Here is a 57671-nt window from a genome sequence, read left to right as displayed (position 1 = left end):
TCTAGAGGCGGGGCTCCGTATTCTTAAACGCAATGTAAGCGAGGTAAACAAAGAATTGGATGGGCGAAGGAAGTGCATGCATATATTGAAATCTTGCTCAACCATTCGAACTGGGCTTACAAATGGGCGCCGCGGAGATATACTGGTTGTACAAGAAACTGATGAGGAGGACTAGCGCTAGTGGAAACAGATATCAGGACACAGCTGCTCGGTCTGGCCGAACCGGAGTACCAGAAATTCTCGGCTGCATTGATTCCCAATATTACAAATCTGATGGGTGTTCGATTGCCTGCCATACGGAAAATGGCGAAACAGATTGCTGTAGGGGAATGGCGGACATATCTGGAAACGGCAGACGATGAATATTTTGAAGAAGTGATGCTGCAAGCGATGGTTATTGGTCATGTCCAGACAGATCTGGATGAGTGGCTGAAGCATGTCGCCGCATTTGTCCCCAAGATTGATAACTGGTCGATCTGTGACAGCTTCTGCGCCGGGTTGAAATATACGAAAGTTCATGTGGAACCCGTGTGGAATTTCCTGCAACCTTATCTGAAGTCCGATCAGGAATATGAGATACGTTTTGGTGTGGTGATGTTATTGAACTTTTACCTCGATGAGACGTATATCGATCGGGTTCTAAACTCATTGGATCAGATCAAACACGAAGCATATTATGTGAAAATGGCGGTAGCCTGGGCAATTTCGATGGCCTATGTGAAGCAGCCGGAAGTGACAATGTCTTATCTCAAGGACAATACCCTGGATGATTTTACGTATAATAAAGCTCTTCAGAAAATAACGGAATCCTATCGCGTCGATCCGGAGACCAAGCAAATGATTCGCAGCATGAAACGGAAAACAAAGAGAGCTGTTCGTGTTGAGGTGGAAAAGAAATGAGATATTATCGGGGAGGACGATAGACGTATGCGAAAAAGGATCATGTGGGCTACCATGGAGCTGGACGGCCGCCCGTGGGTGCTGATCGCAACGGAACTGGGCATATGCCGTATTGTCATGCCGAATGAAACACTGGAAGGCTGGAACAGCTGGGTGACCCGAATCGCGCCAGGGGTGGAGCTGGAAGAGAATGAGGATACATTGAAGCGGACAGGCATGATGGATTGGCTGCAATCCTATTTCGCCGGAGACCAGATTGCGTATACGGACGAGATTCCGCTTGATCTGATCGGAACAACCTTCCAGCAGCAAGTCTGGAGAGAGCTGGGACGCGTCCCTTACGGTGAAACTCGCACCTACGGCGACATAGCGACTGCGGTGGGAAGACCTTCAGCTGTGCGTGCTGTAGGGGCGGCGAATGGAGCCAATCCCATTCCGCTACTGCTGCCATGTCATCGCATCATCGGTGCCAACCGCAAGCTGACCGGGTTCCGTGGAGGCTTGGAGTTGAAGCGCAGATTGCTGGATATCGAACGGATTGAAGGCGTGACCGATGGTGGGCATGCGAGGTTTAATTTTTGAAGAGTTGAATAGGTTATATCCATTGTGCAGGCACTTACTCGTGCCTGTTTTTGCGTTCTCTCCTGATCGTTCCCAATGTCTGCGGAATAACAAGAATGAGCAGCAGGATGATCGTGTACGAACCCCAATTCACTTCCGAAAGGGCCGTACCCGTTACCGCATAGTACAGCATCATGAATAGTGTGATTGCCATTGCACTTACAAGGATATGAAGCCATTTCGTCATGTTTGAAGGCACACCTTTCCTCTTTTCTCATCCAAACGATCATCGTATGGATCACCAACGTTTTACATATTTTTGCCTGGTTCACCCCTATGGTACCATAGAGCACAGATGATCGGTATCATGCACGGCAGACTTAGTGGAAAGAGGGATGGCATTGTTGAAGCAGGCGTACTGGTTGACCAACGTAGCGTTGGAGCGAGGATTTATTACGGAAGAGGGACAGGTAACGGGAACACAGACAAAAAAGGCACATCTCCGTGTGGAGGACGGAATCATTGCCGAAATCAAGGATGATGGAACTGAGCTTCAGACTAACCTGCCTCAATATGATGCCAGAGGATTGTTGCTGCTGCCTTCCTTTGAAGAAGCACACATTCATCTGGATAAAACGTATTATGATGGTCCTTGGAAGGCCGTGAGACGCATATCCAGCATTTTTGAGCGCATTGAAGAAGAAAAGGTGCTGCTGCCCAAGCTGCTGCCTGATGCGAAACGTCAAGCGGAGAGTATTCTGAGCCTGATTCAGGGCTATGGATCAACCCATGTGCGCAGCCATTGTAACATCGAACCCGTTAGCGGGTTGAAACGACTTGAGGCCACAAGAAAGGCGTTGGAATCCTTTTCGGGCAAAATTTCCTCTGAAATTGTAGCATTTCCACAGCATGGGCTGCTTCGCTCCAACTCCGTAGAGCTGATGCGTCAGGCGATGGAAGAAGGCGCTACGATTGTAGGGGGACTCGATCCTCATACCGTGGACGAGCAGATCGAGAAATCGCTGGATGCCATGGTAGATCTGGCTGTTCAGCATCGGGCGGGAATCGATATCCATCTGCATGATCGCAACGAGCCGGGTAAGCAAACGCTGCAGCGGCTCGCTGACCTGACGGAAGAGGCAGGACTTCAGGGGAAAGTCACCGTAAGTCATGCGTTCTGGTTCGCTCAAGCGGGGCAGCAGGAGGCCGAAGATCTGGCGAAGCGTATGGCCTCACTCGGCATGAGCATCGCTTCAACTGTGCCCATTGGCAGAATGATCATGCCCCTCCCGATGCTGCATCGCATGGGGGTAAACGTGAAGCTGGCAACAGACAGCCTGACGGATCATTGGTCACCTTTTGGCAGCGGAGATCAACTGGAGAAAGCAGGGCGCTTCGCCGAACTGTACGGATACAATGATGAACGTTCCTTGTCCCAGTCTCTTGGTTTCATCACAGGTGGAGTTACTCCGTTGGATTCGGAAGGGAAGCAAGTTTGGCCTAGAGTAGGGGATACAGCGAGCTTTGTACTTGTACAGGCGAGTTGTTCAGCGGAAGCTGTTGCCAGAAGATCTGCCCGGCAGGCGGTATGGTACAAGGGGCAATTGGTGAGTGGGACAGTGTGAAAGATAGACAAGATACAAATGAAGCCACGGGAAACCGTGGTTTTTTTGTGATGATAGAAGAGACTGTAGTTCGATCTGAAAGGAAGAAATTATTCGCATATACCACGATTTGGGTTATAATGGGCGTGGTTTGCGAAGCAGAAAATAAGGAGTGTGATCTTGATGATCAGACAGGCAGAATCAAGAGATGCTGAGGCTATTGAATCGTTGTATAGAGAACTACTGCCGAACAATTTGGATACAAAGGTGTTGGGAGAACGTATTGAGGAGATCAAAAATAATCCCAACAGTTTCTTGCTCGTTTATGAAATGAACCAAAGGGTCATTGGTACAGCGCACTTACATATTTGTCTGGATGCATTGGTGGAAAATAGACCGTTTGGAGTGGTCGAACGTGTCATCATTACAGAGCATGTGCAGAGCAAGGGATACGGTTCTGAACTCATGAAGTATATCGAAGATTTATGTATACAGAAAAATTGTGTGAAAGTGTTTCTAACCAGTGGAGCCACCAGAATCGAGGCACATCATTTTTATGAAAAATTGGGATACGATGGAGAGTCAAGCAAAGCATTCAAGAAGTATCTGTAAATGAAAGATACGTATACGTGAGCAAACAAGTCTAATAGAACGGAATGAGGTTCAGGAACGATGAACAGCTCTAATCATAATGTTGAATTGCAAATTGTACATGAAGACCACGAGGAAGACTACAAAGCAGTTTGTAACCATTTGTATAACTACAATGTAAGTGAAACGAATGGGCTTCTAAAAAAAACTGGAAAGAGCATCAATCTATTTTTGCGGGATAAGACGGGCAAAGCCATCGGTGGGATCTTCTGTGCTACATACTGCGATACGTTATATATTGATAACTTTTGGATCGATGAGGAATATAGAAATAATGGGAACGGGAAGTCTCTCATTCTGCAAGCCGAAAGCATAGCCTCCGATATGGGCTGCAAACTTGCACACACCAGTACGTTTTCTTATCAAGCTCCAGAATTTTATCAGAAGATGGGGTATGAAGTTTTTGGGATACTAGATGAGTATCCGGAAGGAATTGTTCAGTACTTTTTGAAGAAAAGACTATAGATTTTTGAAAGTGAATAACCATTACGATTGGATAAGCGTTATTAATAATAAGTTATCAGCAGGATAATCAACAGGGAGAATCTAGTCATGACCACAATAAATATTTTACAAACTTAATGTATATGGAGTGAGGCAGCTTGAAAAATTGGAGAAGGAACGAAGCCCCATGGAAAAATAAAATATGATTACGATACCAATGCTGGATCGGGAAGCGGAATTATTCCTGTTAACAAGAATGCAGAAGACGTATATTTTACAGGCTATACAACAAGTAACGGGGCAATCCCCCAAGCAGGTTCTAGTGTGAGTTTCCGCATAGAATGGAACGGCCAAACCGAGGAATTCGAGCTTAAAGTAAGGTGAACTAAATCATTTTTTGGGAGTGATATGATCATGGCCAAAACTACGGATGAAATGATTGAGGAATTCAAATCGTTTACTTCTTATGTGATGGAGTTGGACACTCTATCTGAGCAGGTTTGGAATACGCCGATCGCTGAAGGCAAATGGACGTTGAAAGACGTTATCGCACATATAATGTTGTGGGATCAATATTTTTATGAGGAAGCGATCTATAAAATCAAACATGATGAACCGTTAACCGTAAGGCATCTGAATTTTAATGAATTTAACGCAAATGCGATGGAATACTCAAAGACCAAATCAAAGAAGGCCATTGTTGAAGAACTTGTAGAAAAGCGAATGAACATTATCCATGCTATTACTGGACTCCAAGAAGAAGAATATACACGAGAGTATAAGGATGGAGACAAGAAGAAATTTAGTATCAAAAAGTATGTAAGGGCATTCATCTCGCATGATAAGCATCACAAGAAACAGATTGAAAGCTTTAAGAAACTCAACTCACAGCTGAAATAAAGGGGTAACACACAAATGAAATACGAATTAATTCAAGCTTCTAAGGCATATAAGGATGTCATAAAAAATCTGATGCAGTTTTATATTTATGATTTCTCGGAATTTGTCCAATGTGATGTGGAAGATGATGGACTATTCCGGGCCTATCCTTATTTGGATGACTATTGGAACGAAGTGGATTACCGATTCCCATATGTCATTAAACAGGGAGATAAATATATCGGTTTTGTGTTAGTCAGATCTATAGAATCAGAGGAGCGAAATTACTTCTCTATTGCCGAGTTTTTCATTATGAAAAAATATAGAAAAGCAGGTATAGGTAAAGCGGTAGCTAAACAAATATTTGATATGCATAAGGGGCATTGGGAAGTTTATCAGCTCGAAAGCAACAAGCCTGCTCAGCAATTTTGGAACAAGGTCATACACGAATATACGCAAGGAAACTTTACAGATCGAGTTGAGGGCGGAAGAAGGATACAAGATTTTATTAGTTAGTTAAATTGTTGAATGATTAAAGACTCTTAAATGACGAGGACGAGACAAACCAAGATGATCTACAAGAAAATCCATATTATTGGTTCCACAGGCAGTGGGAAAACCTATTTAGCCAGAAATCTGTCCAATCAAATGAATATTCCGTATTTTGAATTGGATAAAGTGATGTGGAGCAGCTCCGTTGAATTTGCTGGTAAGAATCCACCTGAAATCCGGGATAGATTGCTTGAAGACATTATAGCTGAAGATCAGTGGATCATTGAGGGGATTTACTATAAATGGCTAATGCGGAGTTTTGAAGAGGCAGATATGATCATTTTTTTGACCCCGAAACCAATGGAAAGAGCAATAAGAATTGTTATGAGATTTATTAAACAAAGAATTGGATTAGAGAAGGCAAATTACAAACAAACATTAAAGGGTTTGATCGACATGCTGAAATGGAATCACAAATTCGATCGTGAAAATAAGAAAAAGATTCATGAAATACTTGAACAATATAAGCGGAAATTACTCATAGTAAATAGCAATAAGGAAGTGCTCTCTATGAAGATATTCGAGGAGGAATGACGTGTGCAGGTAGCTGATTGGTCTGAAAACATAGAAACGTATGATTTATCCAGCGAATATTCGATTCGTAAGGCTGACCCCGAAGAGTGGGGAATATATTGCTCAGTCTATTACAATATGCGCTTTGTTGGATTTTTTAGAGAAGAACGTTTTAGTGCTAACCGAAATAATGCGTATTGGATTTACCAAGGAGAATCGAAAATTGGTGGGGTAAGGATGGCACCCAATAGAATATATCATTTATTTTTCATTCCACCATTTAATCATTTATTTGAGGTAATGAAGCTTCTTAAAAAGATACTCGTCAACTGGTCTGATCGAACCCAGACCATTATAGCCTTTGAAATTCTGCCGGACCAGGTTCATTTATTTGCTAGAGCCGGATTTTGGCCGGTGGAGTTCAGATGCCGCTGGATGCAGCGTCCCACTGAACATTTTGACATGACTTGGGACCCCGATCTGATCATCAAGAGTCCTCAAATTGCCGAAGATGAAACAGGTACCAAGCGATATACGAATGAAGATGAAATCGCTCATTGCGACTTTGCAAGCTTTGTAGGAGGTTTTGAGGCGTTAAGAAGAAACCAGTCTTCATTTGAACAGTTCATACCCGATGAAGATCCCGGTCTAACCAATGAGATACTCACGGAAGCATCTACACTAGTGTATGACAGAAGTACTGGAGAGCTTGTCGCCAATTGCAGGATTTGTTTACAGGACACGGAGGCAGCAGTATATAGTATTGGTGTCATCCCATCGCACAGAGGAAGAGGAATTGCTACACGCATGCTGCAGAGAGCATTGACAATCCTTAAAGGGAAATATCCAATCTTACGGTTGTACGTCATGGAAGGAAACGATGCGGAATCCGTGTATTACAACCTCGGGTTTATCCCAGGAGTGCAAGAAGTACAACAAATGATTATCCCTGCGGAATCAAATTAAACGAAAGGTCTGGAGAAGATGACCCCACCTAAACATATTGTTTCGGCAGCTGCAATTGTGATCAATGATCAGAATGAGATATTACTTATTAAAGGTCCCAGAAGAGGCTGGGATTGATATCGAGATCATCCGGTTTTGCGGCGTATTTCAGAATGTGGAGGACTCCATTGTTAACACGTTATTCCTGGCGAAGCCCATCGGAGGACAATTGACCGTATCAAACGAAAGTCTAGACACCGGATATTTCTCGGTCGAAGAAGCTTTAAGCATAGTGACCTGGAAGAATTTTAGACAACGAATTGAATATTGTTTAAGACCGGAGATGCAGCCCTTTTATATTGAATTTTAGAAATGAAGAGGTTGTAGAAAAAGGAGAATGCTTTGAAAAAGTTCAGAGAGATTGGATATGGAAACCGCTGGTTCATCAGAACGGAGTTTGAACACGAAGACGGGACGGAAAGTGAGGTGAAAGGATTTACAAAACCTTTCAGTCTTAGTTCAGTGTACGTTAGAGCATGGATTGGAAAAAAGGTACTGATCATAGACACGAAAGAGGGAATTAAATTCATGAATAAAAATGAGAAGAAGATAAAGATCATTTTAGGCTTTTTTGGATATTGAATGAAGTGTGGATAGGAACTACAGATACCACAGATGGGTTACAGAAGTCACAGTCTAACATAAATACATAGGGAGGTCAGCCATGCCGTCCAATACATTTCAAGCCGTTTTTATTGATCGTGATGGAACCATAGGTGGTTCAGATGAAGTCGTTTATCCAGGTGAATTTGAATTATTCCCATTTACGTTAGATTCAATGGATAAACTTAAAAATCAGGGAATCCCCATCTATGGATTTACAAACCAACCGGGTATCTCCAGAGGAGAAGCAACTGTGGAAGCATTTGAAAAAGAAATGATGGCCTTTGGTTTTGACAGGGTGTATGTCTGTCCTCATCAACACAATGAAGAGTGTGAATGCAGGAAGCCCAAACCGGAAATGTTGCTGAGAGCAGCAAAAGAGAATCAATTCGATCTGAGCAAATGTGTGGTCATCGGAGATCGATGGTCAGACATGTTAGCTGCTCATTACGCCGGCTGCAAGAAGATATTGGTTCGAACAGGGGCAGGTAACGAAGCGTTAGATAAATACAGGGATAAGTGGGCCATAACTGAACCGGATTATGTTGCAGAGCATCTCGGTGATGCTGTGAACTTTATAATGGACCAGGTAGTACATATTGAGGTGGAGGGAAAATAGATCATGAACATGGAGAACATATATCTAATAAGTGATATTCCGAGTTATTCTCCTCAGATCAGTCGGCTCATTTCAATGATGAACTACGCCAGATTTACAACCATTGAGGAAGTCAAAAATCTATCCATAGATCAATTGGATTTCTTGCTGGACTCCGAAAGTAACTCTATCGGCGCATTATTGCTTCACTCTGCAGCGGTCGAATATGCCTATCAAGTGGCGACTTTTGAGAATCGGGAGCTGAACGAAGAAGAATTATCGGAGTGGGGCCCGGCGTTAAATCTAGGCAAGGAAGGTCAGGAAAAGATCAAAGGCAACGATATCACATTTTATTTTTCGAAAATGGAACAGGTACGAATGAGAACGCTTCAGTTCTTTCAGACAGTGAATGACGACTGGTTGAACACGGAAGAAGAATTCTGGTATAACAAACCGGCAAACTATTATTTTATGTGGTTTCATGTATTTGAGGATGAGATCAATCACAGGGGACAAATCAGAATGATCCGAAAGAGAACTTCGTGACTCAAGGTGGCGAAGTTTTTTACTTGAGAGGAGAATAAATGAAGACCAAAAATATCATTATTGTTATTTCTGTATTATTCAACATAGTTTTAATCACGTTTGTTTTTTGGAAGGAAAGTCATCAGCAAGAAATGTATTCGAATTTATCCTTTGGACTTCAGAATGATTTAGTTCAATTAGAGAGTGCAATTGATTACCAGAACAATAATAAGTGGAATGATGATAATTTGGTTCTTGAAAAGATAGAGGATGTTAGAGAAGGCATTAACCAACTGATGGTTACAGGTAAGAATGCTGGAATGATTACGAAATCGCAAGAAAATGACTTATGGACATTGTATAGGTATTTTGCTGGCTTTCCCACATATACAGGGTTTCCAAATACCAAATTAGAGAACAACGAAATTAACGAGCTAATCCGATTAAGAGATGATCTAAGGTCAGCTGGATGGGGAATGAATTTGGGGTATAGTAGTGACTGGGCAAGTTTTTCAATGAAAATAGAAGACTTAACGAATTGATTATTTGCTGCATTCATTAACAGTTCCGTTATTGATGATACATTTTGGAGGGATTCAATATGCTCTATCTCATTATAGTCATTGTTATTGGTTTTGCGGGCATAATTAGTAATCAATACGCTGGGTTGAAAAGAATGGATTCATTGCAAAAATCAATAGATGAACTAAATCGAAATTGGCGAGAAATCGGGCAAAGACAGCATGACAATCAGGTTGAAAAGGAGTGAATTAAAATGTACAAGCAAAAAACAAAAGAAACGGACAATAGTGTTATTGAGTTTATTGAAAACGTCGAGAATCCCAAAAAACGTGAGGATGCTTATAAGTTATTGGATATTTTCGTTGAAACGACAGGTTATGAAGCCAAGATGTGGGGACCGAGCATTATTGGATTTGGTGCATATCATTATAAATATGAATCTGGTCACGAAGGCGATGCGCCGTTGGTAGGTTTCTCCCCCCGAAAAGCAAAAATCAGTTTATATTTTGCAACGGGGGATACAGAACGAGAATCACTATTAGAGGATCTGGGGAAACATACGACCGGAAAAGCGTGTGTGTATATCAATAAAGTAGCAGACATTAATGTGGATGCTTTAAAAGCATTGATAAACCAATCGGTTAAGTTTCTACAAGAAACCTATCCTAATCGGTAATTTTATTTAATTGAAGTTACTACTATGGTGATATGAATTATAGCAAGGAGGGATAGATAGAATGCTGTATGATCTGAAAGGTCAAGCCAATATGTCGCCTGTGGTCGGAATGTTATATTCTGCTGTAAGGGAGAATAGCCAGCGGCTGCAAACCATCACGGATGGAATGTCTCAAGAGGAAGTTGATTACAGGGGACCTGATCACAACCGTAATAGTACTGCTCAGTTAATAAAACATATCCTGTTCGTTGATCTAAATTGGGTATACCGAATTAAAGGAACACCACTGCCTCAGTCATTGATAGAACAATATGGCCCGATGATTGATGAAAACAACAGACTTCCCATGGTTAGCGGAGTGCCTAGGGACACACTTATCTCTCAATATGAGGGAGTAATAACAACCCTGAAAGAGGCGTGTACGCAATTAACAGATGCTGATTTGGAGCATGTTGTCGATTTTGGGCATGACAATGAAAAGCAAGCAACACTACGCTGGGGGATATGGCATATGGCCGACCATAACCGTTATCACCAAGCTCATATTAACCAACTTAGAAGTTGGTTTAAGGAGGAGAAATTCAAAAGCCAAAGGAGTAATTCATCCTAGTGAGCCGAATCTTTATCATATCGAAGTGAGGTGGAGGTTCTGCATGGAAGAACAATGGAGAATTGCAAAGTATGATTCGGCATGGGGGCCATTGTTTCACGAAACAGGACTTAAATTAAGAGAGGCATTAGGAGAAAAGGCCCTTCGTATCGATCATGTCGGATCAACTTCAATCGTTGGCATGGATGCCAAACCCATCATTGACATTCAAGTCTCCGTGTTGAATCTCGAAAACGTGCGGAGCTTCCAGCCTGGAATTGAAAAGGTCGGCTTTGTGTTTAGGGAGGATAATCCGGACCAGAGCAAAAGATATTTCCGCGAGGCACCTGGGAATAGACGTACGCATGTACATGTTAGGCAAGCGGGGAGTTTCTCTGAACAGATGACGTTGCTATTCAGGGATTATTTGCGAAAACATCCACTGGATTGTGTGAAGTATGCGGAGGAAAAGTACAGACTTATGGGCTTATACAAGGAACAACGTTCCAAGTATGTGGAGGGCAAAGGGCCTGTAGTTTGGGAAATATTACAGAAGGCCCATCTGTGGTCTCAGGAAGTAGGGTGGAAACCGGCAGATTCGGACGTATAAGTACATTGGATTAATGATGGATACTCGTATTGGAGTGGTGAAATGAACCTGGGTAGAAAGTTGTTAACCTCACTTTTAACCATTATCATTTTTAGTTTAGCTGCGAGCTTGGTATCCATGAATGACACCTACAACTTTGGTTTTTATATTGCTGTGTATCCGATTTATGCAACCCCCCTGATCCTTTTAATAGGTTTACCCTTATCGATATTGCTAGACTTCTTGTTGAGCAAAATGAGAGGGGCTAATCATGCATTTTATATATTCGTAAAATTTATAGGTTACGCGTGCGCTGGGTTCGTCGGTATGAACATATTTGTTCTGGTCATGGGCGCTGGGAAAGATATTTTTAATTTCAGAGAAAATTCCCCTCTCACCTTACATGGCGTGTTTGCAGCTATGATATTTGTACTGATCGATCTTGGGTTGGAAGCTCTCTTCAAGGCTCGAAAAAAGAAAAGTTAGTGTGAACAGTGATGGTAAGGAGGGTTATCAAAAGTTGGACAGATCGATTCATAGCGAGCATATGGGAACATTTAGTTATGAAGAAATGAGTAAAGCATACACGTATCAAGAAGGTCCAGTTCATTGGGCACTGGATATATCGGATGAAAAGGCTAATGTCCATGAGATGATGCATCGGGCAGAGCAGATATATGGAGTTTTGCAGGAATTCGATAAGCAGGCTAAGATAGCCATTGCAAATGAGTTAACGGCTTATAAAAATGATTTCTGGCCTGAATATGATGAGGACGATGAACATTTGGATTGGGATGAAGTCCATGCAGGAAAATATGATGTCACACCAGAGAGATTCGCAGCATCCATCAGGCTCCTCGACGTCGTGATCAAGTATGAACATATATATTGCGAATATGATGATGGAGAATTGTTCGGTGGCCATAGAATACATGCCTATTTCGAGAATGACTACCGTCTTATAAGTGCTGAGATCTAGAAGCAGCTCTAGTCAACGCGATATTTTAAAGATTGCTCAAATTTTCTTAAAAAGGATGATGGATCTGATATCTTACAGACGCTTAGAAGATCGGGATACGGAGTCTATTAAGCAATTAATGGAGCAATATTCGCTGCAATTCCCCACTTTTATTGTTAACCTTTATCCAGAACGTTGGGCGAGTTATTTGAAGCATTCAAGTGATTCGGAATATTGGGTTGCGGTTGAGCTGGACAAGATTGTAGGACATGCGGGGTTTGTTTTTAATAAGGATGAGGGTTTGTACGAAATTGTAGGTGTCGTTGTATCGCCTAAGCATCAGAGGAAGGGGATCGGGAAGACTCTTTTGGACCATATATGTGAAGTGATTAAAAATAGAGGCAAAACAGAAGTTGTATTACACACCCTCGGTCATCCTGATAATGAAGACACGTTAGTATTTTACAAATCCATTGGTTACTCGGTATCCCAATATGAGAAGGACCACTTTCAAGCCGGCTACTCGCGTGTTACGTTTAGGAAAAACTTAAGTCATTGATCTCGTCAGGAGGGATGAAAGGTGACAACTCATTGTGCGCTTCTTGTCATTGACGTACAGGTAGCCATGTTTGATGAATCAGACCCCGTATATCAGGGGGAACAGTTGCTTCAGAACATCCAAAAGGTAATTGCCAAGGCTCGTGAAGCGGGTCATTCTGTCATCTATATTCAACACAGCGAAGGGTCAGGAAGTCCACTGGAACGCGGAACACCGGGGTGGGAGATTCATCCGTGCATTGCACCGATTTCAGGTGACTTAGTAATTGAAAAAGAAACACCCGATTCGTTTCACGAAACGGATCTGCATCTGAAGTTGCAAGACAACGAAGTGACTGAGCTGATTCTCGTTGGGATGCAGACAGAAGTATGTGTTGACACCACTTGTCGCAGGGCATTCAGCCTTGGTTACAAGGCCAACCTGGTTCGAGATGCACACAGCACCTGGAATTCCAGCCATCTCACAGCGGACCAAATTATAGATCACCACAATACCGTGCTGAGGTTGTTTGCCAATGTGGCGGACTCCGAAAGTGTGATCAATTGAAAGAGGAGATACATTGACGATTAATTATAGAATACTAAATGTTTCAGCTTGGCTTGCTGTGTTAGCTGTCATGTTTATTCCTGGAACAGCATATACGGAAGATCCATTGCGAACAGAGTATGGTTTCCCGATTAGATTTTACACAGATTATCATTATGAGAAGCCTGACGATACAATCTGGTTCCTTTCGGGTGTCAACATTCAAGTGCTTTCTTATTTGTTTAATGTTCTATTTATTTATGCTGCAATTCATGTTGTCTTATATATAAAGAAGAGATTAACTCATCCAAAAGAGTAGAGAACCGCAGTTCTGTGGTTCTTTTATCATTTCCATATCATGGGTTATGATAGAAGGCAGTAAAGTGGGATGAGCTTTTGGACATTAGCCTGGTTTGAGAACCAGCAGGGTCAAGGGTATGGGCAAGAAATGATTCATTCACTGACCCACAACCTTTCCGAACTCGGGTACAAGGAAATCAGAATTAACGTAGCGCTCAAAAATTGGCCCGCATTACGATTCTGGATCAAATCCGGTTTTGATCAGATTAGCGGGATCTATGGCGATCTTGAACATTCGGATACCACGTTTGCCAACACAGAATTGATCAAAACACTCTAAACAACGCAACCGAAAAAGGGGGAGTTCAAATGGAAACTTTTTTTCGTTATAACTGGATTGTACGTGAACAATGGTATGCGTGGTGTGAGGATATACCGCTTGAAGAATTGCTTCGGCCCCGTACTGGTGGTGTAGGCAGCATCTTACAGACGTTTTTCCACATCATTGATGTGGAGTGGAGCTGGCTTCAATTACTGCAGGGTAAACCGGATGATCCGGAAGACTTCGAGGATTACAAAAGTTTGGAGGCTGTTCGACAGTATGATCGCAAGCTGCGTCCCGATGTGGAGGCATTTGTTGTAGCTTGGGATGCGAGCATGGAAAAGAAAGCTTACATTCCTCCTGAGTCCAAGGACAAGGTTGCTCAAGAATCGTGGGGAGAAGTGATGCGTCATGTGATTGCTCATGAAATCCACCACATGGGACAACTGTCGGTATGGGCAAGAGAACTGAACAAGAAACCCGTATCTGCCAATGTCATTGGCAAAGGTCTTATTATCCCTGACTAACCATTCGGGTGTGCTAAATAGCTATAAAACGTATCATGGGTCTTCCGCAGCTTAAACATGGAGGGGAAGAAGAACGATGACCATTAACCTTAGCCGAATGGATGGTCCAATTGGATGAACGTGTAAGACGTGTGATGGAACAGTCATATGAGGTCATCCCTTTGTCACCTGGACTGGAAGCGGATGTGATGAGAATTAAGATTGGTGATCAGCAGTATGTATTGAAGGTGTGGAACAAGGATTCGAGACCGAATATCGGCAGCCAATATCAGCTGTTGTCCAAGCTTTATCAGAATGGAATCCGCGTTTCCAGACCTTACGGCTGGGGCATGGATGAGCAGCGGAATCAGGTTTTGCTAACGAGCTATGATGGTACGCCTGTTGCTCAATTAACACCAATCAAGCTGACTCATTTGGCTCAAAGATTAATGGAGGTTCATCGCTATCCGGTGAATGAAGCGGGTGCAGAAAATGATGGAGAATACATATCCAGGTACGATTTTGTTCATTATTTCTTTCCTTCCATTGCGTTGCATGAGGACTTGAACCGCATTGTTACAAACCTCCTTCAGCGCGTCCAGCTTAGGCAGGACTGCTTAATCCATGGCGATTACAATCTGGGCAACATTCTTGAAATGGATGACAACTACACCGTTATCGATTGGACAAATGGACAGCTTGGTGATCCGAGGTACGACATGGCATGGTCTGTTTTTCTCATCACGATTTACAGTGGGGAATGCCATGGGAAGACGTATCAAACCGAATTGAAGCGTTCAGTGAATTATACGCTGGAAGATGAGCAGATTTTTGGAGCATTGGCTTGTCTTCGTTGGATTCTGTTAAGACGCGTTGCCGATGTGCCGATGGGACCAAACGTTATGCAGCGGGTTCGCCGGATTGCTCTCCATAACCCCTATTTGAGTGAGGTTCTATTGCAAACATGACATGATGTCCAAGGAGGTCGATCAAATGGATTCACACATGCAAGTAGATGGGGATATCCTGAAATCGCATGAAGAAGATCCAAAATATCAGAAGAAGAATGCAGTTATCTGTGAGTAGGTCGTTAAAATCATTACTTATATTTTTGGCTGCATTGCTGCTGACCGTACTCTCTATTCAGATGATGGTTTATGAATCCCCAATGAATAGCCTGTCTTAAACAAACGTTTCCTGCATACCTATGGTATAGAGGAGCGTGATAGGTCATGGAACAGAAAGTGCAAACCTATTTTCAACTAAAGCAGCAGCAAAAAGAGATTGAGCAGCAATTGTCTGTACTCAGAGATGAGATTGTTGCGTACTGTGCGGAACAAGGGGTCTACGAGACGCAGGTTGGCGGTTACACGGTGAAAACGGTGCTTCAGCACCGCAAGGAATATGATGATCAGAAGCTGTATGCTTCTCTTCCCGATCCGGATATCTGGAGGCTTTTGTCCAAAGTAGACAACCATAAGCTGAAAAGCCTGATTAAGCTGAATGTTCTATCCGAGGAGCAGATCAGTCCTGCCTGTACGTTGAAACAGGTTACGCTGCTGCAGGTGGACAAACTTTAGCCGTTCTAAATGTCGGCATGCATACCCTCAGAATGTGATAGCTATTCTTTGGTTCGGTTGAACCGGATAAATTAAACAAAACAAAACAAAACAAAACACAGGCATGCATTTACCTTGAGGATTTCGTTCTCCTCGGGTAAATGACATGCCTGATCTTTATTTATGCTGTAAATCCCTTGTGATTTTGCGTCCCGTCGGTGTCTGGGCGAGGCCGCCGCCAGCCGTTTCGCGTAGTGATTCAGGCATGGCCGATCCGACCTCCAGCATGACCTGCACCACCTCATCTGAAGGAATGACGCTCCGGACTCCAGCAAGTGCCATATCTGCTGCTCCCAGAGCTGTAATCGCCCCGAATCCGTTGCGAACAATGCAAGGAATTTCGACCAACCCGGCTACCGGATCACAGATCAATCCAAGGGTGTTCTTCAGCGCAAGTCCAACGGCGTGGATAGCCTGAGAAGGGGACCCGCCCCGGATATCCACCAGCGCCCCGGCTGCCATCCCGATAGCAGAACCCACTTCTGCCTGACAGCCGCCTTCCGCACCAGAGATGAACGAATTGTTGGCAATGACGTAACCAATGGCCCCAGATGCGAACAGGCCATAGACCATCTGTTCATCGGTCCACTCAAACCGCTCCTGGCTGCTGATAAATACCCCGGGAATAATGCCGCAGGAACCCGCTGTCGGTGTAGCGATAATCCGGCCCATCGATGCGTTGACCTCGGACACCGCAAGTGCGTAACTCATCGACAGACTGGCATGATCGCCGAGCAGGGATTGTCCATCTGCATGGTAAGCCATCAATTTACGGGCATCCCCTCCAGTCAGGCCGCTTTTGGAAGTTGTATCGGTGTGAAGGCCTTGGTGCACCGCGCTTTTCATAATTTCGTAATACTCTTGCATTTGGCTGAACACGGCGTCCGTGTCTTCGCCCGATTCGTGACATTGCTCTTCCAACATGAGCTGGCCGAGGGAAAGCTTGCGGGTTTCCGCCAGTTCGGCAAGTTGTTTTAATGTTCGGAAATTCATTGGCGTAAACTCCTTTTTTTGATAAAGCTGAAGTCAGGTATTCAAGCTAAAGACAGAGCAGAGTGACTTCATGGACTTCCGGAAGCACCTCAACCTGCCTGACTACGGCAGGGTCAATCTTGCCGTCACATTCCAGCACCATCATGGCTTCGCCCCGCCGGTTCTTTCGATCCACAGACATGTGTCCAATGTTAATGTGATTATCCACGAGAAGCCGGGTTACGACTGCAATGACACCCGGCTCATCGCTGTGACGAATGATGAGTGTAGGATAGAGCGCCGTCAGCTTCAGGTTGTAGCCGTTGATCCTGACGATTTCAATATTTCCCCCACCGATCGACGTACCTACCATATTCAATGTGCGATTTCCCGCAGCGTTGGTTAATACAATCTCGGCCGTGTTCGGATGCGGGTACAAACCTGTCCCTGGACGGATGAGGGTTTCCATACCGGCAGTGTCAGCGTGGGCAAATGCTTCAGGCAGTCCGGGGTCATCGGTGTCCATATCCAACAGGCCGCCCACAATGGCGGTGTCGGTTCCATGCCCTTTATACGTTGCGGCAAAAGAACCAAACATGATGATCTCCGCATGCGAGGGACATTCCCCGAACAGCTGTCTGGCCGTGCGTCCAATCCGTGCTGCTCCAGCAGTGTGAGAGCTAGAAGGTCCAACCATGGCTGGACCGATAATGGAAAATACGTCTTTGAACCTCACCGTCTTATTCTCCCCGCTTCGGAGGCTGTACATCTGCCGGAACGAGACAGTCGTAGACTTCCCCGCCGAGTCTGTCCAGCAATTCCTGTTGTGCTTCCTTGACGATCTCCGGATGTAAAATGGATTCAATAGCCGTAGCCGCCATCGCTTTGGCTGCAAGCAGCATACCCTTGTGAGCAAAGCTGCTCTTGCCCTGAGCAACGGTTTGCCAAGCGTGAAGCGGCGTACCAAAGGCCATCGTAGTCGTGATACACTGTGCCGTCGGCACGTTCCAGCTGACATCTGCTACATCGGTTGAACCGCCCATGAACGTTTCACGCTCATCCGAATACGGAGCAATAAAGTTAGGCAGTGGTCGTTCAGCCAAAAGAGGCGCAAGCTCAGGACCGACTAACGCGCCGGCTTCCTGCTGGTTCTGGATTGGCAGCGTATCATAGATCGCTTTGGCATAAGCGTATTCTTCCTCTTCATACTCAGGTGCGCCGAAGGCAACGAGATGCTGATGCATTACTTTTTCAAGCGTACTGTTCGGAATCAGGTTGGCGCAGGCGCCTTCATATTTATAGTCCATCGTTGTTTCTGTCATCAGGGCGGCCCCTTCTGCCACTTTCACCAGACGTTCAAACAGACTGCGTACCTGTGCACTCTTGGGAGCTCGAACGAGATAAGTGACCTCGGCCTCCGCTTGTACTACATTGGGGGCCAAACCGCCCGAGTTCGTAATCGCATAATGAATTCTGGCTTGATCAATCATGTGTTCCCGCATATAGTTCGAGCCGATATTCATCAGCTCAACTGCATCGAGAGCACTACGGCCCAGATGAGGAGCCGCAGCAGCATGAGCACTAATGCCTTTGAAGGTAAATGTACCGTGAATGACAGCATTGGAGCTTCCGTGCATCACCGCATTCAAGGAATGAGGGTGCCATGAGAGGGCGGCATCTACGTCTTTAAAATAACCTTCACGAGCCAGATATGTTTTACCATATCCACTTTCCTCGGCGGGACATCCGTAAAAGCGTACCGTTCCTGGAGTCTCCGGATGTTCCTGAAGATAGTCTTTGACCGCCACTGCAGCAGCCAATGCGCCTATGCCGAGCAGATTATGCCCGCATCCGTGGCCGTTTCCACGCGGCTGAACAGGATGATACGTGCTGATTCCAGCTTCCTGACTGAGATCGGCCAGCGCATCGTACTCACCCAGTAAGGCGATGACGGGCAGCCCCGTACCATAAGAAGCGATAAATCCCGTTTCCAAGCCTGCTACCCCACGCTCTATAGTGAAGCCTTCGGATTCCAATAACTCCATAAGTAGTTCTGCTGATTGAAATTCATCGAAACGGGTTTCTGCAAACTCCCAGATTCGGTCACTCGCGTCGGTAAACTTCGCGCTTTTGCCTTCAATGGCTTTCGAAATATATTGGGTTAAATCTACAGTTGTGGTCATAAGTATCCGCACCTCGTATTCGTTAAAATGGTTGTGATTTTGTATACGCCATGGACTGTTGTCGGAGTAACATCATGGAGGTAATCCTCTATGTCTAGACCGCTTTTGCCTGCACCTCAGTCGTATGATCCTGATCCGAATTGGAACGACGGGAGAACATCAGGGTAATGGAGCAGATCAGGGCGAAGGCGATCAGCATGATGAAGGCTGTGGCATAAGATCCCCCGGAGGCTTGAACCAGAAATCCGATCAGCATCGGAGTCAGGAAACCTGCAAGCTGAGCACCTGTGTTAATGAATCCATTGGCTGTCGCGACGACAGATTCGGGCATGGTTTTAAGTGACTTCGAAATGATAAGTGTCGAGATAAATCCGGCCATTGCCGTAACGATCGTCATGTACGTAATGAATGTGGTAATGCTGCCCGCGGAGCCCATCAGATACAGGAACAAGGCCACAAGTACTCCGAACACGGAAGCGATAATTCGATCTTTGCCAGCGGGAATACGGTCAAGCACATAGCCACTGAGAATCATGGTGAAAATGCTGACCATGGCCGGAATGGCGGCGAGCAGTCCCATTTGGGTCATATCCAGTCCCCGGACATTGACCATGTACGTCGGCATCCAGGATTGAAGTCCCCAGTTTACTGCATAAATGCTGAAGTAGCTGATGAACAAATTCCAGATCATAGGCGTCTTCAGGACGACTTTAAGTGACGTTTTGGGTTGTTGGCCCGAGCCCGAGGCCGCAAGTGCAGGTTTCGCGGGTTCTTTTAATAAAAAGAACATCAAGCCTGTGATGAGGATGCCTACCGCACCAATGATATAGAACAGATTGCGCCAGCCAATGGTCACAAGGGCATGTCCGGTAAGAATCGGAGTGACAACCCCCATAATGGCTGCGGATGCCAGCATAATGGACATGGCACCGCTGCGCTGATTAATGGGGAAGTTGGTGGCGATGGCCTTGGAACCGGAAGGGAAGAAGCTGCCTTCTCCGATACCAAACAGGAAACGAACAAAGATAAGAGAGAACAACGACCAGGCAGAGCCGGTCAGAATGGTGAATATGGACCAGGAGAACAGGGAAACGAGTATGACCTTCCGATAACCGAAACGATCGGCGAGTGCTCCGCCTGGGATTTGCATAATGGCATATCCGAGAAAAAAGCTGCTGAGGATGATTCCTTGTGCGGAAGCACTCAGACCCAGATCTTGTGTAATGCCTACAATGGCATAGTTGATGACGAAGCGATCCAGGTTGCCAAGGCACCAGCCGAGAAACAAGAGAGTGAGAACAATGTACTTGAAGTGTTTGCTTTGCACGATATTGGACATTGTGTTACCTTCTTTCTCATCGATTGTTAACTAAATTTCTGTGTTGCTTTAAAGTTACATGATGAAGGGGTTTCAACACAATGTATATCTCTGTATAATTGTCCCTATGATGATGTGAAAACCTACATTGACAGGGGGCGGCTCCGTTGAATGGAATCTTACATGAAATCTTGCGGGAACGCTTAGGGGATTGCGATTACGAGGTGTGGCTCAGCAGCAACTGGGCGGATTGGGTACTGATTGAAGCGATAGGCAGGAGAGAAAGTATACCGCCTTGTTTCATGGAACGTCTTCCTCTTCAACATCCCAAAGTGGAACAGGAATCCGAAGATATTATGTTAGTTTTTCTCCCATATAATAATAATGTATGTGTCGCTATTCGTGTCTTTAGGAGCTGGCAGCTTTCTGCGGAAGATTTAGTTACACTTTCCTCGTTGCTCTATCCTTACTATACGGAGGCTGTGGCGAGCAAACATGAACGTGCTTTGAATGAAATTATGAACAGTATCAGGGATGTGACTCAATTGCTGGATCTGAATGAGTTGTTGGGGAGGATACTGGTAAGTGCGCTATCAGTTATCCCTTATGAATGTATTGGTGTGTTATGGAGGTACGACCCTGCGATCGACGCATTAACGGTCAAGGCAAGAGCAGGGGAGATGGGCGAGGGCATGCTGAGAATGAAGCTGAAGCCGGGTGAAGGGATCATTGGGAACACCTTTAAGCGAGGTACACCCAAGCTCTATAACAGTTTTTCCACAGTGGAAGATGATTTTGGCAACATGACGTCGGACAACAAACATCATCTGAATTCGGCATACGATTTTCAAAATATAGGATCAATCATTTCGGTGCCCATCAAGGTGGAAGGTCAACCGGATTGCGTGTTAATCGTCTATCAAAAAGGGAAAGTACCCATATTTACGGAGTCGGATGTGCGGCTGCTGCAAAGCTTTGCCGATCAGGTTTCGATTGCGATCACGAATGCCAAACTGTACGAAAATCTGAGCAAACAGAACGCGACGCTCATTAAGCGGGACGAGATTCACTCCTCACTTATGCGGCTGTCGCTGCAAAATAAGGGCGCAGTATCCATCGTTAACGAACTGACACGTGTTATTGGTGTACCGATGACTTTTGTGGATTTTATCGATAACGAATGGATTCCGAAGCGGGGCAAAGTCATGCATGGCTGGAATATGGAAAGGCTTCGCACCCTGTACGAATCTTTGCACCATCCGGATTATTTGACATGTATTGAGGGAGAGGACAACCCGTCGTATCAATATTTGTATCCGATCGCTTCAGCCAATCAGTGCCTTGGCTATCTCGTCATCCAGATGAACACGCGGCTGGAACCATTGCAGTTGATTGCGCTGGAGCAGGGAAGTTCCATTCTGGCCCTGGAATTGATGCGCAAGCAGTCCCTTGCCGAATTTTATTTCAAAAAAACACAGCAATACTTCAACGACCTGAGGCTCAGTCAGGATTCGGAGGATTATTGGCAGAAGTCAGGGGAGATCGGAATCGGTCCTTCAACCTCAGTCGTAGTGGGGCTGCTGGAGTTCGCGGAACGGGTCAATCCGTCGACGCTTAGCGCGTTGTCTGTTCAATTGGTAGCGTATCTTAGAGAGAAAATGCCAACAGGAACGCTGCCCATTGCATTCGGCAATGAAAGGAGAATCACGGTACTGCTTATGCTGAACGAGTCGTACAAGCCTGGCAAACTGGAACAACAGTTCAGCGCATTGCTGCCCGAGTGGGAAAGTCGTAATCATGTGAAATTGCTGGGGGGATTAAGTTCAGTACGCTCTGGAGTCGATGCCATTAATACGGGGTACCAGGAAGCAGACAAGGCACTTGCATACCAGAAGACAAGGGGAGAACAGGGAACGATCCGATATACGGACATTGGAGTAAACCGTTTGTTCATCCGGCAACCGGCTGAGGATCTGAATGCGTTTATGGCAGAGGTATTTGAGCCGCTGAGGCCTGCCAAAGGACAGACCGGAGGACTGGAAGAAACACTAATGACGTATATGGCTTGCGGAGGTTCTGCGGTCCAGGCTGCGGCAGCTCTTCATATTCACATCAACACATTGTATCAGCGTATTCGTAAAATCGAAGAGATTCTGGGCATGTCCCTGAGTAATCAGGAGCACCTGCTCCATCTGCAGTTGGCCTGTTATCTACGGCAGACGTATCGTTCAACGTAGAGCGCTATCCAAGATCTTCGATTTCCTCCCGCCCTCTTTAACCATCCAGCGTTTGATGAGTACTGATTAATAGCGTTTACATTAAAATCCGAAGTGAAACACCGAAATAAAATGGATTATCATCCTAAAACGATCGATTTGCCGTTGATTAAGTATGCCAAATGTGGACCCGATTTTATAAGCTTATTGTTGTAGCCCAAAGGCTTTTGGACTACACAAATAAAGGATAAAGGAGAGTCTACGTGAACGCGAACACAATGGCAAAAGAACGTCTTCCCTGGTCGGGTCTGCTGGCTTTGGCTATGGCTGGATTTATATGCATTCTTACCGAAAGCCTACCGGCGGGGCTGCTGCCGCAAATAGCAAAAGATCTGGAGATCAGGGAAGGTTTGGCTGGACAACTCGTCACCTTGTATGCAGTGGGATCTCTCCTGGCAGCGATCCCCTTGACGACAGCTACACGTGGATGGAGACGCAGGCCACTGCTGTTATTATGCATCTTCGGCTTTCTGATTTTTAACACGATTACGGCCGTATCTTCGGTATATGTACTGACCCTTACTGCACGCTTCATGGCCGGGGTATCTGCTGGAGTGTTGTGGGGAATGACCGCGGGTTACGCACGCCGGATGGTTTCAAGCTCGTTAAAGGGAAAAGCGATGGCTGTCGCCATGGTGGGCACACCTTTGGCGCTTTCTCTAGGCGTTCCCTTGGGTACCTTTTTGGGCAATTATGCAGGGTGGCGCCTTATCTTTGGAGCTGTCTCATTATTAACGGTTGCACTTGTATTTTGGGTGCTATGGAAAGTACCTGATTATAAGGGGGAGCCTGCTCGTCATCAGCTTGCGCTTAATCGAATTTTTGTTATGCCGGGGATCCGTTCCATATTGATTGTTGTTCTCGCCTGGGTACTCGCTCATAACATTCTGTACACGTATATTTCACCTTATCTGGGCGAGACCGTGCTGTCCGAACGGGTGGATCTGGTTCTGCTGATCTTCGGACTGACCTCAGTGATCGGTATATGGATTATTGGGCTGCTAATTGATCGTTACATGAGGTTATTGATTCTGATCAGTCTAGTTATATTTGCATTGGCCTCAATGGCAATGGGGGTCTTTATCCATCAACCGACGGTAATCATTATGGGGGTAGTCGCCTGGGGGCTTACATTTGGAGGGGCGGCTACGTTATTGCAGACTGCAATTGCGCAAGCTGGGGGCAAGAGTGCCGATATCGCCCAATCCATGCTGGTGACAGCATGGAATCTGGGAATCGGGGGAGGAGGGATCGTTGGAGCCGTCCTTTTGGACCGGATGGGAGCTCGGTCTCTGCCGATTTCCTTGATTCTGTTGATCGTTATGGCCTTGATTGTCGCCTGGTCTGCCAGAAAACATGGTTTCCCCAAGACGGGCTAAGAACGGAACCTACTATTTATACCACATTCGTTCCTTAAATGAGATTTTTGGTTGCGATAGGTGAAGATATGGCGATGAGGGTAGTGTAGGTACCGAATGGATCGCATCGGTCTCCAAACGCTTCGAGATCAGCAATCGAATCCGTCATGATCTTTAACAGGTAGTTATGCTCTCCGCTCACGCGATGACATTCAACTACTTCCGGTGACGAGCGGCAAAAATCTAGAAAGGCATGACAATCCCGTGTGCGAAAAAGAAGATAGGACGTGCTCGCTTTCCCTATTTTCTGCGGAGAAATGATGGTGCGGTACTCCTCAATTACACCGCATTCTTCCAATCGCTTCACGCGTTCCGTTACGGCGGGTTGAGATAAACCTACCAGCTTGCCGAGTTCCGTCATGGATAATCTTGCCTGGTTTTGCAGATGAAAGAGGATATTGTTATCGATTTGGTCCATGAGATGGCCCCCTTTTAAATTTTAGGGATTTCTGTATAAACACCTTTATATTCATTGTGTATTAATATTCATAACTTAATTGTCTTATGTAATACGGGTGAGATCATTTATATAATAAACGCACTTTCTTTAAATAATCAAGCGGTAGCACATGGAGAGGAAGAGTGAAATGGGAGACAGAGATATGAAGTTTAATGCTGTATCTGTGGATGAAGTGATTCACCGTACGTTGGCAGAAAAAAGAATCGTGGGTTCCGTTGTTCAGATTGCCTGGAAAGGGGAGCTGGTCTATAACAGTGCTGCTGGCCTTGCTGATCGCGAACAGAACATACGAATGCAAGAAAAAGCACTGTTCAGGTATGCTTCTGTAACCAAGCCGATTGTATCTACCGCTGCCATGATATTGATATCCCAAGGGAAATTAAAGCTTGATGATCTGGTATCAAAATGGCTGCCTGAATTTCTTCCCAAACAGCCGAATGGGGAAGTGGCCTCGATGACGGTTCATCATCTGATGACGCACACGGCAGGTTTGACGTATCGTTTTTTCCAGGAAAAAGGGGGGACATACGAACTTGCCGGAGTATCGGATGGAATGGATATCGCTGGCATTACGCTGGAGGAAAATCTGTTGAGGATTGCTTCTGCTCCACTGTTGTATGAGCCCGGGAAGATGTGGAGATATTCGATTGCAACAGATGTGCTCGGTGCAGTCATTGAGAAAGTGACCGGGATGACACTGCGAGAGGCAGTACAACGGCTTGTGACTCATCCACTGGGTATGAAGGACACGGATTTTGTTGCTGTGGATCCGGAGAGAATGACCGCTGCCTATGCGGACAGTTCCAACAGTTCTGGGCAACCTCGCCGCTTGGGTGAGGAGGAACATGTTCCTTTTATTGAAGGAACGGCGGGCTTCCGTCTTGCACCTGAAAGAGTTTTCGATCCATCGGCCTATTTCTCAGGTGGCGCGGGGATGATTGGAAGTGCAGGAGACTTTCTTCTTTTGCTTGAAACGCTGCGTCAAGGTGGGGGTTCCCTTCTTCCGAAAGCACTGGTCACCGATATGACGACCAATCAAATTGGCGATCTTGCCATGCCTTATTGGCCGGGCAGAGGATTTGGCTTGGGATTCACGTTGCTGAAAGATCCGGTAGAGGCGGGTACTTCGGAATCTGCTGGAACGTGGCGTATGGGAGGAACCTATGGTCACTCGTGGTTTGTTGATCCGGCAGAAGAGCTGAGCGTTGTTGCGTTCACGAATACGGCTCTGGAGGGCATGTCGGGCAGGTTTACAACTGAACTGTGCGAGGCTGTCTATGAGGGGATTGGGCGAAAGAGATAACTTACATTATGGATTAAAATGGGAAAATATGATAGGGTGGAGCTGTAGGATAAGTGAGTCTGAATTTGATCGCGAAATGAGATGAGAAGATGGATCGCATACGGAATTACCTGTTTGTTTTTGCGGGCAATTTTGCAGCTGCCTATATGATCTTTCCTGAAAGAACGACTGGCAAATCCGTGCTGTTTGCTGTACTGATGCTGTTGCTAATCGTGGGGATGGATTTCCTGAAAAGCAAAATGGGACATTCGTTGGAGCGGCAGTGAGGCAGCTTGCCATTACATGTTGGTATGAAATCTCTTGTCCGTTTTCAATGAATGAACCCGATTCTCGATAGAGGATCGGGTTTTTGTGTAATGTTGAAGCATGAATGACGCGAAAAATGGTTAAGTCTGAAGGCGGGGGTACTTCATATGATCCGAAAACAATTTAATCAATGGGCCGAGCATCATGCTGAATGTCTGCAATCACTGGGTATCACGACTGAACAGGTGAAGCATGGCGATGTGGATGAACAGCTCGTTCCTGATCCTTCCATCGGATTCGTTCATGAATCTGAGTACGCCATCGGTCAGGTGACTGTTTGGGAATCGAACCAAATGGAGTATGAGGTTGTGAACATCGAGACAGAAGAACTGATTTTATGGAAGTATGTTGAAAAGGTTGACGATGATGAGAACCTCGATTTTGACGGGCTTTTGCAACAATATTTCCGAGTGTTACAATCTGGGCTTAAACCTTAACCGGATAGAGCGGAAGCTGTTCAGAGGAGCTGCATTTCCAGCTTTTATTTACATCATGTCCATTGTTCATTACACTTGAGATATAGTAATTGTATACCTAATACAGATCATCAGGAGGAACCATTTATGCATCAATCCGAACATATTCAGGAAGCCAGAGATTACATATTAAGCCGAATCAACACCAAACCTGCCGTAGGCATGATCCTGGGATCAGGGCTGGGAGCGCTCGCGGACGAGATTGAAAATGCTACCGTTATTCCTTATACAGACATTCCGTATTTCGCTCAATCCGAGGCCATTGGTCATGCAAACGAGCTGGTTATTGGAGAACTGATGGGCAAAACGGTTGTAGCCATGAAGGGACGTCTCCATTATTATGAAGGTTTTACACTGGATGAAGTGACTTTCCCGGTTCGGATCATGAAGGCGCTGGGGGTCGAACAATTAATCATCACGAATGCCTGCGGGGCGATAAATACAAGCTTTGAACCGGGTCAGCTAATGCTTATTACGGATCATATTAATCTGGTAGGCAACAATCCGCTGATGGGACCGAATAACGCTGAACTTGGTGTTCGTTTCCCGGACGTGTCACAGGTATACAACCGCGAGCTGCGCAGCATTGCCCTGAAGGTTGCTGAAGAACAGAATGTCAGCCTCCAGCAAGGGGTATATGCGTGGTGGAGTGGCCCTGCTTACGAGACACCAGCCGAGATTCGCATGATTCGTACCATGGGTGCCGATGCTGTGGGCATGTCCACAGTACCTGAAGCGATTATAGCGATTCATGGCGGCATGAAGGTACTGGGCATTTCCTGTCTGACGAACATGGCTTGTGGCATTTTGGATCAGCCGCTTAGTCATGATGAAGTGATTGAAGTAGCTGCCAAAGTGAAAACAACCTTCATCGGGCTAGTCAAAGGCATCCTGCAAGAGATGTAGGGAAGAGTGGCTTCTCTTTTTCATAGAAACAGTGGAACTAGCATTGTCCGTGACGGAATATATCCGGGTGGACAGTGCTTTTTTTGGATTATAATCATGTGCATAATTATTCCTAAATGGACAGAAACGACCTATAATAAGAGAGGTTCAAGCGGATGGATAATGAAATGATGTAGCCAAGGTTGAGCGGGAATACATACATGAAGAAATAAGTATTTGATTCATTTAAATGGAGGTAGTGCCTCGATGAACCAACTAACGATGCGTCAAGCTGTGCAGGCAGATCAAGAGCGATTGGCGGATTTGCGTGCCCTGGTTCTGTATGATGATCTAACCAGATTGGGAAGGTATGACGAGTTGAAGGTTCGGGAGCGTTTCCGGAATACATTTGATCCGATCTATACGTGGATTATTGAGCTGGAGGGTTCGTCAGTCGGATGTGTGGCGCTGAAGCCTAGGTCAGAGGGTGTTTTGCTGGAACATTTCTACATCCATCCGGATGTTCAGGGCAGGAAGTTGGGAACAAGGGTGCTTGAAATCCTGCTGGGACAGGACGAGGTTAAAGGCAAACGTGTGATTTTGAATGTATTGAAGGGAAGCCCGGCGCAGCGTTTATATGAACGTTTCGGGTTCGTTATGGATCGTGAAGATGAGGTGGATGTGTTCATGTCCGTTCAGGTACCGCAATAATCGACGCTTCGGTTTCGACTTCTCACTTAATTGACAGGCCCATTCATTTAATTCTTGAATGGGTCTATTGAACATTTCTATTATACTTTCCTGCAACAGTATCCTAATATGGATAATAACCTACTTATTTTATAGGAATTATATACTATGGAGAATGCCGAGATGCCGCATTGGAAGCGTAATCTGTATATTCTGTGGTTGGGGCTATTTTTCAATCATATGGCGTACACCTTGTCCGTGCCGTTCTTTCCTTTGTTTCTGCAAAATAATCTCGGAATCCAAAGCGGACTGGAGGTCTGGTCCGGTGTCTCGATCTCGATTAGCTTTCTGATCAGCGGACTGTGCGCACCCTTCTGGGGATCGCTGGCTGACAAATACGGCAGTAAACTGATGCTGATCCGATCAGGTGTCGGGTTGGCCATCGCCCATTCCGCCAACTATTTTGTTCATGATCCTTACACGTTTATTGCGGTTCGGGTCTTCCAGGGACTTATGGCTGGATTCAATCCCGCGTCCATCACCTTGGTTGGCACAAATACGCCGGAGAAGCATGTCGGTTATGCGCTCGGTGTCATCTCCACATCGACTGCTGCAGGCGGAATTCTCGGACCTCTTGCTGGAGGAGTACTGAGCCATTGGATCGGGCTGCGTGGATGTTTCATAGCTTCCGGAATCATAACGCTGCTCTCGGCCCTGCTGGTCCTTGGAGTAAAAGAGTCGCGCATATCCCGTACGATGGATTCCACCAGCATCTTGGGTGATTTGAAGAGAGCGGCTTCCACTCCAGGTTTAATGCGGATCTATGGTTTGATTCTACTCGTCTCGACGTCCGTACTCATTATCGAACCTGTGCTGACGCTATATGTCGTTCAGATCGGGGGAGATGCAAGCCATGCAGCACTTAGTGCAGGTATCGTATTCTCGGCCATCGGTGTGGCAACCGTTATAATGGGACCGAGATGGGGGAAGATTGGCGGCAGGATCGGGTACGAGAAAACGTTGTTTATCGGGCTGATCGGTGGCGGGATTGGCAGTCTTCTGCAGCTGACCGCGTATAATCTCGTTTATTTTGGGAGTCTGCGATTTGTCTATGGTCTGTTCTTTGCTGCAGTCTACCCGGCGCTCAATGCATTAATTATCAAATATGCCGACCATGAGTTTCGGGGAAGGGCCGTTAGTCTGAGTCAGACTGCGAGTCAATTCGGCATTGTACTCGGTCCTTTGATCGGCGGTTTTCTTGGCGGATGGACCGGAATTCCTTTTATTTTTCTACTGACAGGGATTGTACTTCTCGTGGCTGCCTGGGTGGTAAGGGCTAGTGATATGAAGCAAACGAATAAAAGTGATCTGATTACCCACGAAAATATAAGGAGGACATGAACATGACGAAACGTCGATTGAAGTTGGGGGCCAATCTGAACGGAGTTGGGAACAGCATCTCCTTCTGGCGTCACCCGGACATTCCGATTAATGCCAGCGTGAACCTTGATTTTTACAAAAAACAGGCGCGTAAAGCGGAGGAAGGCAAATTCGATCTGCTGTTTATCGCTGACGGTCTCTTTATTAACGAGAAATCCAATCCTCATTTTCTGAATCGGTTCGAGCCTCTAACCCTTCTGTCTGCACTCGCGGGAGTAACTTCAAACATCGGGCTGGTCGCAACGCTATCGACTTCGTACAGCGAACCGTTCACGGTGGCGAGGCAATTTGCTTCATTGGATCACATCAGCGGGGGACGGACGGGATGGAATGTAGTCACTTCACCTCTGGAAGGATCGGCACTTAACTTCGGCAAAGGAGAGCACCCGAACCACGCGCTGCGCTACAAAATTGCTGAAGAACATCTGAATGTGGTCAAAGGCCTGTGGGATTCCTGGGAGGATGATGCCTTCGTCGGGGACAAGGAGAACGGCGTCTTCTTCGATCCTTCCAAGCTGCATACGCTGAATCACAAGGGTGATCATTTCTCAGTACAGGGACCGCTCAATGTAGCTCGCTCGAAGCAGGGATATCCGGTCATTTTCCAGGCAGGTTCGTCCGAATCCGGCAAGGACTTGGCAGCGAGGTCGGCAGATGCCGTATACACGGGGCATGAGACGCTGGAGGAAGCAAGGGAGTTTTACCGGGATGTCAAGGCAAGAGCAGTGGCATACGGACGTCAGGCAGAAGAACTTCTGATCTTTCCGGGTATCGGTCCTATCGTGGGCAGAACGCAGGAGGAGGCTGAGCAAAAGTATCAGGAAATTGCCGAACTGGTCAGCATAGACCACGCACTGAATTATTTGGGACGTTATTTCGACCATTTTGATTTCTCCCCATTCCCGCTGGATGAGCCTTTCCCTGAGATTGGTGATCTGGGCAGCAACAGCTTCCGCAGTACAACGGACAAGATCAAGCAGCAGGCACGGGAAGAGGGGCTTAGCCTCCGACAAGTTGCGCTAAGAGCGTCAACGCCACGAACATCGTTCATCGGCACACCGGAACAGATTGCGGACCAGATTCAGGAGTGGTTCGAAGGAGAAGCCGCAGACGGATTTAACATCCGCACGGTTGTGCCGAATGGATTGGCTGACTTCGTGGATTTGGTTGTCCCGGTTCTGCAAGAACGAGGTCTGTTCCGGACCGAATATGAACATGAGACGCTTCGGGAGAATCTGGGGCTTGAAATCCCGCGCAATCGGTACACGCTGGAAAGTGTGAAATAATCTACACTGACAGCGATCTAAGTTTAATGCTTATCGTGAATCACCTGTTAAGGCAGGGTAAAAAAAGAGGCGGTAATGACGTTAACTTCAACGTTGTTACCGCTCTTTTATGCCATTTTGCATGGTTTAGAATGCTTTAAAGGCGACCCCGATCGCTCCGACCATGACTACAATCCCGCCAATCTTGGTCATGAAATAATAAAAGTCACTAGGTTCGGGATCATTTACCCAAATCCAACGAAGGGAGAGTAGGAAGAGGATATCCTGAAATTTCCGATAGTAGAAGCTGCACCATCCAAATATCAAACCGGCCAATGCGAGAAAAAGGTAGACTGGCTCACCTTGGGTGTAATGATATAACGGGTATGCAGCTGTTACGAGTGTATCAGGTGAATACCTTTCCTCGTCATCGTGAATCACTCTTTGGTTATTAACGTAAAAGGAGACTGAGTTCACGATATCGCCCTGTTCATCGAAACTCAACAACAGTCCCGACTGATCCTGAACTTCATATTTGCGTTCGTTTGGATATGAGACGCTATACGTTGGAATTGGTGTCGAACTGAGTTCTGTAATGATGTATTTCTGATCACTGATGAATACAGTGCGCTTTTGCTGTTCCACTTGTACCTGAATCGAATCAGCCGTTCCACTCCGGTATATCATCTGGTTTCCTTGCTTGCGATCGAATGAGTACTTATTATTGTCTACATAGAATATGTGTTCTGTAAAATAAGGCTTGGATAGAAAGCCAACGATCATAGAAACTACCAAAAGGCATGAAAAGAAAATAATGGTGGGGGACTGAATTTTTTTGAGCCATGTCGTCATGGTATCAACTTCCTTTCCACTTTTTTCTATTACGCTGATACCGGGAAAGGGTTGCGCCATAAAAGAAATGGGACATACTGGTTCCTTTTTTTGAAGCGGCTGTTATTATGGATTTATACCCTGAATTGAGCTTGAGAGGGTGCAGCAGTTGTATATTAAACGAGTCACAGGAGGAGATAGGGATGATTAGAGGATTAACGAAGGCAGGTTTGGGGAAGATCGAGTCTGATGAACAATATATTATGAATGCGGCCAAGTACGGATTCCAGTCCGTAGATTTGAATCCGCTCTCATTGGTTCAACAATACGGCAAGGAGCAAGCCGCACACCTATTGGAAAGCAACGATATCATCATCGGTTCAGCGGATTTCACGGTGGACTGGAGAAACTCAGAAGAGCAATTTCGTGAAGGACTCAAATCTCTGGTTGAAATGGCAGAAGCCTCTGCTGCACTGAATTGTTTCAACTGCTGCACCTATGTTCTGCCCTCAACTGATCAGCCTGCGGCATCATTCATGGCGGCGGCTACCAGACGATTGAGACTCTGTGCAGATATCTTGGGTGCTTACGGTATTCGGCTCGGGCTGGAGTTTGTTGGCTGCCATCATTTGCGGACGGAGTGGAAAAATCCGTTTATTTGGAGTGTGGAGGATACCCTGGACTGGATTGAGACCATTCATGCTCCAAACGTAGGCTTGTTGGTGGACTCCTATCATTGGCATACGCTCGGTTTGCGGATCGAAGAGGTGCTGCATTTGAAAAAGGAACAGATTGTTCACGTTCATATTAATGATGCATATGATCTGCCAATTGAAGAATTGCTTGATTATGAGCGCCTGTATCCAGGCGAGGGGATTATCGACCTGACCGGTTTCCTCAAAAATCTAAAGGCTATCGGTTACACGGGCGTTGTAGCTCAGGAAGTTCTGGCACCTGCATCAAACCTTGATTCGACGGAGCTGTTTGCCAAGTCAAAGGCAGGTTTTGATAGCGTGTTTGCGACGATATAACATATTGAATAATGAAGAGTGGGAAATATGGCAAGAAGCTGGCGGGTTCACAGTGCGCTGTGTCAATGAACTCGCCGGCCTTTTTATTCTAGCATTCAGTCCATAATGAAATTAGAAATTAGAATGAGTTGTACAAATATCCACAACAGACAAGGAGTACATAAAATGAAGTTTTTGTTTGAATTGATGTTATCTATGCTAATGCTCACGCATGGTTCAAGTAGTGATCCTCTTACCAGGGAGGATGTCCAGAACTATCTCAAAACTCATCATCTGCAATATGCTGATGCAAAAATCGTAAATGACCGCTCTGCGCTCTTGGTTGATGTAAAGGGTGAACATGCCAAAGCATCGATACTCACCAAATCAGCGGATAATAAGCTTCTAATGCAACCCAACGAGTATGTATGGGAAGAAGATGAAGAAGGCATATCCGTAGAAAGGCTGGGTCGATATTTATGTGTTGTCATTCACGACAAAGCACGGAGTCATGATATGGATTTCGTTAACATTGTCTATGTAGATGATAATGGGGATGAGCGAAAGGATCGGTATTATTTTAATGGAAAGCAAGCCATTATTATTCCAATGCCGACCCGAAAAGAATCCCTCGTGGTCGCCATTTACGGGAATGATGGCTTTATCCAGGACATGGTTAAACGATTCCCGGAGACTGTGTTACAGCAAAATCATCTATAGTGTTAATTCCAAAAATAACGGATAGTTAATTAACAAGGTAGCGAAAAGGAAAGGGGCTGATCAGCCCTTTCCTTTAGTAGTGAGCCACTTTTAATCCACCAAGCCCCGTTCTTTCATCAATTGATGCGTCACCTTCCACAGCTTATTCTGCGTTCCGGCATCTCCGCCCGGATATACAGGAGTGATCGCCGCTCCGCTGCCCACATTGAAATAGCCTCCCGAAACCTCACCAAATGTCGGTTCCACTGCCAAACGAGTCATGATGTCCGCGCCCCGGCGCGGGTCACCAATGTGCAAAAATGTTAAAATGCGCTCAAGCACACTCGCAAACCATAGCTCTCGTCCGAGACCTGTAACATTGAAGCCTGGATTTAAGGCATTTACACAAATTCCGGTTCCATCCCATTGTCTGGCTAGTTCGGCAGTAAACATAATATTAAGCAGTTTGGTTTTGCCATAGATCGGAGAGGAACCGCGTGCAGTAAAGGGAGTGGTATTCATCAAGTCATCCGGCAGTACCAGTTTGCCATGATTCCGTGAGGCTTCAGATGCAACGTTCACAACGCGGGCATGGCCCGCCTGAATCAGGGAATTACGCAACGTATGCGTTAGCAGCCAAGGGGCCAAATAGTTCACGGCAATCATCTCGGCAAACCCTTCTGAAGTGACTCTCTGTTCAAAAGCATGAAGTCCCGCATTATTCAAAAGTACATCGATACGCGGATAAGCGGATGCAATCTCAAGCCCAATACGTTTTACATCGCTCAGTAAGGACAAGTCTCCGAAGAAAAAGTTGATCTTGGCGGAAGGAACGATTTCTTTAATTTTCTTTCGGGTGGCTTCGGCACGTTCCTCGCTTCGGGCTGTAAGTACAAGGTGAGCACCGCGCTTCGCAAGTTCCATGGCAGCAAGCTGTCCCAATCCGCTTGTTGCTCCGGTGATCACAATTATAGGATGTGTTGTTTTCATGGTTAAGTCTCCTTTTGACACGATCTGGGTCGGTGGATATAATTGATATAAATCAACTATATAGATTAATTGATATTTGTCAACTATATATTCAGAAGCCTGCTTTGATGTATTAAGGAGAGGGGAACGACAATAATGACCGAAAATTCAATTAGAACCCAAGACAGAGAAAGGCTGGAGTTGGCACTTGGTGAGCAGATTCATGCCCTGATTAGTGCTTCACATGCGCTCAATGTCCGATCTGCCGAGCGTTTTGATGCGACCATGCAGCCTGCTGCTTTTCATCTGGTGCGGTGGCTGTACTCTTATGGCCCTACGAGTGCCGCAGCTTTGGCAGAAGCGACAGCTATGGACCGCAGCTCGGTAAGCCGTCTGATAAAACAACTCGAAAAGTCGGGATATGTGAGCAAGGAGCCGGACCCCAATGATCGGCGCGGCGTTTTGCTGTCTCTGACGGAGCTCGGTCAGCAATCGACGGTGAGTGCGCTCAAGGAGAAGGAGTCCGCTTTTTATGATCGTATATCCAGATGGGATGATAAGGAGCTGGAGCGTTTCACCACCATGCTTCGGCAGTTTAACGGGTTAGAAGGTTAGTGGGGTGTATTACTTTATATATCATTGATTATTCTTGATTTCACATTCCGTTCACTTTCGCTTCACAAAAGTAAACATGTAAAGGCAAGGTCAAAATGACGACCGAACGCATTGTACCCGCGGAGTCTAGGCGCAGAGCGCTTATGAATTCGGGGGTGCTTTTTTTCATGACCCGGTCAAGGCTAGCCTGATATGTTTACCAACTCCTTCAATTTCTCCCCTTCAACACATCTATTTCGCTGTATTCTTTTCCTGCCATCCACAGCAGTGGTGGAACTTTCCTGAATGGTGAACAATCTCTGAATTTTGCATCACCCACGAACGGGTGCTTCAACCTAGATTTTTCACCCCGATAACTGAGCAATGTAGAGCATGACCCCGGTAGAGAAAGGAAGAGAAACGATAAACGGAATATGAAAAAATGCAGGGATATGTAAAATTTTCTATAGGCGCTTTCAACGCGTTGACCCTGCTCTCAAAGTCTCTTATATTTACTCCCGGCACAACAACACAGAACGGGTGGAGGGATCAGGTTGTTCAATAAAAAAGGAAAGAAAATGCTCGCTATGCTTACGCTGATACCGCTGGCTACAGGGATGGTTATGGGGACTTTTCCTGCGGCAGTTACCTATGCAGATGCGGGAGATAACTCGCCGATCAACAGCACGGCAACGGGTTCATGGCAAACGGGGGATTTGCATGTACATACTTTTGAGTCGGATGACGCACAGAATTCGCTGGAGAACGTCCTCGATGCGGGACTAACGCAATATGGGCTGGACTGGATCGCGCTAACGGATCATTTGCGTTTATCCAAGCGGGATCACGATGGAAACGAAATTCCGGGCGGGTCCATTCCGATGTCCTTGGGGATGAATGAATATCAGGTACCACAGATCAAGGCGCTTCAGGAGCAAGGCAAATATGCAGGCAAAACGATCTTCTCCGGCTTCGAATGGGACATGCCGACACATGAACACGTTGGGGTGGGGATTCTCACAGATGAACCAAACTCAACCGAAGCATTGGAAGCTGCCAAAGAATTCGAATATCGCTTCACGAACCGTGATCCGAAACTGTTCGATCCAGCAGACGTAGCGGCTTGGGATCTGGCTGGCAAACGTGCCTACACGACGCACCAGGATGCGCTAACCGCAATAGAATGGCTGAAAACCAACTATCCAACAACGAGTTATGCGATGATCAACCATCCTTCGCGTGGCAAAAACAAATATACGATTGCGGACTTCCGCGATTTCAATGATCTGGCCCCACAAGTGGTATTCGGTATTGAAGGCATGCTGGGTAACCAGATGGAACCGGATCGCGGCGGGTACAACACAACCTATAACTTGTCTAATCCGACTGCAGACGATGGCTACAAGTACCGTACATACGGTGGTGTGGACTACATGGTTGCCAAAGTGGGCGGACTATGGGACGCACTGCTGGGAGAAGGGCGCCACTTCTGGAACTATGGGAACTCGGATTACCATTTCAAGACGATTGGCACGAATTCCAGTGGTTACTTCCCGGGCGAATATGCCAAGACCTACGCATGGGTTGAGGGCAGCGGAATGCAGGCGGTGCTGGATGGCCTTCGTTCCGGAAAGTCCTTTTCCGTATTCGGAGATCTGATTAACGCACTGGATTTCACCGCTTCCGGAGCAGGCGCTCAGGCTGAAATGGGTGGAGATCTCAATGTGACGCAAGGCGACGAAGTGGAACTGAAGATCCGTTTCAAGAGCCCGGCGAGCAATAACTATGAAAAACCAATCAACAGCGGCATATCTGCTGGACAGGTGCCCGTGGTAGATCACGTTGACCTAATCGCAGGGGATGTGACTGGCAAGGCTGAGAAGGGAACAGCCGCATATAACAAGGATACCAACGACTCCACCAGAGTGCTGGCTACCTTCACATCTGATGATTGGACGACAGATGCCGAAGGCTACAATGTCATCACATACAAGATCAAAGCGACGAATCAAGACCAGTATTTCCGCTTGCGCGGGACAAACCTGGGTATGAATGTTCCGGGCGAGACTGTGAATGGTGAACCACAGCTTGATCCGAAGAACACGACAGCTGACGCAGAAACTCGTTTCAACGAAATTAATGACAGCAACTACCGGGATCTATGGTTCTACTCCAATCCGATCTTCGTGAGTGCGACACCTTACAGTGATGTACAGGCGGTAACCGATACGCTCCAAGCGATTGATCTGGGGGACCTGAACGCGGTCACTTCCGACCTCACCCTTCCTGTTGAAGGGAAACATGGTGCGACGATCAGCTGGTCCAGCTCCAAACCGGAACTTATCAATAATCAAGGCAAACTGCTGACACAGCCGGATAACAATGAGCGATTGGAACTGACGGCAACGGTACAACGCGGCAGCGAAATTCAAACGAAAATGTTCACCGTCATCGTAGAGGGCAGCAATAATCAGGTTCTGGTGCTGAAAAGCAATATGACCACCACTGACGGCCAGCCGTATCATACGGATACCTGGACGAATCAGTCCGTAAATGTTAGTGTAACCAGCGCGGTATATGCACCGGCCACTTCGGCGACCATTGAGCTGTCCCATGATGGAGGCCAGACGTATGAACCCTATTCAGAAAATACGCCTTTGGAGGTAACCGAGCCTGGAGAACACAGCCTGTTATTCCGAGCTACGGACGATCTGAGCGGGGAGTATACTCTACCCGTGGTTGTCAAAATAGACCGTGAAATTCCTGTCATTACGCTGCAAGGCAGCAGCCAGATGACACTGAACGTGGGAGATAACTACAACGAGCCTGGAGCACAGGCATCCGACAATGTAGGCATCAGCGGTTCCGTGCAGATTGATGGCACAGTAAGCACACAAGCGGCTGGAATCTATACCCTTCGCTATAACGTAAAAGATATCGCTGGTAATGCAGCAGAGGAAGTTACACGTACCATTTCGGTACAAGCCAGTTCGAATAATGGCGGTGGTGGATCAGGTGGCGGCAATGGAGGCAGCTCCGGTGGCAATTCGGGAGGAAGTACGCCAAGCGTACCGACAACGCCTACCGTTCCTACAACACCAACCGCTCCGGAAACAGGATCCGATTCATCCACTGAAGTGAAGGTAGAGGTGGAAGCGAATCAGCTTGTGCAAACGGGTATTAAAGACGTAGTGGAATTCAGCGCACCGGCTGGAGCCATTGGGGTAAAAGATACCTTACAGTTGTCCGTGGTTACTCAGGACAAATTGCAAAATGCAGCTTCGCTGAAGATTCTGGGCCAGGCAGTACAGATTAGCCGCACAGGCGGACGGACATTGAACAAGCCGGCTGAGTTGAGCCTGAATGTTGATCCGGCAGATCTGGCAAGTGGAACTAAGCCGGCCATCTATTATTACAATGAAGCCCGTCAGAGCTGGGTATTTGTCGGCGGGGAGACGAATGCTGCAGGAACCATAACGGCGAATGTGAATCACCTGGGTACCTTTGTTGTGTCCAGCTACACACCAGCGAACCTGACGGATCTGAATGGACACTGGGCATCCGATTATGCGGATCGTCTGATTGGCATGAATGTCATCCAAGGTTATGCCGATGGAACATTCCAACCGTCCAAGGAGATTACAAGAGTAGAGTTTGTTACATTGCTCAGCAAAGCATTGGCACTTAAAACGGTATCGACCAATACTTCGTTTGCCGATGATGAAACTGTACCCGCATGGGCGAAGTCCGAGATTGCAGCAGCTGTGCAAGCCGGAATCGTGACAGGTTACGGGGACAATACATTCAAGCCGGATCGCACCATTACCCGTGCCGAGATGGCCGTGATGATGGCGAAAGCGCTGAAATTGAGCGATGTGCAAGCAGGAACGAATGGAGAGGCTGTCAAACCAAGCTTCACCGATGCAGAACAAACTCCGGCTTGGGCGCAGGAAGCCATGAATACAGCAGTCGAAGCCAATATTGTGAATGGATATACGGACAATACGGTTCGTGCAGGGAATATGACCACCCGTGCGGAAGCAGCGGCGATGATTTACAAATTGTTGCTCGCGATGTACGTGTAAAGAATGGCAAATTAAAATTGAGGAGTACCACTTTCGTGGTACTCCTTCATTTTTTCTTTACTTTTAAAAGTAAAATTAAAATATAAACAAGCAAGGTGAGTATCAGGGCAGAACCCAAATACAGACCAACAGTACCTATGGCAATGAATATGTAAGTCACAATTAAACAAGCTACATACAATAAAAAAATCTTTAGTAGTTTTATTCAGATCTCCTCCTATATACAGTAAAAGACTTATCCAAATAGGATAAGCCTCTTAGCTGCTTCTGTCTACCAAATTTTACAAGTATAATTGTTTACTTCAGATCGATCAACACTTGTTTTCCTTCTGACTCTATAACACAAATATGGGAATAAATAAGGCCGGAAGCAGATTCAACACTTTGATATCCGTAATCTTTAGGACGTTCAACCCGGTGCAGAGCGCGAGAATACCGCCAATCAGGGTAATTTCGTTAATGATATTTGCGGTCATGTATACGGAGATGAAATCGGCTGAAAAAAAGACCAGAGCTTCGATGACAAATAAAATGAGCGCGGAATACATAATGCCAAAGCCGAAGGAGGAAGCCAGAATCAATGCCGTAATCCCCGAGAAAATGGTGTTGATTTGCAAGAACGTGTTATCTCCCTGCAGCGCACTTTGCAGCGGTCCCAGTATCGGTATCGACCCTAAGCATAACAAAGAAATCGCGACGGTTAATCCTTCATTCAGACCGTTGGACGAGAAGCGGGTCATGATCTTGGACAGCATCTGATCGAAATTAATCAGTTGACCGATAATCCCGCCTACCGTAAGAAAGATAACAAACATGACCTGATACTGGCTGGTGGAGATGCTGTCCATGGTTGTACTGATGCCGATGATGACTGCACTTATCCCGATGATCTGATACAGGATGGCCTTATATCCGTCATTTACAAATTTTTTGGAAATAGCTCCAATGGTACTTCCGAATATAATGGAAAAGCAATTGACTAATATTCCTAACATGATTTCACTCCTGAATTCACCAAACCGAGTTTAGAACATCGTCTACTTCTTGTATTCTCGTCACAGATGGTGTTTGAATTAGATTTCCTTTGACCATGACCATGCGTACATCGGACAGTGCTTCAATGTTTTCCAGCGGATTCTGGTCCAGCACGATCAGATCTGCCTGCTTTCCGATATCGACCGTACCTGTAACGTCCTCAATGCCCAAGATCTTCGCGTTGGTTCGGGTCACCATATCAATCAGCTGCTTGTTGTTAAGGCTGGTCTGTTTGATGTAGTAGTCCATCTCTCTCCACATGTCATAGTGAGTCACGTACGACATGGCGGCATCGGTACCAAGACCGATGGTAATGTCGTTTTCGATGGCCTGCTTCGCACTTTTTAACATGGATGTATACACGAGTCTGGAGTTTTCTTTCACGGTTGCGCTCACCTTCGTTACGCTGGTATCGAGTAAAGCGGAGGGATAAGCAGCTAGAAAGGTAGGAATAAGGGCAGTATAGCCATTCAGGGCATTTGGATTGTTTTTGAACAGGTTGATAATCTCGTCGTCCATCTCGGAGCCATGCTCAATCGTATCAACGCCACCTTTTAACGCAACTCTGACACCTTCCGTACTTTCCACGTGAGCTGCCACGCGCAATCCGATCTTATGGGCTTCATCGCAGATCGCTGCAACTTCCTCCACTGTCATCTGTAAACGGCCGGCTTCGCCGACCATTTTTGCATCCGTAACGCCGCCAGTCACGCAGATTTTGATGAGATCCACGCCGTGTTTAACATTGATGCGTACATTTTTTCGCGCTTCCCATGGGGAGTCCCCGACCAGAGCCAGGAAAGGAGCGCCATGTCCTCCCGTTACGCTTAGGAAAAATCCAGAGACAAGCAGATTGGGACCAACAAATTCACCGTTATTAATTTCATCCCGCAACTTCACATCGGTATAGAAGAATTCGCCGACACTGCGCATCGTGGTTACGCCTGCGTGGAGTGCGGTCAGCGCATTGCGTTTCATTCGTTTTTTCAAAACGTCTTTGCCGAATTTCGTGTTCAGGATCCGATCATATGCGAATTGCAGCATGCCTTCGCTGACCGACAGACTGAAGGGCTTACCATCTGCAAAGAGATGAACGTGAGCGTTGATCAGTCCTGGCATCACGTATTTGCTCGAGAGATCAATGACCTCATAGTGGTTCGGGATGGTCAGTTCGCTCGATTTTCCAATAGCCTGAATCTTTCCTTGTTCATTCACGAGTATGGTCATGTTTTTCTCCATATTTCGTTGTTTGTCTCCATTAATGATGTGGCCGTTTACTAATGCATAACCTGTTTTCATATCGTTTTTCCTCCTTTGGTATGTAACACACTTTAATAATGAATAATTAATTCATTTTTGGGTCAAAAAAATAGGATTCGTATCTTAGACTTTTTTTTGGCGTGCGGACCAAGTTTGTTTTGACCTGATCTGCACGCTGCGCCGGCTAGGCCTACAACCATTATTCGCTCAAACTCTTCATGCCGTACAACCGGTATACATACAATGCTTCGAAAATCTGCTTGCGGCTGTCCTCACTCATGTCCCGTTTCAGTAAATCCAGGTTCATGTCGATCACATTGTGAGCAAGGATATCGAGCAAGATCAGGTTTTCTTCCATTCCAATCTCATAATGCTTGTACTGCTTTTTGAGATAGGCTTTCTTGGTTTCGATCATGGTCTCGACGAGCTCGTTCTTGGCGTTGGTGTAGATTGTTCCTTTGTTCTTTTCGAAAATGATGATGATCTGGTTCCGGTATTTACGTAATACGTCGACCTGTTCCTGTAACAGCGCCGATTTCCTTTCGCTATCCGTTTCCATCTCGAACAGGTTCTGGTTATCGAAGTGGATCGTCTCGACCAATACTTTCTTCAGGTAATCCACCAGATCGGGCGGCACGACCGCGTAGAACAGATCCTTTTTGTTTTTGAAATAGGTATAGATATTGCCTACGGAGATATTGATTTCGTTCGCGATATCGCTCATCTTGGCATCCACAAACCCCTTTTCATAGAACACCTTCAGCGCCGCGTATTCAATATCTTTCCTGACTTCGTCTTTCTTGGCTTGCACCATTGAGAACGACTCCTTAATAATGAATGAGTGATTCGTTATTAGGTTATTCCTATTTGGAGGGTTTGTCAACAGGGAGGAGAAGATTATTAAGTGTAAGTTAGTTTCGGGAGTTGGTTTGAAAAGTCACATGCGCCAAGGGATCTGTGGAATTTTATATCGAAAAAAGATGCTCCCACCTTTTTTAACATAAATCCATGGTGGCAGTACTGGTGTACCTTTTGCTTTGTATAGAACTTCACCATCATCACTTGATGCATATTTCTCAAGACTATGATTATCTTCAAAACTCACTGTTCCTTGGTAAGATAATCTCTTGCCCTGTATTTCTATATCAGGTGCATCTGAGATAATCCTACTCGCTGTATTGATTAATCCAATTCTCCCTGAGGACCATATGAATAATTCACTGAGCATGACTAAGACAACCGCAATAATACAGATACTAGATAGTCGCTTTTTCCTCATAGTCCATAATCTCCTTTGTCAATATAATATGGTGCAATAACCCTTGTAGCAATATTAATGTTCCCGCTTCCAATTAAGCATTGACTTTCCATAGGAATCCCCCTAAACTTCAATTATTAAAATACTTTTAAAAACATTCAGTGAATGGTATTGAATCAACGAAAGGAGGCGTAAAACTCGAAATGCTACCTACATCACACAACACCCAACAGGTGAAGCGAATCAATGTGGAGCTGGTGAAGAATACACTCAGATCAACGGGCGTTGGTACGAAGTCCTCCATTGCAAATTTGACGAAACTCAGTGTTGCTACCTGTGGCACCATCCTGAACGAGCTGCTCCAAACGGGAGAGATCATTGATCTGGGACCGGATGAATCAAGCGGGGGAAGACCTGCAAGTCGATATCAATTCAATGCGGACTTTGCCAGCGTGCTTTGCCTGATTATCCGAACAGAGGGCGGCGTTCACTCGATCACGCATCTTCAGGCCAATCTCAATGGCGAGATGAAAGACGAACAGACGCTCATTTTGGATGAGATTACCGTAGCGACTGTGGAGGATTTGATAGCAGCCTTGATTGAGCAGTACAACAATGTGCAGGCAATTGGGATCGGTATACCGGGGGTGGCACACAACGGAGTTATTGGCATTTGCGATGTGCCGGGACTGGCAGGTCAGCCGCTGGGGCCGAAGCTCAAGGAGCGATTCGATGATGTGGAAGTCATCATTGATAACGACATGAATTTGACGGTGTACGGATTGTACAACGAGCAGCATTTTGAGGAAGAGAAGAACTTTGCGGTGGTCACTTTTCCGAAAAATCATTTTCCCGGGGCAGGTTTCATCATTGACGGCCACCCTTTGAAAGGGAACACACATTTTAGCGGTGAGGTGTCTTATCTGCCTTTTGGAGTGTCAACGGAAGAACAGCTTCGGCTGCTTCAAACTCCGGAGGGACTGCATCAGCTTGTGGTCAAAACGCTGGTATCCATCATTGTCATTATTAACCCGGCAGCAATCGTCATCACAGGGGATACGATGGACTCTGGTATGCAAAATGATCTGATGCAGGGCTGCCTGCAAACCATACCACAGGAGCACATGCCGCAGCTTATCATTCAGAATGACACACGGCGCGAATATGTTACCGGCTTGGTTGCTGTCACGTTGGAGAGCTTGACCTACCGTATCCAGTTAATCGAGAAAAAGTGGTAAAGACAGAAGTAAAGCTAGTCAATTTACACGTAAGAGCAATCGGAAGATCGTACTGCAATCGTAGTAGTAAAGTGTAATATTCCTTTCTGAAATCATTGGAGGTACTTATTTTGGATCAGCAAGCAAGTAAGAAAAAGTTCAATAAGATGTATGCCATGCAGCTGGCGACGATCTTTATTGGTTTTATCGTGTTTGGCATATCGGAAAACATTAAAGGGCCGGCGATTCCGCGCATTCAATTCGACTTCAATCTGGACGAGAAACAGCTCGGGACGTTGTTGTCCCTGAACGCATTGGGGTACCTGATCGCCTGTTCGTTCACCGCTATCCTTGTCCGCAAATGGGGCATCAAGGCGGTTAGCGTTATCTCTTTTGCCTCGATGATTCTTTCGGGCGTGTTCATCTATTTATCCCATACATATCCACTCTTTGCTTCATCGTACTTCTTCATGTACATCGGCAACGGCATGTTGGAGATCGCGCTGGCGATTCTGGGAGCACGGATTTTTGTGAAAAATACAGGCATGATGATGAACCTGTCCCATTTCTTCTATGGACTGAGTTCTACGGTAGCACCGCTGCTGGCAACGGGCGTCATGTCACTGACGGTGTTTGGGCATGAACTGGATTGGCGCGGCATGTATCTGGCCATGTTGTCCCTCTGCCTGCTGCCGATCATTGCGGCGCTGAGAAGCACGTTTCCGGGGGATGATCTTCCGCATGAGGACCGGGTTTCCCTGAAGATGCTGACACGTGATCCGGCCATCTGGATGATGGTGCTGATACTTTCTTTTGGCGTGGTATCTGAACTGGCCGTGGGCGGCTGGCTTGTAAACTTCCTGGAGAAAGCTTATACATGGGACACGGTTAAGGCATCGGGGATGCTGTCTGCATTCTTCCTCAGCTTCTCGCTGGGACGTCTGCTGCTCGGTCCACTTACGGACCGGATTGGTTTTGTACTTTCATTGATTGTGTTTTCGGCGTTCTCTGGTGTATGTACGTTCGCGGCAATCGCAGGTGGTGAGGGGCTGGCTTTCCTGTTTGCCGTGTCGGGTGCGGGTATTGCGATGATCTATCCAACTGTAATGGCGTTTATAGCGAAAAGGTATCCAAACGGCAGTGACACTGCCATTACGTTTGCAGTTACTCTGATGGGGATTGGAAGCGTCATCGGCAACTATGCCATTGGCTGGGTCATTGAAGGCGTGAAGAACGCGTATGGTTCAACCACGCAGATGGGTCTGCTGCGCGGGCTGCAGGCGGGGTATGGATTCATCGGCTTATGTGCAGTGATCTGTGCGGCGTCGGGCGTGGTACTGTTTGTATATTTGAAACGGAAGCAGCAACTGATTTAGGCATTGATTGAATAGGGTGTTAGATTGATTGGGAATCCTCATTCGTATAGGACGAGGACTCTTTTCTCTGATTCTTGTAAACATGTTAAAAATCAATCCGTCTCACAAAGGTTTATAAACGGAAATATGGTTGAGCCATATTGGTGTTAATAGTATAATTCGGATAATTGGTAAGGGATGAATTCCGTGAGTGTAACTTGAGGATAAATGGATGGGGGGGGAACTAATGGATGAATGACAAGACGGAAAACCCCAGTGATGGCTTGAAAACTCGTGACCACACAGATCGACCTGTGCGCGCCGACGCACAGCGTAACATTAATGCTTTACTCCAGTCCGCGATGACCGTGTTCGCCGCCTCGGGAGTGGACGCTCCAGTGCGGGAGATTGCAGAGAAAGCCGGTGTCGGAGTTGGCACCGTATATCGTCATTTTCCACAGCGCTCGGATCTGATCGAGGCCGTATTCCGGCAGGAAGTCGATGCCTGTGCAGATGCGGCGGCTGAGCTGTCAACGCAGTATGAACCCGGTGAGGCTCTGGCGCGATGGATGCAGCGATACGTGGACTTCATCGCAGCCAAGCGTGGACTTGCGGCGGCGCTGCATTCGGGAAACCCGGCATATGAGACCCTGCCGGCTTACTTTGATAAGCGGCTGAATCCTGCACTTCGAACCTTGCTTGAAACTGCTGCCGCTGCTGGTGAGGTACGTGCGGATGTTGAACCGGATGACTTGCTCCGAGCAGTAGCAAGTCTATCTGCTGCGGGACATAAAGGTAATCCCATGCAGGCTCGGCAGATGGTTGCTCTGCTCGTAGACGGACTGCGCTATCGTGCGACTCTGTAAACGAGTGCCTACTGCTGATATTTAAGGCTTCATTGCTATCAGCCATCTGCCAAGTAAAGATAAAGATTGCGCATTGTGCCCATGGATCGAGCTTCTTTCCAGGCTCGTGGTCATTGTACGGATTGCACAGAAAGCAGAAAAATGGCAGCAGGAACGGGTCAAGTTCCTGCTGCCATAACAAGATATATACGATTGAACAGGGGAGCCATAGAGATGGCTCCTTTTTCTTTTATTCGGAGGAATATGTTGAGCATGAGTGATATCCCCGCGGCAAGTTGATGCGATCCTTCAGTCAATCAGTCAGTTTCTTATTTGGTTTCGATACGACCCAGCGGGTTATCTTCTCTTGCCAAAGCCATACATGCTGAATCCCATGCGGAATCTTCCGGATAGAGTTCAGTACGGAGGTAAGCCCAGGTGAGTTTCTGAATCGCAGCTACCCGTTCAGGATTCTCATCCGTCGTCTCGGCGACATCGTAGCCGGACACTCCACCGAGTCCATGCTCTGCACCGAACAGTGTGAGCAGAGATTTGGGTCCGGGGGAAAGGAAATACGGATCAGTGTGCCAATCTGCGCCCATAACCGTCAGATGACGGGAGTTGTCCTTGTCCCCAGCAACAACGAGTGCAGGTGTTTTCATTTCAGAAAAATCGGTAGTGGAGAAGAAGGAATAATTCTCGATCGTAAATGCACTGAGTGCATCGCCGCCTCTGCCGGGTGCTGCAAGTAGTACGCCCGCCTTGATCCGGGGCTCGGCCAAGTTCACTTCTGTTCCGTCATAAGGATCGGTGAGCCGCGCTCCCAGCAGCAGGCTTATGGTATGCCCACCCATGGAGTGGCCAGCTGCGGCGACTCTGCTTCGATCGAGGCGCCCGAGAAGCTGCGGAACAGCGGACTCGATTATGTCTAGATGATCAAGGATATGCGTCATATCCTGAGCCCGGGATCGCCAGTATAGCGGCGCCTCGGGGTGATCCGAACCGAGGTTCAGCGTTCTCGAACTCAGATGGGTCGGCTGGATGACGACGAATCCATGTGCTGCCCAGAAATTGGCGAGTGGTGCATATCCGTTCAGTGAGGAGAGATGATTGGATGGACCATGCCCATGCGAGAGAAGAATGATCGGAAGTTCGCTTCCGGTCGCCGGTGCGGTTACCCGCATTTGCAGGTCTACAGCACGACCGGGAACTGAAAGGACTACCGGACTGAACGAAAGGGTTGGAGCAGGCGAGCCAATGTTAATTTCCATACGCATGGTATCTCCTTTTATACAATTATTTGTGTTCAAGACTGCTATCACATAATTCAAGCTATACTCGTAAGCATTCCGAAACGAGTATCGTCCCGGTATGAACTATTTCGTCCGATCTACAAAATGATCGTCAATAAGTTGTTAAAAGATGCTTGATTGAGCTTTGTTATTTTTTCAAATTGATGCGATCACCAATTCCTTATTTGGACTCGATACGTCCGAGCGGACTGTCGCTCTTTGCCAGAGCTGAACATGCTGTTACCCAGCTGGAATCATCAATACCAAATGCACTGCATAGGTAAGCCAGTGTAAGCTGCTGGATTAAGGCAACTCGTTCAGGACTTTCGTCTGTTGTCTCCGCAACGCTGTAACCGGAAATGCCGCCGAGCGAGTGCTCTGCCCCGAAGAGGGTGAGCAGGCTCTTGCTGCCTGGACTCAGGAAGTACGGGTCGGTGAACCAGTCTGGCCCCCGAGTAGTCAGTGGGGATTGGTCATGGTCTCCCGCGATCACTAGGGTCGGCGTGCTCATGTCCGCGAAGCTTGGGTTCATGAAGGGAAAGTGCTCAGCCGCGAACGGACTAAGGTCAGCTCCACCCTTTCCAGTCGTAGCAAGCAACACGCCCGCCTTGATCCGCGAGTCGGACATGTTCTCTCCCGGTTCACCATGGGCATCGAGGACTCGTGCGCCGAGCAGCATCCCTACCGTCTGGCCGCCGAAGGAGTGTCCGGCTGCAGCGATACGGCTTCGATCAAGGCGTCCACTGAGCCCGGGAACGGACGCTTCAATGAGATCAAGTTGGTCGAGGATGCGCTTCAAGTCCTCGACTCGAAAACGCCAGATCAGTGGTGTACGGGGGTCGTCAGGAGGAAGGTTCAACGTCCTAGAGTCGAGATGGGTAGGTTGAATGACCACGAAGCCTTGAGCAGCCCAGAAGTCGACCAACGGACCGTAGTCATCCAATGACCAGCCAAAGCCGTGGGAAAATATAATAATAGGCAAGTCGCGACCAATTACCGGTGCAGACACTCTCACTTGCAAATCCTCACCACGGTCCGGGGCTGATAGCACTACCGGTTTCACCGAGAAGACGGGGGTGGGTGTATTAATCTTGATTTCCATCATCATAATAATCTCCTTTTTTGCATCAATTTGTGACCTGCGCCGCCTTGTTATGCTAAAGGACGGAGTTAAGCGGAACCATGTTCCGATTATATACGGAACAACGTTCCGTTTGCAACAACTATTTCAATTAAACATCCGTTTAGATTGAAATGTCAGCCCAATCTATATCCAGAGCATGACGTGGACAGAAAAAAGAAATATTTTTGATTATCTGAAAATGTTTCCATTTATAGTATGATAAGACTATCGATAGCTTCAGCAAACGGGGACTCTATCATCTTTGTCGCTGTCGAACAAGCCCATTTTGTATGAGCACGAAGACACTATACATAAAGCAAAGGGGATAGAGACATGACAGTAACCTCAAATCTAGAACAAATCCGCATTATCGAATACGACCACTCCTATGCTGCCGCACTCGCTGATATGTGGAACCGCAGCAATGAAAGCTGGGGAGGCGGCACGAACCAGAGAACGGAAGATACCGTGCGCCGGGAGATGGAGAGTTCGTCCAATCTTCATGTTTTTCTTGCCGTTCATGAGAATGAGGTAATCGGCTTCTGCAGTTTCGCCCACTACCGCCATGACGAGAATGCCCTCTATGTACCGTTGTTGAATGTGCGCCCCGATTATCATGGTTACAAAGTCGGACGCAATCTGATCCTGAACGCCGTTCGCAAAACCGTGGAAGCGGGGTGGCCCCGTCTGGATCTGTTCACCTGGGCAGGCAACACGAAGGCTGTGCCGATGTACAAGAAATGCGGATTCTTCTGGGAGAAAAAAGATGACACTGTGCACCTGATGAATTTCATCCCGACCATCTTGCAGACCGAGGCCCTTGCTCCTTATTTTGAGGAGCTGGATTGGTACGCAGACAGCACGCGTGAACTCGTTATCGAGCCGGATGGTCGACGTGAGCGTGGCTTCGATTTCTTTGACTACACTTGGAAAAAGGGAGATATCTCCTTGCGCGCCGAGTTCGAGAAGTCGGGTCGCGGGCTCAGCGCTCTCGAAACACCGGATTACGCAATCTTCACAGAGATCGACGAACATGACCTGGTCTTCGGCTCCACATACAAGGTTCGCTATCGGATCAAGAACCGTTCAGCGTCCGAGCTGAAGTTCGAGATCAAGGGACGGGATAACAAAAATATTCGTTTTGCTCTGAATGCTGCTGAAGCAGTTGCACCGGGAGAGACGATCATCGTGGAGGGCGAGTTCCAACTTGATCCCGTTACAGAGGAACAGAACCAGATGAAAACCCATCCTGTTGTCGCCAGCACATGGTTAATCGGTGGCAGGAAAGCCGAGTTCCGTATGGGCGTCGTCCCGAAATTCCCGGCCAAGATCAACGCGGCGTTGCCTGTGAAGGAGCTCTATTCAGGCATTCCGGCCGAGCTGTATCTGAACGTGGAAAATAATTATGATTCCGAAGCGGAGTTCGCTTTTGACCTGCCAGAGGATGAATTCCTGGAGTGGGCAGAACGTTCGGTACGCTTCACCGTTCCTGCCAAAGGCAAAACATCTGTACCAGTGTCTTTCACCTTGCGTTCGTATGGTCTCTATTCGCAAGAAATAAAGGTAACGGCGGTTCCGGCAGGCCAAGAGGCAGTCTCATTCACAACCAAGTTGTCTGTTCTGATGAAGGGAACTCATGGACGATATGGTGGAGAAAATGGAGAGCAGTGGGTGGCCGTGAACGGCGCATTCTCCCTCCATATGAGCAGGCAAGATAATACGATGTGGATCGAATATCCTGGATCACGTCACACGTTCTGGTGGACCTACCCGAAGCTGGGGAAGCCTTTTGCAGAAGAGTTATCCAAGAAACAGGCGAAAGAAGTGAACATCTACCCCGAAGGAGAACGTCAGGTTCTCGAAGCACTGTATGATTCGGAGGATTTCCCAGGTTTGCAGATCAAGTCCGTCGTTAAGCTGTCTGCAAACGGGATCGCAGAATTCTACCACGAAATTGGCAATACTCGCAGTGCAGAACTGGAAGAGAACATGTTTTTGATGACCAACTTCGGTTTCTATGGGAGCAGGCTTATTCTCCCGTACCAAGGCCGCTATGTGGATATGGGAGATGATTACGCCGGTGACCCGAACCATTGGGATAGCGCACAGATCACGGAGAACTGGCTGTTCTGCAAGGAAGCGTATGGTGCATGCGGTATCTACTGGGACCCTTCCCTGAAGCTGCTTCGTCCGGAATACACGCTGGGGTTGGAGCATGATCTAGGCCGAATTCCGGCAGGAGCCGTTGTTCGGACGAAGGCTACAGTATTTGCGTTGAACACCTTTGCCAAGTGGCAGGATTTCCGCTCTTTTGCCCGTAAACAGCCCGATCCGGTTGTGCCTGTGCTGGATGACCATCTTGAGCTGGTACTGGGCGGCGGTAATCCGTTTGTCTCGGGCACGCTGCAAGCGGAACTGAACGAACGGAAGATGGTTCCACTCGCCGGAAACCTGGAACTGTACGTGCAGAATGGTGGTGCACCGGAGCACTTGGCTGCTGATATGGAATTAAACCGCGAGCAGGATCTGCGCTCCGCACTTTTGGAGTTCTCCCCTGAGGAAAAGGTTGCGACAGAAATACGCGCATTCGGCTGGAAGGTTCGGGCCGTTTATCGTGGAGAGGATCGCGTTCAGGAACGGACTGCCCTCTGGTTTCCACAAAAGGGATCAGCCGTCGATCGGGTGATTGAAGAAGGACCAGCAGGCACGGTTTACACAGTGAGCAACGGGGTTCTCTCGATGGCAGCTGCACCTGGCTTCGGAAGTGTCGTGCATTCCCTGAAGTACCAGAGCGAGGAATGGCTGGATAGTTCATATCCGGAAGCTGCGCCGCGTTCTTGGTGGAATCCATGGTACGGTGGACTTGGTGTGGGTATCCCGGGTATGAACGGTTTCAGCCGTCAGCTGGAGCAGAGAAGTGCGGCTTGGACGGAGCAGAAGGATCAGTACGGTAACATCTGGAAAGGAGTTCGGATCACGACCTCCATTGAGAAGCATGAAGCGAATCGGGGAATCACCGTACACCAGCATTACCTCATGCTGCCCGGCGTTCCTGTTCTCTGTTCGCTGCATTCAGTGACCAACAAGAGCGGCTTGGCACTAACGGATTATTCGCTTACGGAGGAGAAGTTCTTTAAAACTTCGCTTGTCTTTGAAGAGGGCTGGCTGGATCACCCCGAGCAAGGGCTTTTTCCTCTCGGGAAAGTGGATGCGGGTCTTCATTTGAATGGGCTCTTGCGGGTGGGAGCGGCTTCGCGTAAGAACATGCTGCACGCCGTAGATGGTTATCCCAATCAGAGCGCTTGGACATTTGCGAACAACCAGGTGCTCGGTCTAAATGTGAGTGAGCATCTGTCCATTCCCAATGGGGAAACGGTCTGGATGAAGCCGACCTATCTGATCTTGGGGCAGCTCACTCTGCATCCAGAGGATATGCGCAGCCTTCTACAGCTAACCTTTGCAACCTCTAATGACGATAAGGAGGCTTCCTATGCCGATCATTGATATTCACATTCATCTGTCGGACATCGACAGTTTCCATCGAACGGCGATCGATCTGTCGAAAGTGGACTACACTGCCGCTGGCCTCAAGGCGGAGTTTAATAAGAACGATGTCATTCTTGGTATTGGAATGGGGGTTACGGAGCAGACGAAGGGAGCGTTCCCGGATTCCAGTTCTCCCAATCCGATGGGCCTCAATTTGGAAGCAGCGGTGCCGCCATTCCTTATGGAATGTGTTGGTATCAACCCGAATCAGCTTGGTGGTGAATACGCACAGGACGAACTTGACCGAATTGAAGCACGATTGCAAGCTCCCGAGGTAGCCGGCATCAAGCTGTACGCAGGATACTACCATTACTACGTTCATGATAAGATTTATACACCGATCTATGAGCTTGCAGCCAAGTACAACATGCCCGTCGTCATTCATACAGGGGATACGTACTCGATGAATGGATTGCTGAAGTATGCACATCCGCTGACCGTGGATGAATTAGCCTTTCAACAGCGTGGAGTGAACTTCATGATCTGTCATTTGGGTGATCCCTGGGTGATGGATGCTGCCGAAGTGGTGGCAAAAAATCCTAACGTGTACGCGGATTTGTCCGGCCTTGTGGTCGGTGATCGGCCGCATTTTGAACGATTCATGAATGAGCCTCTGTTCATGGATCATTTCCGCCGGGCCTTGGTATATTCCGATCACTACGAGAAAATGCTGTTCGGAACCGACTGGCCGCTCGCGCCGATTGATCTGTATGCAGAATTTATCCGCCGACTCGTGCCGGAGCAGCATCATGAGAAGGTGTTTTATGAGAATGCTTTTGAATTGTTTCCACGCGTAGGGAAGCGGATTGCAGAGCTGGGTTAAGAAAAGATGAAGGCCATGATGGCGAAAGAAATTCACTTGAATTCTGACTGGTAAGAAGCTTCTTTCACTTGTGTTGGTAGGGTCTTCAGCCACTAGATATTTCAACATGCAGAAGAGAGCCTGACGCTTAGTCAGGCTCTCTTTTTGTAATATATTCTATCCTTCGGTCTTCGTAACAGGGGTATGCTGTCACATGAAAAACAGTTATAAACGAAGCCGGAATCAGTTTTACATACGAGCTTTTTTGGCAGGAATTCGAATGGTGGAGGGCTCGTCCTTGGAACGCTTTAAATACGCTTTGCTCGGCTTATGCAACAGAAGGAACGGGATGGAACAAAGGTATAGCGTTTGGCCCCAGGTGGGTGGCATGGCTACGGCCAACAGTAACGCCAAAACCAGCGCTAAAATGGTCCTGATGTACTTACGTTGGGCAATGCAGACCACGATCCAGATTGCGGGCAGGCCTAGGAGGATAAACCGGGTAATGGCATCTGCTAGGGCAGCAGGGGCATTATCCAGCACACCGTTTAGTAACAACGAGATTGTTTTCAAAAGAGCATATCCCTCATAAACAACTTTGAGGCAGAGCAGAGAGTAAAAGGCGTTAAACCATTTTGGCATTTTCATATTGTTCACAGACTCCATTCCACTACTAAATCTATACTTGCAAATCCCGCTTGGAATACTGCCGCACAGGGGCCTCCTGCTTGAGATACATCTTGCTCGGTTTGTGGAGCAGGAGCACCAGCAGCATAAACAGATGCAGCAGCACCAAGAAATTTTGGAGGAACGCAGCAGTAAACAAGAAGGTAAGGGTCATAAAGGTGATCGTCAGCTTATATCTTTGTTTAGCAATGAAGACCATGGTCCAAATCGGCAGTCCCAGGATCAGCAGAATACGAATTCCCGCATCGGTGAAGTAGGCGACCTGATCGGATAGTGGAAACGCGGCGTAATCTGCACTATGCCGCAGGATATCGTAGATTAAAAAGCCCATGGCAATCCCGATATAAATTGTCTGCACCCCCAATAAGGCACGGATGACGTTTAATAATGTGGGCATTTTTGTATTCAATTTCTGTTCTCTCCCTAATGAATATGTAGTTCTTTAATTATACGTAAGTGATGTCATATTTTGTATTAAACCAAAGTCTATATTTATCAATCGGTTGGCGCCCCCTTTGTCCTAGATGCATCTGGGAAAAGAACTGCAGAGGTACTGCGCGAATATGAAAAGAAGCAAGGCACCTTCTGCCCTGCCTGGGGAGGTTTTAACTCATTGTATACGTGTGCCCCGGCTCAAAACATTCTAATCAAATGCTGTTTCCACTGAACAATTCACAGATAAATACCGATATAAAGAAAATACATAAAAGATGGACTACATCATGAGATGGAAGGTGAATTGTATTGAAGTTATTCGGTAAGGTGAAAGGAAGCATGGCGAACATGTCCTTCAGGGTCAGATTGCCGCTGATGATCAGTGTGCTGGTATGTGTCGTGCTGGTAGCGACGGCAATTCTGTGTTATAGAGTGGCAGAAAGCATCACGCTGGATAAAAGCAAGGACGAAATTAAGGCAACTTCCGACCGGATCGGTGCGGGCCTGTTTACGTCGCTAACCCTGGAGGAGCAGTCTACATTTTTGATTACTACACATCGTACATTTGAGGATTTGCTCGAAATACGGAATTCGGGAGAACAGAGCAATGATGAATTTTTCTCGGAAAATAGTGAGCTGATCGACAAAGCCAATGGCATATTGGCAGACAGTCTCGCAGGGATGGAAGGCAACAGCAATATTATTTTGCTGGATAAGGAAGGGACTATTGTTTCCGCGAATGATCCGGCGGCTCTCAAGGGGGAACGTGCAGATCGTGATTATTTCAAAAAGGCCATTCAAGGCCAAAATGTAATCAGCGACGGGATTATTTCGAAAACGCTCGGGACATTGGGTACGGCGTTCGCCATGCCAATTTACAATGATAACAACCAAGTGGAAGGTGTGCTGGTGTCTACCGCAACAACGTCGTTCTTCGTTAACCAGCTGCAAGACATTCAGATTAATGAAGAGGGTAACGTCATCATTTTGGATCGTGTAGGTACGGTCATGTTTAATTCTTCCGATGAGAAGATGGCAGGCCAAAAGATGGAGTCCGGGGAATATCAGACATTGATTGATTTGCCTCCAAGCGAACAGCTGCAACAGGGGGAAATCAGCTCGGAAGAAAAAGTGGTGTTCTATTCGAAAATCCCACGCTCTGATTGGACCATAATTGTGGAGGATACATACGAGGATGTGCGAAAGCCGCTCGTATCCATGGCAACGAAAATGTATATCGTGCTGTTCAGTGCCATAGCAATTTCCATTGCAGCCGGAATTCTGATCTCCCTTATGGTAACAAGACCGATAACCAGACTGACCGGTTTGTTCAGACAGCTCGCAGGCGGAGATCTGACCGTTCAGGCAAAAGGGAAATACAGCGGGGAGTTTAAGGACCTGGCGGACAGCTTCAACACGATGGCGGGTGCCAACAGGCAGCTGATCTCCAGCATGAACAGCTCTATCGAAACGTTGAACACAAGTACAACCGAGCTGGATCAGTCCACACAGCAGACTTCCACAACCATTGCGGAAACAACAACAACGGCATTGGAAATCTCGCGGGCGATGGAATCACAGGCAAGCGATACGGAATCCATCGTGGATAAATTCATGAACGTGGGAAGCAAAATTGCCAGCGTGAACGAGAAGTCGCAGGCGGTGAAACGTAAGGCGGATGAGATTACCGATGCATTCGAAAACAATCATGAGGTCGTCGATAAGCTCATAGCCGTGAACAATCAGAACGAGATCGAAGTCGGCAATATTTCAAAAATAACAGTGCAGCTTGCCGAGAGTTCCTCCGGTATTCATCAGATTACGGGTACGATTGCCGAAATTGCGAATCAGACGAACCTGCTGGCACTCAATGCGTCCATTGAGGCTGCGCGAGCGGGTGATCAGGGACGCGGCTTCGCCGTAGTTGCCTCGGAGATCCGTAAACTGGCGGAGCAGACGACAGCACAATCGGAGGATATCAAACGGATTGTGATGCAGACGATCGAACATGTCGAGCAGAACAACCGCAGCGTACAGGCCATTGAGACCATTGCCGAACAGCATAAGAGCAGTGTTGGACAAACCAAGGAAACATTCACCTTTGTCACGCAAAATATGCATGAGATCATGGACCAGATACAAGCCATAGCATCCGAGATCGAATCCATTGAGCGGGACAAGGATGATGTCCTTGGCGCAGCACAGAACCTGTCTGCTTCCGGTGAGCAAGTATCTGCTTCGGTTGAGGAAGTGACCGCCACGATGCAGGAGCAAGCAGGCATGACGGAACATTTGGCAGAGATGGTGCAAACGATTGATGCTTTGACCAAACGGCTTGCTGAGGAAGCAGCGAGGTTTAAAACGAAGTAAAAAATGATGTAAGCAAATGATGTAACCATCTGGCGAATTAAGTAGGTATCATAATGGTCATTTGCTTTAACTAAACGGTGTAAATGAAGAAGACGTGCAAGGGAGCACAATCGGTAATGATTGATGATATCCCTGCACGTCTTTTGAATTTAGGGTGTTGAGGAGATGCCCGTCTTGGCGAATCGGGACAGGGCAAACCTCGAGATATCCTGGTCCGTATGTCCTGTCTGTACCAGATCGGACAGTATTTTGCCAATCGCACTAGCAAATTTGAAGCCGTGACCCGAAAATCCGCCTGCCAGCCAAACATGCTCATGCAGCGGGTGACGATCAATAATAAAATCCTCGTCAGGCGTCATTTCGTATTTGCATACACTGCCACGCTTCAATGGGCCTGCCGCCAGTGGCATTCGAAGCTCCAGCAGCCTCCGCAATTCACCCTCGTCTGTTTCTTCCGCTCCGAACGTTGTCTGAGGCTCTCCAGGCGTCCATGTTGGTCCCGTATCATGACGGCCAATCTTCACTCCAGCTCCGCCGATGCTGGGAAATCCGTAATAGACACCTTCCTGTTCGGATATGGTGAAACCAGGGAAATGTTCTTCGCCGAACAATGTTTCCGGTGCATCGAACCATCCTACCGTTTTGCGTACGGCGCGGATCGGGAGGTCCACGAACGGTTTCAACGTCTGAAACCAGGCACCCGTGCTGAGTATAAGCTTACTCGCGTGATATGTATCACCAGCAGACGTTTTTACCGCTACGGAATGTGGGCCACATTCGACATGTTCCACAAGAGTATGTGTCAACAGGGTGGCACCCTGTTGTTCTGCGGCTTGTCGATAAGCCAGAATGCACCGTTCACTGAACAGATAACCAGCGTCCGGTTCATACATGCCCTCGTAATGTTCGGGTATGGTAATCCCTGGCCAGCGCTTCATCACTTCTCTTGCACTCATGATTTCATATGGCACACCCGCTGCATCTGCATGAGTCAACCGGTCGCGAAACGAATGGAAGTCTGGATCAACCATGTTGATGACCCCTGAACGAACAAGCAGATTACTTCGAGTTATATCCTCCAGCTCCTGCCATAAATTCTGGGCAAGAAGCGCCATGGCTATGTAATCAGGTCCCCCGCTGTACACATGGCGAATCAATCGGGACTCTCCATGATGGCTCCCTTCGGTATGTGGGGGATCAAACGCATCAATCAGCAGGGTTTTTAGCCCACTCGTTGCCAGATAATAGCCTGCACTCATCCCCATG

At 47.0% G+C, this 57671-nt stretch carries 63 protein-coding genes and 1 pseudogene (1 of these 64 running past the window's edge); 48 read left to right on the top strand and 16 right to left on the bottom strand.

The genetic code is table 11. The features are described from left to right. Positions 1-180: 180 nt before the first annotated feature. Positions 181-900 (top strand): DNA alkylation repair protein, encoded by a 720-nt coding sequence (locus AB3N00_RS18860; protein WP_413035944.1) that lies wholly within the window; start codon positions 181-183, stop codon positions 898-900. Between the two features lie 27 nt (positions 901-927). Further along, positions 928-1482 carry a methylated-DNA--[protein]-cysteine S-methyltransferase gene (locus tag AB3N00_RS18855; RefSeq protein ID WP_413035943.1) on the top strand — a complete coding sequence of 185 codons (555 nt, stop codon included), beginning with the start codon at positions 928-930 and terminating at the stop codon, positions 1480-1482. A gap of 34 nt (positions 1483-1516) precedes the next feature. Here AB3N00_RS18855 and AB3N00_RS18850 read toward each other — a convergent pair whose 3' ends face one another. After that, the gene (locus AB3N00_RS18850) at positions 1517-1708 is read right to left on the bottom strand and encodes a hypothetical protein (RefSeq protein WP_413035942.1); all 192 of its coding nucleotides are present in this window, start codon (positions 1706-1708) and stop codon (positions 1517-1519) included. 157 nt (positions 1709-1865) lie between these two features. On the opposite strand from AB3N00_RS18850, the gene AB3N00_RS18845 reads away from it, so the two are divergent. From AB3N00_RS18845 to AB3N00_RS18720, 26 genes and pseudogenes are all read left to right on the top strand, one after another. Next, positions 1866-3086 carry an amidohydrolase family protein gene (locus AB3N00_RS18845; RefSeq protein ID WP_413036080.1) on the top strand — a complete coding sequence of 407 codons (1221 nt, stop codon included), beginning with the start codon at positions 1866-1868 and terminating at the stop codon, positions 3084-3086. A gap of 162 nt (positions 3087-3248) precedes the next feature. Then, positions 3249-3677, top strand: a complete 429-nt coding sequence (locus tag AB3N00_RS18840; RefSeq protein ID WP_413035941.1) for a GNAT family N-acetyltransferase — start codon at positions 3249-3251, stop codon at positions 3675-3677. 60 nt (positions 3678-3737) lie between these two features. Further along, on the top strand, positions 3738-4181 hold the full coding sequence (locus AB3N00_RS18835) for a GNAT family N-acetyltransferase (RefSeq protein ID WP_413035940.1): 444 nt from the start codon (positions 3738-3740) through the stop codon (positions 4179-4181). Between the two features lie 181 nt (positions 4182-4362). Next, on the top strand, positions 4363-4488 hold the full coding sequence (locus AB3N00_RS18830) for a hypothetical protein (protein WP_413035939.1): 126 nt from the start codon (positions 4363-4365) through the stop codon (positions 4486-4488). A gap of 86 nt (positions 4489-4574) precedes the next feature. Continuing rightward, positions 4575-5060, top strand: a complete 486-nt coding sequence (locus tag AB3N00_RS18825) for a DinB family protein (protein WP_413035938.1) — start codon at positions 4575-4577, stop codon at positions 5058-5060. A 15-nt stretch (positions 5061-5075) separates the two neighbouring features. Next, positions 5076-5555: a GNAT family N-acetyltransferase gene (locus tag AB3N00_RS18820; RefSeq protein WP_413035937.1), complete on the top strand. Its 480-nt coding sequence runs from the start codon at positions 5076-5078 to the stop codon at positions 5553-5555. Between the two features lie 54 nt (positions 5556-5609). After that, complete coding sequence (locus AB3N00_RS18815) at positions 5610-6125, top strand: AAA family ATPase (protein WP_413035936.1); 516 nt, start codon at positions 5610-5612, stop codon at positions 6123-6125. A 3-nt stretch (positions 6126-6128) separates the two neighbouring features. Next, on the top strand, positions 6129-7070 hold the full coding sequence (locus AB3N00_RS18810) for a GNAT family N-acetyltransferase (RefSeq protein ID WP_413035935.1): 942 nt from the start codon (positions 6129-6131) through the stop codon (positions 7068-7070). A gap of 18 nt (positions 7071-7088) precedes the next feature. Next, positions 7089-7419: pseudogene (locus AB3N00_RS18805) on the top strand (NUDIX hydrolase). Positions 7420-7451: 32 nt separating this feature from the next. Beyond that, positions 7452-7691: a DUF3977 family protein gene (locus AB3N00_RS18800; protein WP_413035934.1), complete on the top strand. Its 240-nt coding sequence runs from the start codon at positions 7452-7454 to the stop codon at positions 7689-7691. An 82-nt stretch (positions 7692-7773) separates the two neighbouring features. Beyond that, positions 7774-8331 (top strand): HAD-IIIA family hydrolase, encoded by a 558-nt coding sequence (locus AB3N00_RS18795; protein ID WP_413035933.1) that lies wholly within the window; start codon positions 7774-7776, stop codon positions 8329-8331. Positions 8332-8340: 9 nt separating this feature from the next. Continuing rightward, entirely contained in the window at positions 8341-8856 is a 516-nt protein-coding gene (locus AB3N00_RS18790; RefSeq protein ID WP_413036079.1) for a DinB family protein, read from the top strand. Positions 8857-8894: 38 nt separating this feature from the next. Further along, positions 8895-9377, top strand: a complete 483-nt coding sequence (locus AB3N00_RS18785) for a hypothetical protein (protein WP_413035932.1) — start codon at positions 8895-8897, stop codon at positions 9375-9377. A 59-nt stretch (positions 9378-9436) separates the two neighbouring features. Continuing rightward, the gene (locus AB3N00_RS18780; protein WP_413035931.1) at positions 9437-9604 is read left to right on the top strand and encodes a hypothetical protein; all 168 of its coding nucleotides are present in this window, start codon (positions 9437-9439) and stop codon (positions 9602-9604) included. Between the two features lie 6 nt (positions 9605-9610). Then, positions 9611-10033 (top strand): DUF1801 domain-containing protein, encoded by a 423-nt coding sequence (locus AB3N00_RS18775; RefSeq protein ID WP_413035930.1) that lies wholly within the window; start codon positions 9611-9613, stop codon positions 10031-10033. 61 nt (positions 10034-10094) lie between these two features. Then, positions 10095-10643, top strand: coding sequence for a DinB family protein (locus tag AB3N00_RS18770; RefSeq protein ID WP_413035929.1), 549 nt, complete (start codon positions 10095-10097; stop codon positions 10641-10643). A 43-nt stretch (positions 10644-10686) separates the two neighbouring features. Then, a complete protein-coding gene (locus AB3N00_RS18765) occupies positions 10687-11232 on the top strand; it encodes a GrpB family protein (protein WP_413035928.1) in 546 nt (181 codons plus the stop codon). Positions 11233-11274: 42 nt separating this feature from the next. Next, complete coding sequence (locus AB3N00_RS18760) at positions 11275-11697, top strand: hypothetical protein (RefSeq protein ID WP_413035927.1); 423 nt, start codon at positions 11275-11277, stop codon at positions 11695-11697. 34 nt (positions 11698-11731) lie between these two features. Beyond that, on the top strand, positions 11732-12190 hold the full coding sequence (locus AB3N00_RS18755) for a DUF2262 domain-containing protein (protein WP_413035926.1): 459 nt from the start codon (positions 11732-11734) through the stop codon (positions 12188-12190). Positions 12191-12245: 55 nt separating this feature from the next. Beyond that, positions 12246-12728 carry a GNAT family N-acetyltransferase gene (locus tag AB3N00_RS18750; protein ID WP_413035925.1) on the top strand — a complete coding sequence of 161 codons (483 nt, stop codon included), beginning with the start codon at positions 12246-12248 and terminating at the stop codon, positions 12726-12728. 21 nt (positions 12729-12749) lie between these two features. After that, complete coding sequence (locus AB3N00_RS18745) at positions 12750-13274, top strand: cysteine hydrolase family protein (protein ID WP_413035924.1); 525 nt, start codon at positions 12750-12752, stop codon at positions 13272-13274. 13 nt (positions 13275-13287) lie between these two features. Further along, complete coding sequence (locus tag AB3N00_RS18740) at positions 13288-13572, top strand: hypothetical protein (protein ID WP_413035923.1); 285 nt, start codon at positions 13288-13290, stop codon at positions 13570-13572. A gap of 69 nt (positions 13573-13641) precedes the next feature. After that, complete coding sequence (locus tag AB3N00_RS18735; RefSeq protein ID WP_413035922.1) at positions 13642-13893, top strand: GNAT family N-acetyltransferase; 252 nt, start codon at positions 13642-13644, stop codon at positions 13891-13893. A 29-nt stretch (positions 13894-13922) separates the two neighbouring features. Further along, the gene (locus tag AB3N00_RS18730; RefSeq protein WP_413035921.1) at positions 13923-14402 is read left to right on the top strand and encodes a DinB family protein; all 480 of its coding nucleotides are present in this window, start codon (positions 13923-13925) and stop codon (positions 14400-14402) included. A gap of 101 nt (positions 14403-14503) precedes the next feature. Beyond that, entirely contained in the window at positions 14504-15349 is an 846-nt protein-coding gene (locus AB3N00_RS18725; protein WP_413035920.1) for a phosphotransferase family protein, read from the top strand. 264 nt (positions 15350-15613) lie between these two features. Further along, a complete protein-coding gene (locus AB3N00_RS18720; protein ID WP_413035919.1) occupies positions 15614-15961 on the top strand; it encodes a hypothetical protein in 348 nt (115 codons plus the stop codon). Between the two features lie 156 nt (positions 15962-16117). Here AB3N00_RS18720 and sdaAA read toward each other — a convergent pair whose 3' ends face one another. The 4 genes from sdaAA to AB3N00_RS18700 all read right to left on the bottom strand — a co-directional run bounded on the left by sdaAA (position 16118) and on the right by AB3N00_RS18700 (position 20494). Continuing rightward, positions 16118-16993 carry an L-serine ammonia-lyase, iron-sulfur-dependent, subunit alpha gene (gene sdaAA / locus AB3N00_RS18715; RefSeq protein WP_413035918.1) on the bottom strand — a complete coding sequence of 292 codons (876 nt, stop codon included), beginning with the start codon at positions 16991-16993 and terminating at the stop codon, positions 16118-16120. 46 nt (positions 16994-17039) lie between these two features. Then, the gene (gene sdaAB / locus AB3N00_RS18710) at positions 17040-17708 is read right to left on the bottom strand and encodes an L-serine ammonia-lyase, iron-sulfur-dependent subunit beta (protein WP_413035917.1); all 669 of its coding nucleotides are present in this window, start codon (positions 17706-17708) and stop codon (positions 17040-17042) included. 4 nt (positions 17709-17712) lie between these two features. Beyond that, positions 17713-19155: a M20 family metallopeptidase gene (locus AB3N00_RS18705; protein ID WP_413035916.1), complete on the bottom strand. Its 1443-nt coding sequence runs from the start codon at positions 19153-19155 to the stop codon at positions 17713-17715. Positions 19156-19249: 94 nt separating this feature from the next. Beyond that, the gene (locus AB3N00_RS18700; RefSeq protein WP_413035915.1) at positions 19250-20494 is read right to left on the bottom strand and encodes an MFS transporter; all 1245 of its coding nucleotides are present in this window, start codon (positions 20492-20494) and stop codon (positions 19250-19252) included. 146 nt (positions 20495-20640) lie between these two features. On the opposite strand from AB3N00_RS18700, the gene AB3N00_RS18695 reads away from it, so the two are divergent. Continuing rightward, positions 20641-22710, top strand: coding sequence for a helix-turn-helix domain-containing protein (locus AB3N00_RS18695; protein WP_413035914.1), 2070 nt, complete (start codon positions 20641-20643; stop codon positions 22708-22710). Positions 22711-22967: 257 nt separating this feature from the next. Continuing rightward, entirely contained in the window at positions 22968-24128 is a 1161-nt protein-coding gene (locus AB3N00_RS18690) for an MFS transporter (protein ID WP_413036078.1), read from the top strand. 34 nt (positions 24129-24162) lie between these two features. Here AB3N00_RS18690 and AB3N00_RS18685 read toward each other — a convergent pair whose 3' ends face one another. Further along, positions 24163-24585: an Lrp/AsnC family transcriptional regulator gene (locus AB3N00_RS18685; RefSeq protein ID WP_413035913.1), complete on the bottom strand. Its 423-nt coding sequence runs from the start codon at positions 24583-24585 to the stop codon at positions 24163-24165. Positions 24586-24769: 184 nt separating this feature from the next. Here AB3N00_RS18685 and AB3N00_RS18680 point away from each other — a divergent pair, with 184 nt between their 5' ends. The 7 genes from AB3N00_RS18680 (at position 24770) to AB3N00_RS18650 (ending at position 31013) form a co-directional block, all read left to right on the top strand. Then, positions 24770-25930, top strand: coding sequence for a serine hydrolase domain-containing protein (locus AB3N00_RS18680; RefSeq protein ID WP_413035912.1), 1161 nt, complete (start codon positions 24770-24772; stop codon positions 25928-25930). Between the two features lie 89 nt (positions 25931-26019). Then, on the top strand, positions 26020-26196 hold the full coding sequence (locus tag AB3N00_RS18675) for a hypothetical protein (RefSeq protein WP_413035911.1): 177 nt from the start codon (positions 26020-26022) through the stop codon (positions 26194-26196). Positions 26197-26343: 147 nt separating this feature from the next. After that, entirely contained in the window at positions 26344-26673 is a 330-nt protein-coding gene (locus AB3N00_RS18670; protein WP_413035910.1) for a hypothetical protein, read from the top strand. Between the two features lie 126 nt (positions 26674-26799). Further along, positions 26800-27618 (top strand): purine-nucleoside phosphorylase, encoded by an 819-nt coding sequence (locus AB3N00_RS18665; RefSeq protein ID WP_413035909.1) that lies wholly within the window; start codon positions 26800-26802, stop codon positions 27616-27618. Positions 27619-27864: 246 nt separating this feature from the next. Then, positions 27865-28308, top strand: a complete 444-nt coding sequence (locus AB3N00_RS18660) for an N-acetyltransferase family protein (RefSeq protein ID WP_413035908.1) — start codon at positions 27865-27867, stop codon at positions 28306-28308. Positions 28309-28470: 162 nt separating this feature from the next. Then, the gene (locus AB3N00_RS18655) at positions 28471-29688 is read left to right on the top strand and encodes an MFS transporter (RefSeq protein WP_413035907.1); all 1218 of its coding nucleotides are present in this window, start codon (positions 28471-28473) and stop codon (positions 29686-29688) included. Between the two features lie 2 nt (positions 29689-29690). Continuing rightward, positions 29691-31013, top strand: coding sequence for an LLM class flavin-dependent oxidoreductase (locus AB3N00_RS18650; RefSeq protein ID WP_413035906.1), 1323 nt, complete (start codon positions 29691-29693; stop codon positions 31011-31013). 126 nt (positions 31014-31139) lie between these two features. Here the strand turns inward: AB3N00_RS18650 and AB3N00_RS18645 are convergent, their stop codons facing one another. Beyond that, on the bottom strand, positions 31140-31844 hold the full coding sequence (locus tag AB3N00_RS18645; RefSeq protein ID WP_413035905.1) for a DUF6199 family natural product biosynthesis protein: 705 nt from the start codon (positions 31842-31844) through the stop codon (positions 31140-31142). 182 nt (positions 31845-32026) lie between these two features. Here AB3N00_RS18645 and AB3N00_RS18640 point away from each other — a divergent pair, with 182 nt between their 5' ends. Both AB3N00_RS18640 and AB3N00_RS18635 read left to right on the top strand, forming a co-directional pair. After that, entirely contained in the window at positions 32027-32854 is an 828-nt protein-coding gene (locus AB3N00_RS18640; RefSeq protein WP_413035904.1) for a sugar phosphate isomerase/epimerase family protein, read from the top strand. Positions 32855-33019: 165 nt separating this feature from the next. Then, the gene (locus tag AB3N00_RS18635) at positions 33020-33553 is read left to right on the top strand and encodes a hypothetical protein (protein WP_413035903.1); all 534 of its coding nucleotides are present in this window, start codon (positions 33020-33022) and stop codon (positions 33551-33553) included. A 90-nt stretch (positions 33554-33643) separates the two neighbouring features. Here the strand turns inward: AB3N00_RS18635 and AB3N00_RS18630 are convergent, their stop codons facing one another. Then, positions 33644-34522 carry an SDR family NAD(P)-dependent oxidoreductase gene (locus AB3N00_RS18630; RefSeq protein ID WP_413035902.1) on the bottom strand — a complete coding sequence of 293 codons (879 nt, stop codon included), beginning with the start codon at positions 34520-34522 and terminating at the stop codon, positions 33644-33646. A 135-nt stretch (positions 34523-34657) separates the two neighbouring features. Here AB3N00_RS18630 and AB3N00_RS18625 point away from each other — a divergent pair, with 135 nt between their 5' ends. Both AB3N00_RS18625 and AB3N00_RS18620 read left to right on the top strand, forming a co-directional pair. Further along, positions 34658-35116, top strand: a complete 459-nt coding sequence (locus AB3N00_RS18625; protein ID WP_413035901.1) for a MarR family winged helix-turn-helix transcriptional regulator — start codon at positions 34658-34660, stop codon at positions 35114-35116. A gap of 533 nt (positions 35117-35649) precedes the next feature. Further along, positions 35650-39180: an S-layer homology domain-containing protein gene (locus AB3N00_RS18620; protein ID WP_413035900.1), complete on the top strand. Its 3531-nt coding sequence runs from the start codon at positions 35650-35652 to the stop codon at positions 39178-39180. 335 nt (positions 39181-39515) lie between these two features. Here AB3N00_RS18620 and AB3N00_RS18615 read toward each other — a convergent pair whose 3' ends face one another. The 3 genes from AB3N00_RS18615 to AB3N00_RS18605 form a co-directional block, all read right to left on the bottom strand. Continuing rightward, positions 39516-40175 (bottom strand): DUF554 domain-containing protein, encoded by a 660-nt coding sequence (locus AB3N00_RS18615; protein WP_413035899.1) that lies wholly within the window; start codon positions 40173-40175, stop codon positions 39516-39518. A gap of 16 nt (positions 40176-40191) precedes the next feature. Beyond that, positions 40192-41514, bottom strand: a complete 1323-nt coding sequence (locus AB3N00_RS18610) for an amidohydrolase family protein (protein ID WP_413035898.1) — start codon at positions 41512-41514, stop codon at positions 40192-40194. 160 nt (positions 41515-41674) lie between these two features. Continuing rightward, positions 41675-42289, bottom strand: coding sequence for a TetR/AcrR family transcriptional regulator (locus AB3N00_RS18605; protein ID WP_413035897.1), 615 nt, complete (start codon positions 42287-42289; stop codon positions 41675-41677). A gap of 194 nt (positions 42290-42483) precedes the next feature. Between AB3N00_RS18605 and AB3N00_RS18600 the strand changes: the two genes are divergently transcribed. From AB3N00_RS18600 to AB3N00_RS18585, 4 genes are all read left to right on the top strand, one after another. Next, positions 42484-42639: a hypothetical protein gene (locus AB3N00_RS18600; RefSeq protein WP_413035896.1), complete on the top strand. Its 156-nt coding sequence runs from the start codon at positions 42484-42486 to the stop codon at positions 42637-42639. Positions 42640-42936: 297 nt separating this feature from the next. After that, complete coding sequence (locus AB3N00_RS18595; protein WP_413035895.1) at positions 42937-43971, top strand: ROK family protein; 1035 nt, start codon at positions 42937-42939, stop codon at positions 43969-43971. 146 nt (positions 43972-44117) lie between these two features. Beyond that, positions 44118-45326 (top strand): MFS transporter, encoded by a 1209-nt coding sequence (locus tag AB3N00_RS18590; RefSeq protein ID WP_413036077.1) that lies wholly within the window; start codon positions 44118-44120, stop codon positions 45324-45326. A 230-nt stretch (positions 45327-45556) separates the two neighbouring features. After that, entirely contained in the window at positions 45557-46171 is a 615-nt protein-coding gene (locus AB3N00_RS18585) for a TetR/AcrR family transcriptional regulator (RefSeq protein WP_175397309.1), read from the top strand. Between the two features lie 308 nt (positions 46172-46479). Here the strand turns inward: AB3N00_RS18585 and AB3N00_RS18580 are convergent, their stop codons facing one another. Together AB3N00_RS18580 and AB3N00_RS18575 are read right to left on the bottom strand one after the other, a co-directional pair. Beyond that, entirely contained in the window at positions 46480-47421 is a 942-nt protein-coding gene (locus AB3N00_RS18580) for an alpha/beta hydrolase family protein (protein WP_413035894.1), read from the bottom strand. A gap of 202 nt (positions 47422-47623) precedes the next feature. Next, entirely contained in the window at positions 47624-48547 is a 924-nt protein-coding gene (locus tag AB3N00_RS18575) for an alpha/beta hydrolase family protein (RefSeq protein ID WP_413035893.1), read from the bottom strand. Positions 48548-48898: 351 nt separating this feature from the next. On the opposite strand from AB3N00_RS18575, the gene AB3N00_RS18570 reads away from it, so the two are divergent. Further along, positions 48899-52069, top strand: a complete 3171-nt coding sequence (locus tag AB3N00_RS18570) for an N-acetyltransferase family protein (RefSeq protein ID WP_413035892.1) — start codon at positions 48899-48901, stop codon at positions 52067-52069. Further along, positions 52056-52934 (top strand): amidohydrolase family protein, encoded by an 879-nt coding sequence (locus tag AB3N00_RS18565; protein ID WP_413035891.1) that lies wholly within the window; start codon positions 52056-52058, stop codon positions 52932-52934. The genes AB3N00_RS18570 and AB3N00_RS18565 overlap by 14 nt, the downstream gene beginning before the upstream one ends. A gap of 228 nt (positions 52935-53162) precedes the next feature. Here AB3N00_RS18565 and AB3N00_RS18560 read toward each other — a convergent pair whose 3' ends face one another. Together AB3N00_RS18560 and AB3N00_RS18555 are read right to left on the bottom strand one after the other, a co-directional pair. After that, entirely contained in the window at positions 53163-53555 is a 393-nt protein-coding gene (locus AB3N00_RS18560) for a hypothetical protein (RefSeq protein WP_413035890.1), read from the bottom strand. A 37-nt stretch (positions 53556-53592) separates the two neighbouring features. Further along, positions 53593-54009, bottom strand: coding sequence for a hypothetical protein (locus AB3N00_RS18555; RefSeq protein ID WP_413035889.1), 417 nt, complete (start codon positions 54007-54009; stop codon positions 53593-53595). A gap of 365 nt (positions 54010-54374) precedes the next feature. Between AB3N00_RS18555 and AB3N00_RS18550 the strand changes: the two genes are divergently transcribed. Continuing rightward, a complete protein-coding gene (locus AB3N00_RS18550; protein WP_413035888.1) occupies positions 54375-56405 on the top strand; it encodes a methyl-accepting chemotaxis protein in 2031 nt (676 codons plus the stop codon). Positions 56406-56554: 149 nt separating this feature from the next. Here the strand turns inward: AB3N00_RS18550 and solA are convergent, their stop codons facing one another. Further along, positions 56555-57671: the 3' portion of an N-methyl-L-tryptophan oxidase gene (gene solA, locus AB3N00_RS18545; RefSeq protein WP_413036076.1), read on the bottom strand. It continues 41 nt past the right edge of the window; 1117 of the gene's 1158 nt are visible here — the last part of the coding sequence; its start codon lies off the right edge, out of view; the stop codon is at positions 56555-56557.

Origin of the sequence: Paenibacillus xylanilyticus (assembly GCF_047246825.1) — a bacterium.
In the GTDB taxonomy this organism is placed as follows: domain Bacteria; phylum Bacillota; class Bacilli; order Paenibacillales; family Paenibacillaceae; genus Paenibacillus; species Paenibacillus xylanilyticus_B.
The sequence above is the reverse complement of the archived record's forward strand: the minus strand, read 5'-3'. Positions and strand labels throughout refer to the sequence as shown.

What these genes read in the sequence shown, in the direction of transcription:
- AB3N00_RS18855 (WP_413035943.1), top strand. Translation starts at nt 928, where the DNA reads ATGCGAAAAAGGATCATGTGGGCTACCATGGAGCTGGACGGCCGCCCG.
- AB3N00_RS18850 (WP_413035942.1), bottom strand. Translation starts at nt 1,708, where the DNA reads ATGACGAAATGGCTTCATATCCTTGTAAGTGCAATGGCAATCACACTA.
- AB3N00_RS18840 (WP_413035941.1), top strand. Translation starts at nt 3,249, where the DNA reads ATGATCAGACAGGCAGAATCAAGAGATGCTGAGGCTATTGAATCGTTG.
- AB3N00_RS18835 (WP_413035940.1), top strand. Translation starts at nt 3,738, where the DNA reads ATGAACAGCTCTAATCATAATGTTGAATTGCAAATTGTACATGAAGAC.
- AB3N00_RS18830 (WP_413035939.1), top strand. Translation starts at nt 4,363, where the DNA reads ATGATTACGATACCAATGCTGGATCGGGAAGCGGAATTATTCCTGTTA.
- AB3N00_RS18825 (WP_413035938.1), top strand. Translation starts at nt 4,575, where the DNA reads ATGGCCAAAACTACGGATGAAATGATTGAGGAATTCAAATCGTTTACT.
- AB3N00_RS18820 (WP_413035937.1), top strand. Translation starts at nt 5,076, where the DNA reads ATGAAATACGAATTAATTCAAGCTTCTAAGGCATATAAGGATGTCATA.
- AB3N00_RS18815 (WP_413035936.1), top strand. Translation starts at nt 5,610, where the DNA reads ATGATCTACAAGAAAATCCATATTATTGGTTCCACAGGCAGTGGGAAA.
- AB3N00_RS18795 (WP_413035933.1), top strand. Translation starts at nt 7,774, where the DNA reads ATGCCGTCCAATACATTTCAAGCCGTTTTTATTGATCGTGATGGAACC.
- AB3N00_RS18790 (WP_413036079.1), top strand. Translation starts at nt 8,341, where the DNA reads ATGGAGAACATATATCTAATAAGTGATATTCCGAGTTATTCTCCTCAG.
- AB3N00_RS18785 (WP_413035932.1), top strand. Translation starts at nt 8,895, where the DNA reads ATGAAGACCAAAAATATCATTATTGTTATTTCTGTATTATTCAACATA.
- AB3N00_RS18780 (WP_413035931.1), top strand. Translation starts at nt 9,437, where the DNA reads ATGCTCTATCTCATTATAGTCATTGTTATTGGTTTTGCGGGCATAATT.
- AB3N00_RS18775 (WP_413035930.1), top strand. Translation starts at nt 9,611, where the DNA reads ATGTACAAGCAAAAAACAAAAGAAACGGACAATAGTGTTATTGAGTTT.
- AB3N00_RS18770 (WP_413035929.1), top strand. Translation starts at nt 10,095, where the DNA reads ATGCTGTATGATCTGAAAGGTCAAGCCAATATGTCGCCTGTGGTCGGA.
- AB3N00_RS18765 (WP_413035928.1), top strand. Translation starts at nt 10,687, where the DNA reads ATGGAAGAACAATGGAGAATTGCAAAGTATGATTCGGCATGGGGGCCA.
- AB3N00_RS18760 (WP_413035927.1), top strand. Translation starts at nt 11,275, where the DNA reads ATGAACCTGGGTAGAAAGTTGTTAACCTCACTTTTAACCATTATCATT.
- AB3N00_RS18750 (WP_413035925.1), top strand. Translation starts at nt 12,246, where the DNA reads ATGATGGATCTGATATCTTACAGACGCTTAGAAGATCGGGATACGGAG.
- AB3N00_RS18735 (WP_413035922.1), top strand. Translation starts at nt 13,642, where the DNA reads ATGAGCTTTTGGACATTAGCCTGGTTTGAGAACCAGCAGGGTCAAGGG.
- AB3N00_RS18730 (WP_413035921.1), top strand. Translation starts at nt 13,923, where the DNA reads ATGGAAACTTTTTTTCGTTATAACTGGATTGTACGTGAACAATGGTAT.
- AB3N00_RS18725 (WP_413035920.1), top strand. Translation starts at nt 14,504, where the DNA reads ATGGTCCAATTGGATGAACGTGTAAGACGTGTGATGGAACAGTCATAT.
- AB3N00_RS18720 (WP_413035919.1), top strand. Translation starts at nt 15,614, where the DNA reads ATGGAACAGAAAGTGCAAACCTATTTTCAACTAAAGCAGCAGCAAAAA.
- sdaAA (WP_413035918.1), bottom strand. Translation starts at nt 16,993, where the DNA reads ATGAATTTCCGAACATTAAAACAACTTGCCGAACTGGCGGAAACCCGC.
- AB3N00_RS18705 (WP_413035916.1), bottom strand. Translation starts at nt 19,155, where the DNA reads ATGACCACAACTGTAGATTTAACCCAATATATTTCGAAAGCCATTGAA.
- AB3N00_RS18700 (WP_413035915.1), bottom strand. Translation starts at nt 20,494, where the DNA reads ATGTCCAATATCGTGCAAAGCAAACACTTCAAGTACATTGTTCTCACT.
- AB3N00_RS18690 (WP_413036078.1), top strand. Translation starts at nt 22,968, where the DNA reads ATGGCAAAAGAACGTCTTCCCTGGTCGGGTCTGCTGGCTTTGGCTATG.
- AB3N00_RS18685 (WP_413035913.1), bottom strand. Translation starts at nt 24,585, where the DNA reads ATGGACCAAATCGATAACAATATCCTCTTTCATCTGCAAAACCAGGCA.
- AB3N00_RS18680 (WP_413035912.1), top strand. Translation starts at nt 24,770, where the DNA reads ATGAAGTTTAATGCTGTATCTGTGGATGAAGTGATTCACCGTACGTTG.
- AB3N00_RS18675 (WP_413035911.1), top strand. Translation starts at nt 26,020, where the DNA reads ATGGATCGCATACGGAATTACCTGTTTGTTTTTGCGGGCAATTTTGCA.
- AB3N00_RS18670 (WP_413035910.1), top strand. Translation starts at nt 26,344, where the DNA reads ATGATCCGAAAACAATTTAATCAATGGGCCGAGCATCATGCTGAATGT.
- AB3N00_RS18665 (WP_413035909.1), top strand. Translation starts at nt 26,800, where the DNA reads ATGCATCAATCCGAACATATTCAGGAAGCCAGAGATTACATATTAAGC.
- AB3N00_RS18660 (WP_413035908.1), top strand. Translation starts at nt 27,865, where the DNA reads ATGAACCAACTAACGATGCGTCAAGCTGTGCAGGCAGATCAAGAGCGA.
- AB3N00_RS18655 (WP_413035907.1), top strand. Translation starts at nt 28,471, where the DNA reads ATGCCGCATTGGAAGCGTAATCTGTATATTCTGTGGTTGGGGCTATTT.
- AB3N00_RS18650 (WP_413035906.1), top strand. Translation starts at nt 29,691, where the DNA reads ATGACGAAACGTCGATTGAAGTTGGGGGCCAATCTGAACGGAGTTGGG.
- AB3N00_RS18645 (WP_413035905.1), bottom strand. Translation starts at nt 31,844, where the DNA reads ATGACGACATGGCTCAAAAAAATTCAGTCCCCCACCATTATTTTCTTT.
- AB3N00_RS18640 (WP_413035904.1), top strand. Translation starts at nt 32,027, where the DNA reads ATGATTAGAGGATTAACGAAGGCAGGTTTGGGGAAGATCGAGTCTGAT.
- AB3N00_RS18635 (WP_413035903.1), top strand. Translation starts at nt 33,020, where the DNA reads ATGAAGTTTTTGTTTGAATTGATGTTATCTATGCTAATGCTCACGCAT.
- AB3N00_RS18630 (WP_413035902.1), bottom strand. Translation starts at nt 34,522, where the DNA reads ATGAAAACAACACATCCTATAATTGTGATCACCGGAGCAACAAGCGGA.
- AB3N00_RS18625 (WP_413035901.1), top strand. Translation starts at nt 34,658, where the DNA reads ATGACCGAAAATTCAATTAGAACCCAAGACAGAGAAAGGCTGGAGTTG.
- AB3N00_RS18615 (WP_413035899.1), bottom strand. Translation starts at nt 40,175, where the DNA reads ATGTTAGGAATATTAGTCAATTGCTTTTCCATTATATTCGGAAGTACC.
- AB3N00_RS18610 (WP_413035898.1), bottom strand. Translation starts at nt 41,514, where the DNA reads ATGAAAACAGGTTATGCATTAGTAAACGGCCACATCATTAATGGAGAC.
- AB3N00_RS18605 (WP_413035897.1), bottom strand. Translation starts at nt 42,289, where the DNA reads ATGGTGCAAGCCAAGAAAGACGAAGTCAGGAAAGATATTGAATACGCG.
- AB3N00_RS18600 (WP_413035896.1), top strand. Translation starts at nt 42,484, where the DNA reads ATGGTGGCAGTACTGGTGTACCTTTTGCTTTGTATAGAACTTCACCAT.
- AB3N00_RS18595 (WP_413035895.1), top strand. Translation starts at nt 42,937, where the DNA reads ATGCTACCTACATCACACAACACCCAACAGGTGAAGCGAATCAATGTG.
- AB3N00_RS18590 (WP_413036077.1), top strand. Translation starts at nt 44,118, where the DNA reads ATGTATGCCATGCAGCTGGCGACGATCTTTATTGGTTTTATCGTGTTT.
- AB3N00_RS18585 (WP_175397309.1), top strand. Translation starts at nt 45,557, where the DNA reads ATGAATGACAAGACGGAAAACCCCAGTGATGGCTTGAAAACTCGTGAC.
- AB3N00_RS18580 (WP_413035894.1), bottom strand. Translation starts at nt 47,421, where the DNA reads ATGGAAATTAACATTGGCTCGCCTGCTCCAACCCTTTCGTTCAGTCCG.
- AB3N00_RS18575 (WP_413035893.1), bottom strand. Translation starts at nt 48,547, where the DNA reads ATGATGGAAATCAAGATTAATACACCCACCCCCGTCTTCTCGGTGAAA.
- AB3N00_RS18570 (WP_413035892.1), top strand. Translation starts at nt 48,899, where the DNA reads ATGACAGTAACCTCAAATCTAGAACAAATCCGCATTATCGAATACGAC.
- AB3N00_RS18565 (WP_413035891.1), top strand. Translation starts at nt 52,056, where the DNA reads ATGCCGATCATTGATATTCACATTCATCTGTCGGACATCGACAGTTTC.
- AB3N00_RS18560 (WP_413035890.1), bottom strand. Translation starts at nt 53,555, where the DNA reads ATGCCAAAATGGTTTAACGCCTTTTACTCTCTGCTCTGCCTCAAAGTT.
- AB3N00_RS18550 (WP_413035888.1), top strand. Translation starts at nt 54,375, where the DNA reads ATGGCGAACATGTCCTTCAGGGTCAGATTGCCGCTGATGATCAGTGTG.